The following is a 57,671-nucleotide window of genomic DNA, read 5'->3' as shown; positions in this document are numbered from 1 at the left end:
GTTTTGCGTCGCTTGATTATAATTTTGAGCGTTATCAAGTCGACAAATTGGTTAAGGTAGATGTGTTAATTAATGGTGATAAAGTCGATGCGCTAGCCATGATTGTGCATGAAACCCAGTCGCGCTACCGTGGTAATGCACTGGTTGGTAAGATGAAAGAGCTGATTCCGCGTCAGATGTTTGATGTCGCTATTCAAGCGGCAATTGGTAGCCAGATTATTGGGCGTAGTACGGTCAAAGCCATGCGTAAAGACGTCTTAGCCAAATGTTACGGCGGTGATGTCTCGCGTAAGAAAAAGCTATTGTCTAAGCAGAAAGCGGGTAAAAAGCGTATGAAGCAAGTGGGTAACGTAGAGATTCCACAAGAAGCCTTCCTAGCAGTATTGCAGGTAGATTAGATTATCAATAAATAAATAAATCATTATTGCTGTTTTTACGGATATCATCATTGGATAAGTAGCTCGCTAATAGGCAATTAAGTATGGATTTTGATTTTAATTTGATTTTAGTGCCATTAACCATAGGTCTGGGTATTATTTGGCTATTAGATAAGCTGACACTGAAACAACGTAAAACACGGGGTCGCGGTAAAGAGAGCTTGCTGGTACGCTGGGCATATGATTTTTTCCCTGTGTTAGCGGTGGTACTTATTGTTCGCTCATTTTTGATTGAGCCCTTTAATATTCCATCATCGTCTATGGTGCCGACCTTATATACAGGTGATTTTATTGCCGTCAATAAGTATGCTTATGGTGTGCGTTTGCCACTGACTTATAATAAAGTAATTGATACTGGTACACCTGAACATGGAGATGTGGCCGTTTTTCGTTATCCAGAGAACCCAAGTATTTATTATATCAAGCGCGTCATTGGTTTGCCGGGTGATACGGTGAGTTACAATCAAGGTACGCTTGCAATCAACGACGTGCCCGTGAATACCGTAGCTGTTGATTTTGATGCCAATGCACAGCTGACGTCACAGTTATATTCGGCAGGTGAAGTTGCTCCGGGTCAAATGCTGACAGAAGAGAATGCCGCGGCAATGGGTGAGCAAGAAGAAGGCGACGCACAATATTTTAAAGAGAAGCAAGGCAAGCACGAGTATGTCGTTCGCTATTTGAATGGTATGAATAGCTCACAATATGCGCCCTTTTTGCAGCAACAATCGCCAGACGTGGTCAGCTCAGAAGGCAATGAGTGGCGTATTAATGTACCTGAAGGTCAATATTTTGTCATGGGTGATAACCGTGATCGCAGCGCGGATGGACGCTTTTGGGGCTTTGTACCTGATGACAATTTAGCAGGAAAAGCTGTATATATTTGGATGCATAAGCCGCCAGGTCTGCAGCTACCTACCTTTAAACGTAATGGTGCTATTGATTAATGGCATTAATGATCTACGAATGGATTTATCGATAATAGTTTTGTGCTAATATTACAGCTATTGAATGTAATGATATTTAGCTTATAAATGTGTACTAAAGCATAGTAATTTATAACCATGGTAAATTACGAATATAGTAAATTTCCCGTTGAGAGGTATTATGGTGCAACAGTTATCTGGCTTATCTACGCAGCGCGGTGCTAGTGTCACTAGTATTGTTTTTATTATCATCGCTTTGGGCGTTGCTGTTAAATTGATTGTTGCCATTGTACCAGCACAAATTGGCGATTATCAGTTAACCAAAACCTTGAGCGCTGAGCTTACACAATCTAATAGTAAAAAAGAAACTGCCAAGCAGTTCGTTGAACGTGTTGATAAGCAGTTGTCTATCAATGCGGATTACGGCACCAAGGCCGAAGAGGTATTTACCTTTAAAGATAAAAAACCAGGTCAGTTAGCTATTTATAAAAAATATGAAAAAACCAATACGCTCTTCGGCAATATTGATATTGTGAATCGCTTTGAAGGCGATATTGATCCTACAATAGCAGAGTAATTCTATTTTTAAAATCTAAGTATAGTTGATCCACTTTTTAAAAAGTATAGCAATACTGGGATTCATTATTCGCAGCCTCTGTCTGCTTAGGAACAGCAAGCAAGAAAAATTAACCTCAGTAGTGCTTTACAGCATTTTTATTTCTTTTATTTAGAACTGACTAAAGCAACGATTTAATAAGCCAGTACGCTAAAAAATAGTTCTTTATGAGCTGGTTTTTGTATTTAATATGTTTAGACGCTACTATTTAATGACATTAAATAGTGCAACAAAAGGGATAATCATAAGCCACGCATGAAACCAACTTCGCAGTATCCTCAGGCGGTTCCTAATCCACCAAAAAATAGCCTGTCTGATGACACGCTTGTTATTAGCTCAGAATTTCTTCAACGCTTAGCAGTATTAACGCGCAAGTTGGGTTATGTGTTTAATGATTTAAGCCTAGCAAAGCTGGCACTTACGCATCGCTCGTTCGATAGTAAAAAGAACTATGAACGTCTGGAGTTTTTGGGTGATGCTTTATTGGGGATGATTGTCGGTGAGGCACTATATCACCGTTATCCGACCCAAAACGAAGGTCGTCTGACCCGTATGCGAGCCACGCTCGTTAGGCAAGAGTCTTTGGTCATTATCGCTCAAAATCTAGAGCTGTCTAATCAGCTAATATTGGGTGTGGGTGAGCGTAAAGGTGGCGGTCGCAATCGTGCTTCTATATTGGCAGATGCAGTCGAATCCTTGATTGGTGCTATTTATCTAGACAGTCAAGATATGAATATCACGCGAGTGTGTGTGCTTTCTTGGTACGGTGATTTGATTGATAATGTCAACGATCAAAAAGCCTTAAAAGATGCTAAGAGCCGTTTACAAGAATGGTTGCAGTCGAAGCAATTTGACCTACCATATTATGAGTTGATGGAAACACGAGGCAATGCCCCGCATCAGATATTTGTGGTACGCTGTCAGGTAAATATCATTAACTGTCCTGATATCACTGAATCTGGCGAGAGTCGCCGTATCGCTGAGCAAAAAGCGGCAGAGCTGATGATTAACCAGCTCCATAAGTTGCCAGGTGTGCCAAAAAAACGCAGCTAATGGCTTTTATACTATAGTCGGTTCAAGATAATTTAGATACAAAGAAGGTGAGTGAAAGTACTACATATAGTAAACTGAGCAAGCCCGATACCGTATCTCATTTATATAGGACTGACTATATTGCCCTGATTTTATAGTACTGCCTTTATAGTCACACCGTTAAAATTATAATCTCTATCTTCTAAAAAATACTTATTCTTTGACGGATTAGTATTGCGATAGACAATATTTTTAACTGAACAATTTTTAACTGAACAATTTTCAACTAAATAACAGTGCTGCTGTTTATGTCGTATGAGCCTATAGCAGTTTGACTGATGATAAACCCCACAGGATTACCCCATGAGCAATCACTCTGACTTGCCATTAAATAATGAAGATAATGCCACAAATATGACCGAAAACACTGACCTAAATGTAAGCCAAAATAATGTAGTAGAAGATTGCGTAATGGAAAACGATACAGTCGAAAATAATGCAGTAGATAACGATTCAGCAATTGAAGCATTTTTCTCACCAGATACCAGTAAACTTGCCGCTGAGGGTTTTAAGACCGGCTATGTCGCCATTGTTGGTCGCCCAAATGTTGGCAAATCAACGTTGATGAACCATTTATTGGGTCAAAAGCTTTCTATCACCTCGCGTAAACCACAAACGACTCGCCATCGTATTCACGGTATCTTGTCTAATGATGAGATGCAGGCAGTATTTGTCGATACTCCAGGTATTCATCGCAACGAAGTTCGTGCTATCAATGAGCGTATGAATAAAGCGGCCGTCTCTGCACTCGTTGATGTTGACTTGGTCTTGTTTGTTGTTGATTCTGACCAATGGCGTGACGATGATTTACTGGTGCTACAAAAGCTTGGTGATACCAATCTAACGGTGGTTTTAGTGATTAATAAAGCCGATACCTTAAAAGATAAAGGCAGCGTTTTGCCGTTAATGGAGACCTTTAATGACAGTTTTGATTTTGCTGATATCGTCCCTGTTTCTGCATTAAAGAATCAAAATTTAGATCGTTTACAAGAAGTGATCGCATCACACCTGCCAGTCGCTGCACCAATTTATGATACAGAGCAAATCACCGACCGCTCAGAGCGCTTTTTAGCCAGTGAAATTATCCGCGAAAAAATCATGCGCAGCGCCGGTGATGAAGTACCTTATGATTTGACCGTACAAATTGATGGTTTTAAGGACGAAGCTGCTCATACCGACCCAAAAACTGGTCGCCCACGTAAAGCTTGTACCTTTATCGATGCCACTATCTATGTCGAGCGTAGTGGTCAAAAAGCGATTGTGATTGGTGATAAAGGCCAACGTATCAAACAAGTGGGTATGGACGCGCGTAAAGATATGGAACAGCTGTTCGATAAAAAAGTCATGCTAACGCTGTGGGTAAAAGTTAAGCGCGGCTGGTCTGATGACGAACGAGCCTTGACCAGTTTGGGCTATTAGCACGCAATCTCTTTTATTTTGAATGGATAGTAGCTGGAGTAATAATCCATGCGTAACGAAGCGTTAATCGGTTATTTATTACACCAGCGCCCCTATCAAGAAAAGCGCGCCTTATATTATCTATTTTCTCAGCAACACGGGGTGATACATGGTATTGGCAAAAAAGGCGCGCCACTATTTATGCCTTTACAACTCTTTGCTACTGGCAAACGTGATCTCAAAACATTCAGTCAAATCAATATTGCCCCTTTTAGTTCAGTCCATACACAAGCTGTCCAAAATGATGAGGTAGCAAATACAGAAATACACCATCAAGAAAGCATCACAGGTCAGCATCAATATGCAGCCTTGTATCTAAATGAGATATTGTGGCGATTATTGCCTACTGAAGATCCTATGCCGATATTATGGCAACATTATCAAAATAGCCTATACGCGCTCAAAAAATCTCTAACGGCTGATGAGCTACGTTTGTGTTTGCGCCAGTTTGAGAGCTATCTGTTTGATGAGTTGGGATTTTCACTGACATTAAATCAAGACAGCCTTGAGAACCCTATTGAGCAAGAGTGCACTTACCGATTTTTACCTGATGTGGGTTTAGTACCAATGGTAAATATAGAAGATAGCGAAAGTGTGATTGGTCACGCGGTTTTTAAGGGCAATGATATCTTGATGATGGTAGAACAGGGTTTGTCTGCTAGTACGCTGAACGCGTGGTCGCGTTTACACCGACAATTGATTGACCATATGCTTGATTATCAACCGCTACAAAGTCGTCTACTTTGGCAGCAGCAACAGCGTTATCAATTATAAAACGTCTCGAATGATAGAGTATGTTCACAGCTACTTATCATCAATACGTTACAAGCTATTTTTAGTAAATGATCTAACTATTAATAAAAGGATTTTTTATGACGGATACAGCGCAGATTTTGGCAACTAAATTAGAGAAAGATGCACAGAATACCTCAAAAACACCATTACTAGGTGTTAATGTTGACCATGTGGCAACCCTACGTCAAGCACGCGGTGTGAGCTATCCAAGTCCACTAGCTGCAGCCCTTTTATGTGAGAAAGCAGGTGCTGATGGTATCACTATTCATTTGCGTGAAGATCGCCGTCATATTCAGGATGCTGATGTATATGAGATTGCAAGGCAGTTGACCACGAGAATGAATCTAGAGATGGCAGCAACGACTGAGATGCTAGAGATAGCCTGTCAAGTCAAACCATATTGGGTATGTCTGGTGCCAGAAAAACGTGCCGAATTGACCACAGAAGGCGGTTTAGAGGTGGCAGCGCAGCTCACTTGGTTGAAAGAATATGTTAGCAAGTTGCAAGCGGCAGATATTAAAGTATCTCTCTTTATTGATCCCGAAGACACGCAGATTGCAGCAGCAGTGAATTGCGACGCTGATGCTATCGAACTACATACAGGTTCTTATGCTGAGGCAGGTCTGGCAGGTGATACAGATAGGGTAAATGTAGAGCTTGAACGCATTAAAAGTGCAGTGATTACCGCTAAGAAAATCGATAGCAAGTTATTGGTCAATGCCGGTCACGGTCTCACACGTGATAATGTTAATGCGATTGCCCAAATTGAAGGTATATATGAGCTAAATATCGGTCATGCTTTAATAGCGGATGCATTATTTGTGGGAATGGATCAGGCTGTTGTTATGATGAAAGCAGCGATGCATCAATAGTTAAGTGGTTTGAATTTTAGGGTATCTTGCTGCTTTATCAAGTACCGCATCCAGTCGGATGATTTTCATTGGCCTTATAAGTAATGCGCCCGACTTGGCTAAATGAGATTTGATACATGGTGTGATTATAGGTTGAGGTTGGACAGTATTTAATATGTCCGAAATGCCCACGAGGACTGCCGCTATCGCCCCAAAATTTAGTGTAGTGACGGTTATTACCGACGCGTAGATATAAAGTACTGTATTTGGGGTTCAGCGCTTGCTCTTCTAACAAATCATCAATACCCAAATCAAAATTATTATTGTGGTTTTTATCCGAAAACAACAAAAGCTCTTTATAGCTGTCTCTATGGCAACGTCCCCCACTATTAGACAAGCAAACCAGTAAATCTTGTCTTCTAATATGACTCTCAGCTTTTGCCAAAGCTAGGGTAGTGTCTATTTGGCGTGCAATACGTTTGGCTTCCATATGTGCTAATTGGGTCAAGATATAAGGTGTGGCAATCATTGCTATGATTGCCAAGATAGCAACCGTTACGATTAATTCTACTAAATTAAATCCCTGCTCATTATGGCGTCTAGAATCCTTTGAGCATATTAAAAATGTTCTATATGATATGACCATAATAAACTACTACCTGTATTAAAGGGATAGCTAAGATAGTTTTAAGTATTGCCTATGATATTGATCCTAGTAATTTATATACTTAGTTGCTTCTAGCAATTGATTCTTATAATTTATGATATAAAGCGCGGCAAAACAATCTTACAGCTAATAGTGAAATATTGTTCATTAATATAATATTCAATATAAACCAAATATATGCCTACTGTCAAAGAATGTTTCAATTCGTGAATAGATGCTTTTAACAATAGAGAAAATTAACTACTTGTATTAGAATAAACGGCAACAATAGGTAATATTTGTTTCATCATCTATTGCCACCTAACATACAAAAGATAAAGAGTGTAAAGTGTGTTAGTTCTCAGTAATCTAACCAAGCTAATGTGTTTTAGTTATGACATTATCGTGTAATAATGTGTAGCTGATTTACGAAAAAAGTTGTAAACTGAATTGATAATCGCTAAGCTACGCCTTAATTGGTTTTGCTTTTCAACTTATAAGTTCGTAAATGATGTTTGTTTTTGACCATCTTGAGCCCTAGTTTTGCTTAATGCACTACTAAAATCATCCTTTGGAGGAAGTTTCATGAAATTAAATAAAATTGCTTTGGCTTTGTTTGCTATCACAGCAGCCCCACTAGCAGCTAACGCCGGCGTCACTATCAGTCCATTATTACTTGGTTATCATTACAGCGAAGGCGCTGAAGATGAGCAGTTAGAAACTATGACTACAGCTACCGGTGATAGTTTCTATAAAGAGAATGGTTTATACACTGGTGCAGCGCTAGGTATTGAGCTAACTCCATCTACTCAATTCCAAGTAGAGTATGGCGTATCTAATACTGACGCTGTAAACGGTGCTGGTACTGTAACTAATGATGCTGAACAAGAAATGATTTCTGGTAACTTCTTGATCGGTACTGAAGAATTTACTGGTTACACTGATAGTGCACTTAAGCCATATGTATTGGTTGGTGCTGGTCAGTCTAAAATCGAAGTTGAAAATGCAGCTGGTAACTTTGTTACCGGTTCTAAAGATACTATCGGTAACCTAGGTCTAGGTGCTATGTATCGTATCAATAATGCGCTAAGCCTACGTGGTGAAGCTCGTGCGATTCATAACTTTGACGAAAACTGGTGGGAAGGCATGGCTTTGGCCGGTCTAGAAGTAGTACTTGGTGGTCATTTAGCACCTGCAGTAGCTGTTCCACCAATGCAAGAGCCTATGGTTGATACTCCGCCAATCGTTGTTATTGAATCTGATCTTGATTCTGACGGTGATGGCGTACCTGATAGCATCGATGCTTGCCCAGGTACTCCAATGAACGTTGTTGTAGATGAGCGCGGTTGCCCAGTACCAGTAGATATTACTGATGAGCTAAAAATGGAACTACGTGTATTCTTTGATAACGATAAATCAGCTATCAAAACTCAGTACAAACCTGAAATCGCTAAAGTAGCAGAGAAGATGCGTGAGTATCCTAACTCTACCGCTCGTGTTGAAGGTCATGCTTCTAAAACTGGTCCATCAGCACGTTATAACCAACGTCTGTCTGAAGCCCGTGCTGTTGCTGTAAAATCTATGTTGACTAACGAATTTGGTATTGCACCAAACCGTCTATCAACCGTTGGTTATGGTTATGATCAACCAATCGCTGATAACAACACTGAAGAAGGTCGTGCTATGAACCGTCGTGTTTATGCCATCATCACTGGTGACAAAACAATGACTGTTGAACAAACTAAAGATATGGTTGTTCAATAAGTAGTAGCTAGTAATGACGTAATAAACTAATTAGTTACAAAAAAAGCCACCCAATGGGTGGCTTTTTTTATTTATGTATCGAAAAAAATCAGTTATTGCATAAAATTATGATGCAATAATGTTATACTAGTCGCCCAAACACTTTGTACATTGACAAGGTGTACATTAGCATAGCTATCTGTACGATGGATTCATCACCATAAGTCTATGTTTTACTTCTATTAATTATCTAGCTGTACCTATTGTATGGTCATTTAGTCATAGCGTAATCTTACTTATCTGGTTAATGGCAAAAGTTTATCCAGCAGTGCTTACTGCTACTGCATTTTTTTAAGACGAAACGAGCATTTTATATGGCGAACGATATCAAACACCTGCGTAACATTGCAATTATTGCCCACGTTGACCACGGTAAAACAACTTTGGTTGATAAGTTATTACATCAGTCTGGTACTTTTGGCGACCGTGCAAACATTGCTGAGCGTGCAATGGATTCAGGTGATATTGAGCAAGAACGTGGTATTACTATTCTGGCTAAAAATACAGCCATCCGTTGGACTGATGACACTGATGGTACTGAATACCGTATTAACATTGTCGACACTCCCGGTCACGCCGACTTTGGTGGTGAGGTTGAGCGTGTAATGTCAATGGTTGACTGCGTACTTTTGGTCGTTGATGCGGTTGATGGTCCTATGCCTCAGACTCGTTTTGTGACTCAAAAAGCATTTGAGCAAGGTCTAAAACCTATCGTTGTCATTAATAAAATTGACCGTCCTGGCTCACGTCCTGATTGGGTAATGGATCAAATCTTTGATTTGTTTGACAACCTTGGTGCAACTGATGAGCAATTAGATTTCCCAGTTGTATATGCCTCAGCATTGAATGGTGTTGCTGGTTTAGAAGCTGATGCTTTGGCTGACGACATGACGCCACTTTTCAAAACTATTGTTGATGTGGTACAGGCTCCTCAAGTTGATGCTGAAGCCCCATTCCGTATGCAAATCTCAAGCCTTGATTACAACAGCTTCGTTGGTGTTATCGGTATTGGTCGTATCCAACGTGGTAAAGTTAAACTTAATACGCAAGTAACTGTCATTGATAAGCATGGCAACACGCGTAATGGCCGTATCCTAAAAATCATGGGCTATCATGGTCTTGATCGTATTGATGTAGAAGATGCACAAGCTGGTGATATCGTTTGTATCACTGGTATTGATGCACTTAATATCTCAGATACGATTTGTGATCCAGCTAACGTTGAAGCATTACCAGCACTAACGGTTGATGAACCAACTGTATCAATGAACTTCCAAGTAAACAACTCACCGTTTGCTGGTCGTGATGGTAAGTTTGTGACTTCACGTAATATTCGTGAGCGTCTTGAGCGTGAATTGATTCATAACGTTGCATTACGTGTAGAAGACACAGAGTCTCCTGATAAATTTAAAGTATCAGGTCGTGGTGAGCTTCACTTATCTGTACTTATCGAAAACATGCGCCGTGAAGGTTTTGAGATGGGTGTTTCAGGTCCAGAAGTTATCGTTAAAGAAGTTGACGGTAAACTACAAGAGCCGTATGAAAACGTTGTATTCGATATTGAAGATGAGCATCAAGGTTCTATCATGGAGCAGGTTGGTCTACGCAAAGGCGAGATGACCAATATGGAACTTGATGGCAAAGGTCGTATGCGTATTGAAGCAACTATGCCTGCACGTGGTTTGATCGGTTTCCGTTCTGAATTCTTGACCTTAACATCAGGTTCAGGAATCATGACATCAAGCTTCTCACATTATGGTCCACAGAAAATTGGTGATGTTGGTGGCCGCTCTAACGGCGTACTCGTTTCTATGGCTAAGGGCGTTTGCCTAGGCTTTGCATTGTTCAACTTGCAAAAGCGCGGTAAATTGTTTGCTGAGCCACAGCTTGAAGTTTACGAAGGTATGATTGTTGGTCTTAACTCACGTAACGATGACATGGCCGTTAATCCGACGACTGCTAAGCAGTTAACCAACGTCCGTGCCAGTGGTACTGACGAAGCGCTCACACTAACACCAGCGGTCAAGTTTACGCTTGAGCAAGCACTTGAATTCATTCAAGATGATGAATTGGTCGAAGTAACGCCAAAAGCGATTCGTCTACGTAAGCGCTATTTGACTGAAAGTGAGCGTAAGCGTTATGGTCGTAAGAAAGGTGCTTAATATTGACCAATAAATAATGGTTATCCATTATTTGGTTCCGTATTAAAGATATCTAATGAGCAGCATAAAATAGTCGGTATACCACTATTCTATGCTGCTTTTTTTCGTGTTGGATTTTGCATAGAATAAAAATCCAATAGTTGGCTATAGATTACTAAAAAACGAGCAATTTTATGCTCATTATTAAAATCCGAAGTTGGATTCACCATTTATACGCTTATCTGATGGTCGATAAGGTTTTTTAGGAGAGAAAATATGAGTATGGTATCTGAGTTTAAAGAATTTGCTTTAAAGGGTAATGTGATGGATCTCGCCGTCGGTGTGATTATCGGTGGAGCGTTCGCTACGATCACAACGTCTTTAGTAGAGGACGTTATCATGCCCATCATTGCTTTTATTGCTGGCGGCGAAATTGATTTTAAGAATATGTTTTTGATATTGGGTGATGCGCCCGATGGTGTGGCGCAGACCTATGATGCCCTCAAAGCTGCTGGCGTTCCAATAAATAAAAAAAGCTAACGTCATGTTAGCCTTTTTCTGATTGGATTTTTTATAAGTACTTAAGTGTATGTATGCTCAAGGTCTAACGATAACGTAGTCATTGGTATTAATGATAATCTCTGATGGTTGATCAACCACGATACGCACAACGTTATTATCAACGACCTGTGATTTATAATAATTGTCTTCAGCAACCGTACAGCCTAAGCAGCGACTCATGGCATTCCATGGCTCAACAAAGAGTTTTTGCTGTGCTTGATCGGCGTTACCACCGATTAAAGAAAAGGGTAGACTGACAATATAAGCAGCTGTGCCTGCAACGGCTGCTACCAATTGTAATGGCTTGCCGACAACGGTATCTACAGCCATGGTCTCATAAGAGGGACCAAAATCTGTTTCATCAATCTCTATCGCTGCTAAAGCGGGTTGCATACTTGCAAAAGCTAAGCTGGCACTTATCAATATAGTTGATAGCGTATATTTTGCGGTGCGTTTGGTGTTAGCCTGAGCAATCATAATGATGTCCTAAAACTCATAAGTAGTATGGTAAATAGCTGCTGCTATTTCTCCATAGAAATATTGCGGCAACGACAGATAGCGTATATATTACGGCCAAATAAATGGTTTGCATTATTTATGTAAGTACTAGCACTATTAAAGCAATATATAGGCTAATAAGCAACAAAAATGCGCAGCATAGGCGGACAAGTTTGTTAGTGGTGTTATTTTAATGATACGCAACCAAAAATCAATAAGCTAGAACTTATAAGTGAGCGTTGAATAAAACTCTTTATTTTGAGTAAGTTTACATTGAACTGATTGGCTGACAAAGAGGGCAGTAGACACTGGCACGTCCACTTAGCTTAATATTTTCTAAGATGGATTGGCAGTATAGACAAGCTTCACCTTGCCTGCCATAGACATTCAATGTCTGTTGAAAGTAACCTGTTTGACCATCTGCAACGGTAAAATCACGCAGTGTGGAACCACCAAGCTTGATCGCTTTTTGTAGAATGGTTTTGATATGGTCAACCAGTATGACTATTTGCGTATATGACACTTCATTAGCTGGGGTGGCAGGATGAATACCTGATAAGTATAAGCTTTCGGTTGCATAAATATTACCAACGCCGACTACAGCTTGCTGCTCCATAATGACCGATTTAATGGCTCGTTTGATGGGTTGCTTTCTAATCGATGTACTGTTTTCGCTTCCGCTGGATTGTTCGCTACGTTGGATTAGGTGATATAGATAGTCTGCAGTGAATGCATCTGATAATGGCTCAGGTCCTAAATGATTTAACAGTTTGTCACTATATTCTTCAAGCCATAAAATGGATCCAAAGCGTCTAGGATCATAATAATGTAGTTGTGTTTGGGTATTATCAGCGTCGATAAAGCTCATAATCAAATGGTCATGTTTGCGCTTACCCATAGCATGACTGTGTTGTTGCAAGCTACCTGACATACCAAGATGAACCAAAAGTTGTCGCGGCTGTAACATATCAGGCTGAATAGAAGGTGATATACCATTGTCACCTAGCGGTATAAAATTGAGGATTAAATACTTTGCTCGCCGCTCAACGCTCTCTAGTGTGTAGTTAACCAACTGTGTCAAATCGTCAGGTATTGACCAACGCAACTTTGGTTGAAATACTTGTACATTGGTGACTTTTTGACCCAATAGCGGTGCAAGGCTGGTTTTTGTCGTTTCTACTTCTGGCAACTCAGGCATGGTATTTTGTAAAAACTCTATTATGGAATGAATGTACTTTTAATAAATTTTCCCAGCAATACTATCAGGAAACAGCGCGGCGAGCATGTAAGATGCCGTGCTGCTGCTCAAGCTTGGCTAGGAGTTTTGATAAATGTGCCAGTCCGGACACTTCAATATGAAACTTCAAAGAAGCAATATTGTCATCATTACTTAGTGTTTGAACCTGACGAATATTGACGTTTTCTTTATCAATAATCTGGGTTAAGTCACGCAATAACCCGCGTCTATCATAGGCTTCTACATGAATATCAACCGGCTGATAACGGCCTGATTTGACCTTCCAAGCCGCCTTAATTTCGCGTTCAGGGTCACGTTCAATCAGGCGTAGATATTCAGGGCAGCCACGATTGTGGACGCTAACACCGCGCGATAAAGTAATGTAACCTGCAATAGGCTCACCGTGCACAGGATGACAGCAGCCTGCCAAACCAACCTCAATATTATCTAAGCCATCGATTTGGATTTTATAAGCATCAAGTTTCCCTGAATCTCTTTTATCGATAATAGGGACAAAATTTTCTTCAGATCTTTCAGGCTCTAGATGCAATTGACGAGAAATATGGCTGGTGAGCTGATTTAGACCGATTTCACCCGTCACCAAACCAACCACGATATCATCGGTATTATTGACATGAAAATGCTGTGTATAGTCATTTAAATCAATGCTATTGGGGTGCACCGACAAGCGCTCAAGCTCTTTACTGAGCATTTGACGACCGATTTCGATATTCTTATCGCGGTCCTGTTTATTAAACCATTGACGAAGTTTTGAGCGGGCACGGTTGGTATGAATATAACCCAGTGAAGCCACCAGCCAATCGCGATTGGGCTCACGTGAGGATTTGGTGATAATCTCGACTTGCTCGCCAGTTTTGAGCTGATAGGTTAGCGGCACATAACGCTGATTGACCCGTGCTGCTTGGGCGCGATTACCCACTTGCGTATGGACATAATAGGCAAAATCCAGCACAGTCGCGCCTTTTGGCAGCTCAGTAATATCGCCATCGCGACTAAAGATGTAAATACGTTCGAGCTCATCAAAATCAACCAATTGCTCGTCGTCGTCAAACTCAATCTCTTCTAATTCATCACTGGATGATAAGGATGAGCGTGGCTGATTATTAATAGATAACAGTTGACGTAAGGATCTGATTCGCTGATTAAGGTAGTTGTCCTTTTTATTTTTTAGCCCTTCTTTGTAATTGACGTGAGCACACATGCCAAGCTCGGCTTCAAAGTGCATCTCTTGAGTACGAATCTGTACTTCAAGCGATTTGTTTTCAGCGATGACCGCAGTATGGAGTGAGCGATAGCCATTAGATTTTGGATTGGTTATATAATCGTCAAATTGCTCAGGAATATAACGCCACAACCCATGTACCAGCCCCAGCACGTGGTAACAGTCTGAAGGAGTGGTGACCAAAACACGCAGCGCACGGATATCGTACAGCTGATCAAAAGATAAGCCCTTGAGCTTCATTTTTCGATAAATAGAATAAATGTGCTTAACGCGCCCTGAAACTTCGCCCTCAATGCCAGATTCTGCCAAAGACTCGTTGAGCCTATCTTGTACGCGCTGAATATAGGATTCACGCTCGCTACGCTTTTCTGACAACAGCTTGGCAATCTCTTTATACCGATCAGGGGCAAGGTAGCGAAACGCTAAGTCTTCAAGCTCCCACTTAAGCTGCGCAATACCCAAGCGATGCGCCAATGGCGCATAAATAGTCATGACTTCACGCGCCACCCGATTTTGCCGGTCTTCATTAGAGAAGGTCAGTTCTCGCATGGCAAAAGTACGTTCAGCAAGCTTGATAAGGACCACGCGCACATCGTTGGTGACCGAGATGAGCATGCTATAAATATTTGATAGCTGATCACGTTGGTTATTGACGAAATGATCTTCTAAGCGCTTATTGTTCTCAATAATCTCAGACAGTTGTCCCATTGCCAAGGTATCTTTGACCAAAGTTGATATGTCCGCGCCAAACTTTTTTTCGATATCACTAAGACTAATAATAGCTTTGCGCGCACTACGATAGAGCATAGCAGCCACAAGAGCATCTTCATCTTGATAAAGATAAGTTAAGATATCTGTCATGCCAATACCGGTCACGTAAGCGCCTGAACGCTCCGATTCGTTGGTATTCATGTGCTTACGGATAAACTCACAGGCAGCGCTAAGATTGGGCACTGACTCTTGCCCAATACGCTTTGCAACATTGTCAAGCCAAGTGGGTACGTCAATATTGATTTGATCCAAATCTAACGCTTCAAGCTCTTGTTGTGAAAATGCCTCGGATTCATCAAGGATTTTATCCCTCAAATAGTCATTTTCAAGATTTGAGTCATGACTGTAGTACGCGTAATGTACAGAGCGATCAAAGGTGGTATGGAGTTTATGAGTGGCAAGCTGATACTTGATATCTAGTGGGACTTGGGCGTAGCTATTGGCAGACTGATGCGAGCGTTGACTCGCGACCAGCTGCGCTGCCAACGTTGCACTATCCGCTTGCGTGGTCTGTCCATCTACCAGCGGTAATCCTTCGCGAATTTTTACCATAGCCCACTCCTCTTAACTATTTTGACTTGATAATAACCCCATTTACAACGCTAGAGCTAAACATGAGCCTGCTATCGATAAATGGTCAGTTATAAATCAATACAGCTGCTAAAAAGTCCATTTTTTAGCGGCTATAAAATCAATTATAGGGATCTTGCATAGAATTATGAGCGCTTAGACTCACTGTGTGTTTATAAACAATAAAAGCAGTGACTATTATTATCGCATGTTGCGATGACAAATCAAGCAAGGCTCTGTAATGATAGCGTTAGCCGCACAGAGGAATAGCGCCTATAACATTCTTAATTTATAGCTATTAACGCCTATAAAAATTACAGGCGAATACCACACTCTGCTACTACAGAGGTTTAAGCAGAGACTTTTTCAAAGCGCGCGATTGACTCAACATGACCGGTATGGCAAAACATATCCATGACGCCGGCATGCGTTAAACGATAACCTTGTTCGAGCAATGCTTTGGTATCACGAGCCAGCGTAGCAGGATTACAGGAGACATAGACAATCCGCTCAGCGTTAAACTTAGGCAAATATTGCATAATCTCCCAGGCGCCAGAACGCGGTGGATCGATAAGCAGCGCATCAAACCCTTGGTTGGCCCACGGTTTGTCCGTACAATCATGTGTCAAATCTTGGCTATAAAACTCAGTGTTGTTAATGCCATTGCGGCGTGCATTGTCAGCGGCGCGTGCGGTCATGGCTTCGCTGCCTTCAACACCAACGACTGAACCCGTTTCACCAACCAATCGCGCGAGAGGCAGGCTGAAATTGCCCAAACCGCTAAATAAATCTAGAACGCGTTCACCTGCTTTTAAGTTAAGCAAATCACACGCAAGCTTGGTCATCTGACGATTCACCGACAGATTAACTTGGGTGAAATCCGTAGGGATAAATTCAAACGTCAAATCATACTCTGGCAATTGATAATATAAGCGTCCAAACTGCTCGCTCAAATCATCTGTATCCTTCAAAGCAATACGTTGGATACTATCCGCACCCTTTGATTGCAAGTATAGCTGCCAATTGCGCGCCGCAAAAAATACCTTGAGCTTATCGATATCCCCGTCCGACAATGGTTCAAGATTACGTACAATCAGCGCGACTGGCTGATTACCATCAGGTAGCTCTGGTAAATGCTCGCCCATTGCCAATTCAAGCTGAGCAATCTTGTCACGGCTCTCTAAAGTGCTAATAAGAGTTTTTAAGTTTTCAATCTCAAAGCCAATACGTGGATCTAAGATATGACATTCATTCAATTCTGCTAAGAAATTACTTGAACGCTCGCGAAAGCCGACCAGAGCAGTTTCTTTTTTGACAACATAACGTACGCCAAGTCGCGCTTTGGTACGATAGCCAAGGCGGTCGCCGACTACCGGATCAAGCCAATGATCAGGCGCCACATTTGCTTGATGTATTAGCATTTCAGCAAGGACAGATTGCTTAAAGTTAATTTGTGCATCTGGCTGCCAATGCTGCAAATTACAGCCACCGCAAACCCCAAAATGCGGGCAGGGCGGCACCACGCGCTCAGGGTTTGGATTGGCAGTGATGCTCACCGCATCGCCTTCTTCAAAGCTGGTACGGCTATTGGTAATCTTGACCAACGCACTTTCACCCGGCAATGCAAAACTGACAAAGATTTTTTTGCCATGCTTGTCAGTGATATGACCGTCAGCTTCGCCAAAACCATTACCGTATACCGCAACGCCGCGCCCATCATGTGACAAGCCATCGATAGTAAAGGGGAGTGCCTCAGCATCTTTTAGACGACGACGCGTCTTTGATGATGGCTTAGATTTTTTCTTACTAGGCGGAATCGTAATCGTTTGAGTCTCATTTGGCTGTTCAGTCATATCTGGGGTAGAAGTCTTTGAATCGGTGGGTTGCATAAACCTGCCTATAAAATGAAGGTGTTAAAAATAATAGCAATTTTAACATATAAAGCGACTCAGGTATTAGGCGCTCACAAAGTAAAAAAGCGATGATTATAAAAATATAATCACCGCTTATAGACAGTATTTGTCATTACGTCAGTCTGTTAAATCTTCTAGCTGTTAAGCCAATCATTCAAAAATGCCTGATGACGTGGCGTGCCATCCGCTTGGGTAAATTTGGTTAAATAATCGCGGCTTTGCTGCTGCCAAACGGCAAAATCTGGTAAGGATAGCTGACCGGTCAGGCGCAGCCAGCGCAGATATATCAGCCAAGTATTCATCACATCAGACTCACAATATATCGACAGCGTTTGCCAGTCATTATTGCTGACAAGCTCGCCGACCATACTGCCATCGACATCAGTCTTACCGGGCAAGCCATATAAGCTAGCAACGACATCCATTGCCTCACGGCGACTGGCACCGTATTGGCTAAACCGATCCATCAAATCAAGATGGCGGGTATGAAAGCGATTGACATAATTATCAAAACGCATATGTTTGATACGCTCGCCTTCTTCAAATAACCAAGGCGCTGCCAAGTCATATTGCATGGCACGATAAATAAGTACAGGAATGTCAAAACCTGAGCCATTCCAGCTGATCAATTTAGGCAGTTTTGCAATATCATTAAAGGCGCGAAAAAACTTGGCAAGAATCTCTTTTTCGCTAAATTTATCGGCGGTGAGCGAAAATAACGAAAATGTGCCATCTTTGATATAAAGCGCAGAAATACAGACAATACGCTGTAGTGGCAAACGCATAAAATCATGCCCCGCTTCTTGTATGCGAATGGCAGTCAACGCGCTGAGCGTATCTGCATCATTAAGCTTACCCAATTGCGGATAGATACGGCGTGCAGCATCGGTATCCGCAACCGTCTCAATATCAAAGACCAAAATAGGGTCAGACGAAAAAGCTTGTGACATAATGGTTCTACCTAATTATTGGCTTATGATGCTGCATTAAATGCACTGACCGTATCAATCGCATGGTCTGCACTTTATAAGTTATCTTAGTTTACGCGATCTAGGCTGTCATCAACACTATCATCAACATTGTACAATCCAGTTGATAAATAACGATCACCGCGATCACAGACAATAAAAGCAATAACGGCATCAGGATTTGCCTTAGCGACTTGTGTAGCCGCCCATGCTGCTGCACCAGATGAGACACCTGCAAAAATCCCTTCAGTCTTAGCAAGCTTGCGCATATAAACCTCAGCGACGCGCTGATCGATATCCATAATCTCATCGACTAAGTCGGCATCAAAAATACCTGGCATATAAGCAGCAGGCCAGCGGCGGATACCAGCGATAGAGGCTTCTTCATCCGGCTGCAAACCGATGATTTGTATGGCAGGATTTTGCTCTTTTAGATATTGTGCCACGCCGGTAATGGTGCCGGTAGTACCCATAGAGCTAATAAAGTGAGTGATTTTACCCTCGGTTTGCGTCCAAAGCTCAGGACCTGTGGTCAGATAATGCGCTTGTCTATTATCAGGATTATTAAACTGATCTAAGACAATACCTTTGCCATCGGTTTGCATCTGTAGCGCCATATCGCGCGCCGCTTCTATTCCTTCTTCTACCTCAATCAGCGTTGCACCATAAGCGGTCATGGCGTCTTTACGCTCTTGGGTCGAGTTACTTGGCATAAATAAGGTGATCGGGTAGCCACGCATCGCCGCCACCATAGCCAAAGCAATACCGGTATTGCCACTGGTTGCCTCAATCAACATATCACCTGGCTTGATATCACCGCGCAGCTCCGCTTGATAAATCATATTAAACGCAGGGCGGTCTTTAACAGAGCCAGCAGGGTTATTACCTTCAAGCTTGGCAAGCAGGATGGCACCATTGTCAATCTGTTCTTGTTCAGGTAAGCGCTGCAATTTGACCAAGGGCGTTTGACCGACGCAATCAGCGAGGTCAGTAATTTGAGTAATAAAGGTGGCGTTTGACTGAGCCGTAGCGGACATAAAGTATCCTTAGTGGTATCGGTTTCAAAGTAGTTTAACGAGATAATAATGTGCTGTCTGGAAGACCATGCGTTAAAGGCGAAAGTCGCGTTTTGATAAGTGAATAATACGGTGGTATGGATGTGTTAAATAATCACGTACTAAATAATCACGTACTAAATAATCACGTACTAATAAATGCGTTAACAATAATAAGTGAATACAGCGCGGCTGTCAGGTGTTTATTGTGGCAAATAAAAATGTGCACCATTATATCATCTTGTTTTTGATGGTGCTTAGCGCAGATAGCTTTATCAATGATTGTCTAACAGCGGCTAATGGAATCCTGTTAAGATAATCACAAGCTATATAGTTAAAATATCTCAAAAACGCTACAGTGCTGCTGGTATAAATTTTTTGCAGCCTCTGTCTGCATAGGCACAGCAAGCAAGAAAAATGAATATCAGCAGTACTTGATGTATCGATATTACTTTTCTCTGACTATATATAGTCATGGATAGATGATACATAAGCGATCAGTAAAAGCATTGTAAAATATCGATAGCAAAAACAGTAGTGGAGATGGTACCCAGCATGGCTTACAAAAAACGTTTTGATACCAGTAGCGCCTATGGTCAGCTGGTCATATTGGTATTTTTGCCCATCTGTTTACTCGCAGCAGTGGGCGGTATCTTGGTGTTTTATGAAACCATGCGGGCCAGTAATTCAGAGCAAGCAGTGCTAGCTGAGGCGGTACTTATCCGCTATTCGCCAACGATTGCAGAGATTGTCCCTGAATTGCTAGCACAAAATGATGCCAAGGCGCAAACATCAAAAAACAACAATGAAAGCACTACCGATAATATCTCACAAGCTGCGATGGCAACGCTAGACGGTATTCACGATAAACTCGGGCGTATGCGGGCAGAGCAACATGTCCAGCGTATCGCCATTGTCAATCAGAATAATGACGTACTGGCGACAGTTGGCTATGGTACGAATGAGGCGTGGCCTGTAATAGATTCATCAGAGCGTTTTTTGGCGCAAAAGCCAACTGCTATCGGTACCGCTTATGGCAGTATATTGGGTGAATTTGAGGGTCAAACGCTGTGGTTGTTAGTCGATATGGATAGCGAGCCGCTGTATATCGCGCGCTACCGTATTGCCATGGCATTGATGATTACTGGTTTGTTTACGCTGTTAATTCTGCTACTAAGTCTAAATATCTACTCAAAACGTTGGATTGCGCCGATTTATGAGCTGCGGCTGCAATTACAGCGTACTCATGTTGATAATCTTTATCAGCCTATTCCGGTTGAATCAAACGGTGAGCTGAATTTATTACAACAAGATTTGGTGAGAACATTACGCCGTTTATATGTCAGTTTTCAAGAGCTGAAAGAGCACGCGGAGCAGACCGAGGATGATTTGCGTCTTGCTTTTGATGAGATGGAGATGCAAAACATCTCTATTCGTAATGCGCGTGATGCGGCAATCTCTACCAGCCAAGCCAAATCAGCGTTTTTAGCCAATATCAGTCATGAGCTACGTACGCCGCTCAATAGCATCGATGGCTTTATTAACTTGCTTGCGCGTCACGGTGAGCTCAATCCCGAACAAGACTTGTATGTACAGACCATCCGCAAATCATCCGCGCACTTATTGGCATTGGTCAATGATGTGCTTGATTTCTCCAAAATTGAAGCGGGCAAGTTGGTACTAGATCGCCATGAGTTTGATCTTTATGACACTATCTATGATGTGGTCGATATGTTGTCACCGGTGTCTGCCGAAAAAGGTCTGCGCATGGCGGTACTCTTCTATAACGATGTGCCAATGCGTATCAACGGTGATGCGCTGCGCCTCAAGCAAGTATTGACCAATATTGTCGGTAATGCGATTAAATTTACGGACAGCGGTGATGTGGTGGTGCGCGTCAGCTTGGATGACTATCAAGACAATTATTTGATGATTAGCGTGCAAGACAGTGGTAAAGGTATCTCACTTTCTGATCAAAAAATGCTCTTCCAAAGCTTTAGCCAAGGAGATCCATCCATCACGCGTCAATATGGTGGAACAGGACTGGGTCTGGTCATCTCCAAGCAGTTAACGCGATTAATGGGCGGTGACATTGGTTTTTATGACAATATGCAAGAAAACATCTCCAATCAAGGCGCGACATTTTGGTTTCGTATGCCAGCGCATGTTGATGTGATAGAGGCAGCGACAGGACAAACCATTGAGCTGCCCGTATTAGCGCCATTGGCCAGTGCGACTGATGAATTTAACGTTCTTATTTGGATTAACCATACTGCGTCTATACAAGTCCTAAAAGCCAGCTTGCAATATTTGCCCATTAAGTTGACCCAAGCTAACTCATTACCGGGCTTACTTGAATCGTTAAAAGAGCGGGGTAATTATTGGGACTGGGTCATCGTTGATGATGATACCCAAGACGATATGATGGCACTGCTTAAGCAAATCCGTCTGCATTATCAAGGTAAGCTTGCGGTCTTTGGTTATCAAGTTGCTGCTGACCAAGCACTACTCAATCGTTACCATGCCAATATCTTGTATGAGCCATTAGACAAAAGACAGTTATATGCCATGCTTGATACGCAAAAGCGTAGCGTACCTACTGGCATTGCAGAACCACGATGGAAGGGTGTCACCGTATTGGCAGTTGATGATCATCTGCCAAATTTACTGGTACTTGATGCGCTGCTGAGTGAGCTTGGCATTCATGTTATTACCGCCAGTAACGGCTTTGATGCGATAGAGCTTATCAGCAAACAACAAGCGAAAAATATCAAATCTGCCAAAACTGAAAAACAAAGCCTGTCGAAAAAAACGCAAATCTCAAAAGCAGTCACACGGGATGACGTCAGTAAATCAGCGGTTAATGCGCTGTATATTGAAGACGCGACGACAGAAGAAAAGAGTAAGGCGCAACATAAAGACAGTATCGATCTTATCTTTATGGATATTCAAATGCCACGTATGTCAGGGCATGAGGCGGCGCGGCAAATTCGTAAGATTGAAGCGACAGATAGCCATATTCCCATCATTGCGCTTACTGCACATGGACTGGCAGATGAGCGGGACAAATTAATCGCTAGTGGTATCAATGATTATGTCGGCAAGCCTATTAGTCAGCCGCAGCTGTTACAAGTATTGCAAAAATGGCTTGGGCGTAGTGCTTCGTCATCACCATTAACGGCAGAAAATGATGAGCATCCACAAGGTTTTCGCGTAGCAGGTGACTTGCAAGTATTAGAGTCACAAACCATAGACGCTCAAAGTACTAACTCGCAAAATGCTGATATAGCAAACACGAGACTGCAACCTTCCTCATCTGCGCCTAACAATGCAGCGCCGCCTACCTATCAGATGATTCGAAGCGAGCAGGTTAAGAGTTATAAACCTACAAAGATGAGTAACGACAAAAGAGTTAAGCGACCTTTATCACTAAAAAAAATCCGTGATGATTATCTAAGAGACAGCCAGCCGCGTGAAGATTATAGACGTGAAAATATACGGGATACGCAGCCACGTTATGAAAATCTTCGTTTTCAAGAGCAAGGGCAAGCGGCATTTGGCACGCGTCCTATTCAAACGCTTGATAATAAAGAGGAGTTGTTAGTCAATACGCCTTATCTGCAAAAAGATGGCAACTTAAACGACTCTGTGTTTAATACCTTGGATATTCTAGATTGGCAAGATGCACTGACGCGTTCAGCCAATAAACCGGATCTTGCTGCCAAGCTTATCATTATGATGCTCGATACCATTAACGATGAAAAACAAGCATTGATGCAAGCATGGGAGGCGCGCAATCGCAGTATGCTTGCGCAACTTGCCCACCGTATATTGGGCGGCAGTCGTTATACGGGCGTGCCACAATTGCGCCAAGCCAGCCAAGATTTAGAGGATAAGTGCTTATTGAATATCCAACATACCACGCCTGCGCAATTTGCGATGTTAGAGCCTTATTATGAGGCTTTGTTAGCTGCCTTAAATAACTTGCAAACGCTTGATTTGTCTGCTTATCCGCAGCTTAATTACCATCGTCTGAGTGAGAATGACATGACTTGGAAGATGATTTAAATAGAGGTTTTTATGCTGCTAAGCGTTCACGTTATCGTGGCAGTCAGTTATTGATGAGGTAGTGTAGGAGCAAGGCTGTTAATATCACTCTATTTAACAGCCATTAGTTTTGTTAGTAAGGATCATTATGCACACTATCGCCACCTATCAATATGAGACGTTACAAGTCAGCGCCACCAACGATATTTTAACGGTGACTATCAATCGGCCCGAGAAAAAAAATGCCATGAGTTTTAAAGTGGTCGAAGAGTTGATTGCGCTAGCCGGTCGCATCAGTAAAGACAAAACAATACGTGCGGTGATTTTAAATGGCGCTGAAGGCACATTCTGCGCAGGTATCGATTTGGGCGACTTAAACCACCCAAAAAACCAAGCTTTTGCGCTATGGGAGCTGATCAAACCTTGGCAAAGCTCATTTCAGCGGGTTTGCTTGGTGTGGCGCGATGTCCCAGTACCTGTCATTGCCGTACTTGAAGGATATTGTATCGGTGCAGGCTTACAGCTGGCGCTGGCATGTGATATTCGTATCAGCCATCCTGAGTGTAAATTGTCTATCATGGAGGCCAAATGGGGGCTAGTACCCGATATGGGCTTGACGCAATCTGGGTTCGGTGTGGTACGCGCTGATATCCTAAAAGAGCTGGCAATGACAGCTCGTACTGTTAATGCAGAAGAAGGTAAAGAGCTAGGACTGGTCAGTCATTGTAGTGATACGCCGCTTGAACAGGCGCAGCAACTTGCCACTGAATTGGCTCAACGTTCACCTGATGCGGTATTGGCCAGTAAACGCGTTATCAATGCCATGTTTGAGCAATCTGCGAGGACTTTATATATAGAAAAAGTCTGGCAATTAAAGATGATGTTAGGACGCAATCGTAAACTGGCACTTAGAAAAGCAAAGCAAGCCAGTACTGTATTTGGCAAACGCCAATTCCGTTAATAGCGTTTATAGTCAGCGAAAAGTAATGTCGATACATCAAGTACTGCTGATATTAATTTTTCTTGCTTGCTGTAGCTAGCCGACAGAGGCTGCAAAAAATTTATACCAGCAGCACTGTAGCGTTTTTGAGATATTTTAACTATAGATAGCTTATTGTTTGAATAACTCAATCTTGTCTTAAACGAACCTTGTCTCAAACGAACCCTTGTTTTATTGATTACAATTTGTTTTATTAAGGTGATACCTCTATTGAAATATAGGCAGACAGTCCGATATAAGATTGTCTGCTTTAGTAGCGGTTCTTCGATAAAAATAAAATAACAATCACTAGATCAAATGGTTTAACTATGTCTGCTCCAAAATCCTCCCTTCCTAATAAACCGGTCGCTGCTGACCGCGTACGTTCTGCTGACTTACCTGTCGCATGGATTATGATGCTTGGTCTTATCGTTGCGGTAGGACCTTTATCAATCGATATGTATCTGCCAGCCTTACCCTCGATGGCTGATGACTTTGGCGTATCGACCGCTTTTATGGCAAATTCTGTACCGGCTTATTTTGTCGGATTGGTATTTGGTCAGCTGTTTTATGGACCATTTAGTGATCGTGTTGGTCGTGTCAAACCTTTGTATATAGGCATGGTCTTATATGTGATTGCCTCCATTATTTGTGCAACCACCAATAATGAATATGTATTGTTTGCCGGTCGTACGTTGCAAGCGCTCGGTGCGTGTGTGGGGGCAGTGGTTACCCGTGCTGCGATTCGAGACCGTCTAACAGCGAAGCAAACGGCAAAAGCGTTCTCTATCATGATTTTGGTTATGGGTTTGGCGCCAATATTAGCGCCATCACTTGGCGCGGTGTTTTTGCAGTTCTTTAGCTGGCACTCTATCTTCTGGTTCTTGGCCGCCTTTGGTACGCTCAATTTACTGCTGACCAAGTTTTTCTTTTTTGAGACGCTTAGTGAAGAAAATCGCAATGTGCGTCCTGCTAAAGAAATACTCAGTCAATATTGGGAATTGCTCAAAGATCCCACCTTTAATTATCCGGCGATTGGCGGCGGATTATTGATGGGCGCGATGTTTGTTTATATCAGCTCAGCGTCTGAACTCATCATGGATACTTATGGTATGTCAGCCACACACTTTGGCTGGCTATTTGGGATGAATGCCGCAGGCTTTGTAGCATTGACGCAGCTTAACCAATGGCTGACCAACCGTTTTCGTATTTTGAGCATTTTACGTTTTGGGGCGATGATGCAGGTCATCTCAGCGGGAGCGTTATTTACGCTCGGTATCATGTTTGGCACCGATGCTTGGCTGCCATTAGTATTAGTCTGCATTTTCTTTTGTATCTCAGGTTTAGGTTTGACGCAGCCAAACGCTTCAGCGATTGCTTTGGCTTTTCAAAAGCAACGTGCTGGTATGGCAAGTGCGCTACAAGGCTCGCTTATGTTCTCCGTAGGTATCTTTGGTGGATTGTTATTAAACTTATTCCCCGTCAATGCAGTACTAAAAGTCGGTATTGCGATGTTTGCATTGATGAGCCTTGGCTGCTATTTGATTTGGCAGATAGACCGCAATTTGGATTTAGATAATGCAGATTAATTAACTGACCAATTCTATTTATTAGTCTTCATTAAAAAAAGCATTCAGTACGTATTCATCGTCTGAATGCTTTTTTTATAATGGAAATTGGCAGTAATAGAGTATTTTTAAGGAATGTATTAAATAAATTGTCAAAGAGTCAAACAAAATTGTTGCATTCATCAGTTCATTTAAGTATTATGAAAATGTAAATTTATGTAATAAAAACTACAGATTTATGGTAGATCCTTACTAGAGTGTAATCTCATTATAAGCCGCAAAATAAGTCCTTTTATCTCCATTGTTTTATTCAAGGTTCCTATTATTCAGGATTCTATAAAAATCTTATCTAACTTTATATAGACACTTTAAGGTGTGTCTTTATGAAAACGTATCTGCGTGTCTAACGCTAAGCACGTTTCATGATTGCTAATAAGCATATTGTTATAGTCAATGAAAAGTAACATCGACACATTAGGTACTGCTGGTATCAATTTTTCTTGCTTGCTGTGTCTACGCAGACAGAGGCTGCAAAAAATTGTACCCGCAGTACCGTAGCGTTTTTAGGATATTTTGACTATAGGTTGAAATTATTTTTCATCGAAAATTGTCAATATTCTAATCTTCAGTTATTAAAAATTTAATCTTAGTTCATGCTCTATTTAAACAAGGAAGTTAATTGTGGATGCATCTTCTTCACGTCCAAATTTGGAAATCCCTAAAAGTCGCTATACGTCAATTATCGTCTCTGTCGTTATCTTCTTATTGCTGACCTCAGGCGTTTTGGTCACCAGTATTTATAACTCACTCAAGATTCGAGACTTGCGAGCGGGCTCTGCATTAAGCTCGAATCTTCGAAGTGATATTCCCCATCTTACTCAAGAGATATACCTGCTTAATATAATGCGTCAGCAGCAGCAACCCGTATCAGCGCTACAGTCACAAGAAGCCAAAATAACTCAGCTGACACAAGACATTGATAAAGAAATTACAACCCTTAGCAAGGGTGGTAATGTTGCTATTCGTGACGATGAAGACGCTTATAAGCCATCAACTGCACCTGAGCAAGTCAAATATGTAAAAAACACTTCAAGTCTGTGGATGCCTTATAAACAAGAAGTAACCCGTTTTATAAACTCGCCGTTGGCTTTAGGTACCAATGCGCTAGAGAATAAGTTTGGAGAAAGCGCACTCGGTATTTATGATAATGCCACCAACCTTAGTAACAATTTGAGTGCTGAAAACGCTCAACGCGCAGCGTTCCTACGAAACCTCCAAGTCTTTGGTATTTCATTCGCCATTTTATATTTTATTGTCTTTGTCTTATATTTCGTCCGTCGGTTGAAATCCTCTGATGAAGAGCTGATCACCGCGCGCCGCGAAACACAAGAGATTATGGAAACAGTCAATACCGGTCTGTTCTTGTTGGATAAAGACCTAAATATTGGTCAACAGCATTCGCGCGCCCTCAATGACATTATTGGTTCGGATAGATTGTCAGGAGAAAACTTTGCCGATGTGTTGCGTGGTCGTATCTCAGACAAAGATTTGAGAACCACGCGTCAGTTTATCGAGCAGTTATACAACCCACGTGTCAAGGAAAAACTGGTCGATTCTTTGAACCCTCTGCACAAAGTCATGCTACATAATACGTCCGGAGAAGAGAGCACCACCAATCGCTTTTTAGACTTTAAATTTTCACGCGTCTATGAGGACAAGGATATTGCCCGTATTTTGGTCAACGTCAATGACGTCTCAGATGCAGTATATTTAGAGCAGCGCCTAGAAAAAGAGCGCTCGCAAAATGATATGCAGATTGAAATGTTAACGACCATCTTAAACGTGAATCCAAAAATTATTAATGAGTTTATTAGCAATACCAAAGCTCACATCGATAAGATGAACAATATCCTGAAAAATCCTGGTAGCTCGCAATTTGAGCTTGAGGGTAAGTTAAAAGCGATTTATCGTGAAATGCATAGCCTAAAAGGTGAGGCATCTGCGCTTAAACTGCATAGCTTTACCAAGATTGCGTCAGATGCTGAAGATAAGCTTGATGCGCTGCAAAATCAAGGCAAGCTGTCAGGCAATAATTTCCTACCGCTCGCCGTGCATTTGGATGACTTACTCAGCCTATCGAATACTATTGAGACGCTAGGTGAACGTATCAATCAGGCAGCGCCAAAAGCTAACAATAATGCAAAACCTGTATCGCCAGTAAAGCCTGAACCACAACCAAGTGTTTTCCAAGCTCAAGTAGCAGATGCTGCTACCACTAATATAAATTTCGATGGCGGTAATGACATTGATTTGAACGATGAGTCAGATGATGAGCATTTATCTTATTATCAGGATTTTGCTAAAGACATTGCGGTTAGACAAGGCAAGAAAATACAGCTTAACGGTCATAATTTAGCGCATATAAACATCCCTGAACGTCTCAAACAACCGATCAAAGAGATCAGTATTCAGTTGTTACGTAATGCCGTGGTACATGGTATCGAATCACCTGAAGCGCGTCAGTCAGCGGGCAAGTCTGCCATCGGTAGTATCGATTTAGAGATGCAACGTGACAGTCAAAACTTAGTCATTGCACTGCAAGATGACGGTCAAGGTATTGATTATGAAGGCATTCGTCATAAGCTGATTGCTGATGGTCGCTTCACGCAAGAAGAGGCAGGTCAGATGACTCATGGTGATCTGCTCAAAACCTTGTTTGCGTCTGGTTTCTCAACCAAAGAACATGCCGATGAAGATGGCGGCCGCGGTGTGGGCTTAGACGTCATCAAGGCGTTGGTCAAAGAGCACAACGGTAAGCTGAATGTTAATACTGAGCTTGGAAAAATGACCCGTTTTGTCATTACCTTGCCTGCTGCGTAATTAAGGACAATAAAGAAGCTATGTATAAATTAATGATCGTCGATGATTCAAATATCATTCGAAACCGTATTCAGCGCGCTTATGACTCAGGTCAATTCATGTTGGTTGCTACGGCAACCAGCGGCGTTCAAGCGCTTGAAAAGTTCAATATTCATCGTCCAGATGTGGTGACCATGGATTTGACCATGCCACAAATGGATGGTCTTGAATGTATTGAAAAAATCATTGCTATCGACCCTGACGTTCGTATCTTGGTGGTCTCAGCCTTGTCTGACAAATCTACTGGCATTGAAGCGTTATCATTGGGCGCGAGTGGATTCTTGTGCAAGCCTTTTTCAGAAGAAGAGCTGGTAGAGTCTTTGTATGAGCTGGTACAAGACTAATATTGTCCAATAATTTTAATAAATACCTTATTAAAGAACACACATTATGAAAGAGCAGAATTTACAAATTTTTGTGAGTATCATTACCAACTATTTTACTCAGTTTGGTAATGATGAGTTGGTGGTCGATACGCCTTACTTGTTAGAAAACCAACAGCCAAAAGTCCATGATTATACGGGCGTCATCGGTATATCAGGGGTGCAAAAAGGGGTGGTTTATTTTACGGCAACCACGGCGCTATTGAGCAGTATTCTAGATAGTATGGGCGAGACAGATAAAAGTGAGGATAATTTAGTAGACCTTGTCGGCGAGGTTGCCAATACGGTTTCGGGTAATGCTCGTCAAGAGTTTGGTCCAGAATTCCATATCTCTGTACCCTTTGTCTTTAAGGGCTCGCCGCAAAGTATCATTTTGCCTAAAAGTGGACGTTCTTTTATCATTCCAGTGAGTTGGCGCGGTCAAATCGGAGAGATTGTAGTCTGTTTACAAGACTGAATATATAATCCTCTGATGATAAATATGGACGATAAATAATTATGGTTAATGTTGAAAAGTTAGGTGTCTTTTTAAGCTCAATCAGTGCATTTTTTGCCCAGATTGATGATGAGGCAGTGTTGATTGATACGCCTTACCTAAACAGTAATACAAATGCCGTTGGTTACGATTATAGCGGCATGATTAAAATATCTGGACCGCTTGAAGGCTGTGTCTATGTCAGTGCCCCAAGCAGTATGCTGCGTGAAGTCATCAAAGTGATGGGTGAGCCTGACTCATCTATGACGATGATGAAAGACTTGCTCGGTGAGATGGCAAATACCATTTCAGGCAATGCCCGTACCGAGTTTGGTGCCGATTTTATTATCTCGCCGCCCAAGATTATCGAGGGCATACCCAGTATCCCTTATCTGCCAAAAGACCGTCAAAGCTATGTCACGCCATTTACGTGGCGAGGTTATAAAGCGGTCATTGGTATCAGTGTCGCTTAACCTGATGTTTAATAAAAAAACGACGGTGAGACGTCGTTTTTTTATGCATTATCATCCACTTAAACCTTACAATAGCGCTAGCAGTCGCTAAGCGTTATATGATAAAATACAGCCCAGCTATTTTTATCCTACAGTATTCTGTATTTTCAAATCATAGCTCAATTTTTTTAATTAACCAATAAACCCATCAACCAATGACACACACATCATGGCAAAAAATTGCTGGGTGTTTGGCGACTTGATTAATTTGCTTTACGGCTAGGTGTTTTATTAATAGACATTAACCGTCAGTAGATGCGTGTCGCTAGATAGGCAGTTTTTGTGATGTGGAGGCATAACCCAACCAACAGGACATTTAACATGGCTACAAAGAATCCAACCAAAATCGAAATGCGCGACCTATTACAAGCCGGCGCTCACTTTGGTCACCAAACACGTTTTTGGAATCCAAAAATGGGTCCATATATTTTTGGTGCCCGTAACAAGATTCATATCATTAACTTAGAGCACACGGTAAAAGCGTTCAATGAAGCATTGACTTACGTAAACGGTTTAGCTGCTAAGAAAAACAAAGTATTGTTTGTTGGTACTAAACGCGCAGCAAGCGGCGTTATCGCTGAGCAAGCAGCACGTGCTGGCATGCCTTATGTTGACCATCGCTGGTTAGGTGGAATGCTTACCAACTGGAAAACCCTACGCCAGTCAATCAATCGTCTAAAAGAGCTAGAAAAACAAGCAGAAGATGGTACTTTCGCTAAGCTTACCAAACGTGAGGCGCTTGAGCGTACTCGCGATATGGAAAAACTTGAGCGTTCATTGGGCGGTATCAAAGACATGGGCGGTCTACCTGACGCAATCTTCGTTGTAGACGTTGATCATGAAGCAATCGCTATCAAAGAAGCTAAAAATCTAGGTATCCCAGTTATCGGTATTGTTGATACCAACTCTAACCCAGATAACGTTGATTACATCATCCCAGCAAACGATGATGCTATCCGTGCTGTGACTTTGTATGTAACTTCTATGGCCGATGCAATCATCGCTGGTAAAGAATACGCACAAACTCAAGCTGGTGGTGAAGCTGACCAAGCACAAGACGCAGAGCAAGCACCTGCTACTGAAGAAGCAGCTGATGCTCAAACTGAAGAAGCGGCGACTCCAGCAGAATAAATCGCTGAGTGATATGGTTTAATGTTGTAAGGCTGTCTTGATAGTTTGTCTATTGGTAGCCATATAACATGACTAATAGTATAGACAGCATAAAGATAAACAATAGGCATGATGTAGTGTTACTCGTCATGCCTTATTGTTAAAGCGGATTTATTAAAGTGGCGCTGTTAAGCCGCTAGACAGAATTTAAGTGCGTTTAGATATTGTGCACTTCCATATATAATAATGCTCACCTACATAATAAAAGGTAACTCTTATGTCAGAAGTAAAAGTATCTGCCAAAATGGTAAAAGAATTGCGTGACCGTACTGGTCTTGGCATGATGGAATGTAAAAAAGCGTTAGAAGAATCAAACGGCGATGTCGAAACGGCCATTGATAACCTACGTAAATCTGGTCAAGCGAAAGCGGCTAAAAAAGCGGGTAATATCGCAGCTGACGGCGCTATCATCATCGCTCAAGGCGACAGCAAGGCATTCTTGTTAGAAGTGAACTGCCAAACTGACTTCGTGGCAAAAGATGACAGCTTCACAGCCTTTGCAGAAACAGTAGCGAACCTTGCCCTAGAAAATAACGTGACTGATGTAGCTGCTATCGCTGAATTGCAATATGGTAATGGTCAAACCGTTGAAGAAGCACGTGTATCTTTGGTACAAAAAATCGGCGAGAATATCCAAATTCGCCGTGTTGAAGTACTTGAAGGTGCTAATATTGCTGCATACCGCCATGGTCTACGTATCGGTGTCGTGGTATCTTATGAAGGTGGCAGTGCAGAAACTGGCAAAAACCTTGCTATGCATATCGCAGCGTTCAACCCAGTTGCTATCGATGACGAAGACGTCGCTGCTGATTTATTAGCTCGCGAAAAAGACATCATTGAAGCAAAAGCACGTGAGTCTGGCAAGCCTGATAACATCGTTGAAAAAATGATCGAAGGTGGTCTACGTAAGTACCTAGAAGAAGTGACTTTATTACGTCAGCCATACGTTATGGACAATGAGAAAAAAGTTGGTGACGTATTAAAAGCTGAAGGCGTAAAAGTACTTGGTTTCAAACGTCTAGAAGTCGGTGAAGGCATTGAGAAGAAGCAAGAAGATTTTGCTGCTGAAGTTGCTGCAACTCAAGCACTAGCTAACCAGTAAGTTTTAAAATGCAGTAAGTACTGAGTTTTTTTGCTCAGTACTTATAGATTGCTTTATATAAGAAGCAATCAAGCATAAAAAAGCCCGTTATTTATTTAACGGGTTTTTTATGACTGTTATTTTTATTTTGGATTGACGATATTAACGCAATGCCAAATAAGCAGAGTTGGCATAGCTTGCGCTATTACTATTGCTACTCGTGCCATAGCTGACGTTTTGCACGCCACCGCTATTATTGGTATTGGTGGTATTGCTATTATTGGCATTCATGGTATTGCCAGATAACCCTGCATCGTTTTTATACAGGCTATGATAGCGGCTCATCACGCTTTTAACGTAGTTACGCGTTTCTTTAAACGGTGGAATGCCATTGTACTTATCGACGTTACCTTCACCGGCGTTGTAACCCGCTACTGCAAACTCGACATTGTTGTTGAAGCGGCGCATCAGCCAAGCGACATATTTGGCAGAGCCTTCAATATTGTCGGCAGGATTCCAAGGATTACTTACCTTAAATCGACGTGCCGTTGCTGGCATTAGCTGCATTAAACCCTGCGCACCGACTGGCGAGCGAGCATTTGGGTTAAAAGCGGATTCAGTATGCATCATGGCTTTCATAAGTCCTGGATCAACACCATGACGCTGCGCCGAGGCATTAATATAGCTGTCATAAGCGTTACGACTACCGCTGCTGCTTGCAGCGCTACTGCCATAGTCATTGCTATTACTGCTACTACCACCATCATATAGACTAGAGTCTTTATAATAAGTGACTTTTACTTTTTTAGTAAATTTATCAAAATTCCCACTGGGATTGACGTTGGTCAGGAGTACTTGTCCGCCTTTGTCTTTATAGATATACATATTGCCTGCTTGGGCAGCAACAGATAGAGATAAGCTAGATAGGGCGACGGCAGTGAGTAAAATAGGAGACAAGCAGCGAGTCATGAAAGGTGCAATATTTATCATAGAGTTATCACTTTTTATCGAGTAGTAGCAAATTGCCTTGCTCATAGACGCATCGGTTTGCGCGACAAAGCGGTTATTGTGTCTGCAATATTTATAGGCTCTAACCTCAGCGCTACAAAGCACAGCCACGGCTAACAAAAACCAATTGCAATAGATACAAAAAATAATAGTTGCTTACTATAACATATAATAACTTCTTACTACATCTGATTGCCCTGATAAGCTGCGCAAACAAACATTTAAATTGTAAAATTTTTTAATGAAATCAATACGGTATTGCATGTTGCCTTGTTAAGAGCGCGGTCAGACGTGGCTAAAGGCTATTTAAAGTGAGGGAGAAATAGAGGGCAGCTATAGTGAGTCACAAATAAAAGAAGTACAAATGTTATAAAGCAGTGCTATGTCAAAAAACAGCAGTGCTATGTTAAATCGCCATCAAACAGACAGCGCTGTGACAAAGATAGGTACCCAAATAGCAGTGACCAAACCATTCACTGCCAAGCCAAATGCTGCATATCGTCCCGCTGTATGACTAATCTGCCACGCTTCTACCGTACCAAACGCATGAGCCACTAAGCCAAGTGCTAAGCCTTTGGCACGATCATCCTCAATGCCAACAAATAAGAAACGCGCCAATGTCCCGCCAATAAGACCTGAAACGATAATAATCAGATTTGCCATCGCCAGAGGTGCTTTGATTAAATCTGCGATGCTCAGACCAATCGGCGTGGTCACTGAACGACTGGCAAAGGCCAATATCGTATCGTGACTGAGTGAAAATAGGTAGGCCAATGACATCGGTAATAATGCCCCAATCAAACTTGCCATCGCCACAATTGTGATGAGTTTTTTGACCGGTAAGCCTTTGAAATTCATGGCTGCTAGGGGTATAGCTAGTAATACCGTGACATAACCTAATAAATGGTCAAAGACAGGTTTGGCAACGCCGTAATAATGAGTGTAATCCCATTGAAAAATGAATAAAAATATAACGACCAATACCAGTGCGGTAATGACCATCGGCAACCATGAGAGTTTGCGTGCCAATATGCGAGCGATGATATGGGCAGTTAAAGTGAGCAATATCGCCGCAAGAGTTGCCACAAACGCATTATCAAAACTCATAATATTCCTTCATTCATACCGCTCAAGGCTGTCATTATTTATACCGCTCAAGGCTGTCTTTATTCATACCGCTCAAGGCTATCATTTTTGCTCGTTAATAGTGCTGTTAGGATTCACATCATTATCGCGATTTAGCCAGCGATTGGATAACACCGCAAATCCCCAAAGCGGTATCAGTGTGCTAATGAGTATGGTAAGCATAAAGCCCCATAGCTCGTCTCCTAAGCCAAATAACAGCAAGCCTGCACCGGCAGAGACTGGCAAAAAAGCAAAGCCACTATCGACTAGCAAGGTATTGCTCGCTTGGGTCAGCCAACTTGGGATACCTTTGATAAACCGCCAAACTATCAAAATACAGAACATCGTCAATAAGCCGACGATATTGGCCGCTTTTTCAATACCCAGCCACTGACAGACCATCACCGCCGACTCGCGAACCGTGATAACCATGGCGAGTGTCAAAAGTAATGCCATCCACAAGGGCATTTTTGAAGAATGGGTAGACTTCATAAGCAAGTGGACCCCGTCAGGTGTCGATAAGAGAGTAAAAAGATGAGTGAGAGGAGACTCACGAGGGCAGTATAAGCGATTATATATAGAGTGACCCAACTAATAAAGGGTATCGGTCAATAGTGTCGATATAGTCTGTAAATAATAAAATCGATGTATTAATATATCGATATATAGTCAGATGACAATAAAAATGTTATGAAAATTTAAACACGCTATTGGTATAAATTTTACTGGCGTGCTGCGTTCCCAGAGGCTGCGCAAAATTCATACCAATAGCGCTATAACACTTTTGTATTAAAATAACTATAATCAGTCCTAAATAAAAGAAATACAAATGTTATCAATCACTACTGGGGTCGATTTTTCTTGTTTGCTGTGCCTAGGCAGACAGAGGCTGCAAAAAATTTATACCAGCAGCACTGTAGCGTTTTTGAGATATTTTAACTATAGCTACTGCTGATACACGTTTCTCTTGTGCACTAGGTTGATCTAACATTAAAAAGGACGCGAATCATCGATAGCGTCCTTTTTATATTCACTCAAAGTATTTTAAGGAAATGACTTATTTTTGCAAGTCAGATGTTTGAACGTCTTCTATTATCAAGTCTTCTGCTACTCTCTCAGCTTCAGCATTTAACGCCTCAAATTCAGCAAACGCTTTTTCTTCAGCGTCCGTCATCGTTTGTTCTTCCTCTTCATCAGGCTGTTCAAACTCTTCAAGTATCGGCATCAGCAGTGTCGCTTGCGCTAATGGCAATACATCTAGAGGCTCTAAATTGGCTTGACCCAGCAATTGTCTCAGTCTATCGCTTGGCAAGCGAATCGTTAAACATTCATGACCACTGTCATCGTAGCTTTCTTCTTGAATAACACCCAGCTCATACAAAGTATTTTTTAACTGCCCAGCATTGTAAGGTAACGTCAAATCAAAGGTAGTCAGTGTGCCGGTGAGTAACTGCTGTACGGCCAATGACAATTCTTCCATACCTAGGTTTTCTCTAGAAGAGACATAGACGCGATTAGGCTGACCTTCGCTGGCATAACCGATACGTGCAGGCTCATCGGTTAGATCGATCTTATTATAGACATTGAGCACAGGCACATCGTTATCAATTTTGGCCAGTACATCTTTGACCGCCTGAATTTGCTCATGCATGTCTTCACTCGAAGAATCGATGACGTGTAGCAGCAAATCTGCCTCTAGCGTCTCTTCTAAGGTTGCATGGAAAGATTCGACCAACTCATGTGGCAGATGACGGACAAAACCGACCGTATCGACCAATACCACGCGTCCAACACCTTGCCAGTCTAGGCGTCGCAGAGTAGGATCTAGCGTCGCAAACAGTTTATCAGCCGCATAGATGTTCTCATCGACCAAGCGATTAAACAAGGTAGACTTGCCAGCATTGGTATAACCTACAAGCGAGATAGTCGGTACGTCTGATTTTTGGCGGCGGGCTCGACCTTGCGCACGTGTCTGTCTGACTTTTTCAATTCTACTTTTGAGCTGCATGACTCGCACTTGTAACAAGCGACGATCCGTCTCAAGCTGGGTTTCACCGGGTCCACGCAGACCAATACCGCCTTTTTGACGTTCCAAATGCGTCCAACCACGAACCAAGCGCGTCGATAAGTGATTAAGCTGCGCCAGCTCTACTTGTAGCTTACCTTCGTAAGTACGTGCACGCTGAGCAAAAATGTCTAAAATCAGACCCGTGCGATCAAGTACGCGGCATTGTACCAAGGCTTCAATATTACGTTCTTGTGAGGGCGATAAGCTGTGGTTAAAAAGCACGATATCTGCATCATGCTCGCGCACCAATTCTGCTATCTCTTCTGCTTTGCCGCTACCAACGAAATATCTGGCATCGGGACGGGCACGTGAGCCTGTGACCAGTGCCAAGCGATCTGCGCCTGCTGAGTCTGCCAATAGCTCAAACTCACCCAGATCATCAGGATCTTGAATTTGGCGGATGTCTAAATGTACGATGATGGCGCGCTCGCCACCGGTATGTCTTTCAAAATATTCCAAAGAGTATCACCTATCCATAAAGTAAATAAATCGCAACGCTGCTTATTCTAAATATCAGCTCTAAATATTTGGGTTTCATTCAATAAAGTGAATAAATTACCAATCTAATATAAATAGAATAACCATAATAGTCGCGTTCAGATAACCATTTATATGTGGTCTTATCAGTTGATATTAAAGTTTATTCATACAATTAGCGATGATTTTATGTTACAGCGTTCATTAGGCAGTATTGTATCCTAGCAGTGCGATATTCTTTCTAAGCTGAATCAGTTAGAGACGTTAGCAGCAAATTACTCACAAAACCTATTCATAAGTCAGTGAACAAGTCGTCACTGACTGGATAAACTTTGTTATACTCATTGCCTTTGTTTACCATATATAATCATAAGTTTTTAATCACGAGGGACACAAATGAGCCAAACCAAATCAGGCTTTTCACTCAAACAGCAATTGGGACGTGGCAAGCAACTTGCTGGTATGACCACTACTATCGCTGGCGGGCTGCGTGCTGCCCAGCGTATCGGGGCATTTAAACAGCCACCACGCGAAACACTGCCACGTTATATCCAAACTTTTTGCCGAAAAATGGCAGGCTCTTTTGGCGTCAAAGTCATTGCCGTTGAGCGGGTAGAGCAACACCATGGGCTATGGGTGTCTAATCATATATCATGGATGGACATCCCTGTGGTCGGTACAGTGAGCCCTGCTTTTTTCTTATCCAAAGCTGAAATTGGTGAATGGCCTATCTTTGGTAAGCTGGCACACGCGGCAGGCACGGTGTTTATCGAGCGTGGTTCTGGTGATGCAGGTTCAGTCGCGACGCAAATGGCCAACTTTTTAACCAAAGGCTTCTCGGTTATCTTTTTCCCTGAAGCGACCACGACAGACGGCAAAAAAATCAAACGTATCCATGGTACCTTGCTACAAGCAGCGATAGATGCTGACGTACCTGTGCGCCCACTGGTGGTTGCTTATGTCAATAAAGACGGCACCTTGAGCGAAGCATTGCCCTATTTTGGTAAGCTTACGATGAAAGAGAGTATAAAAAAGGTACTCGATACTAAAGATGTCACGGCTTATGTATTGCCGCTTGAGCCAATAGATCCCAAAGGTTTGACCAAAAGTCAGCTGACGGATTTATTACAATCGCGTATGCAAGAAGGCTTAGCTGAATTACATTCTCGCGTATTGACCAAAGTAGCGAAAGTTTAATTCTATAGTCAAAATACTCTAAAAACGCTACGGTACTGCTGGTACAAATTTTTTGCAGCCTCTGTCTGCATGGGCACAGCAAGCAAGAAAAATTGATACCAGCAGTACATAATGTATCGATATTACTTTTCACTGACTATATATTTTTTAAATCGGCTAAGTTGGTATAAAAAAGGCGCAAATCGCAGTGATAATACTCGCGATTTGCGCCTTTTTCTTATTCTTAATAAATACTTTAATTTATAAAAATTCAATACGCATCAACTATGGAGATGGATTGGGTTGCTGCGTATGCACTGCTTCGATAGCGGCTAATATATCCGAGCTTAAGGTTAAATGGATGCTATCGATGTTAGATTTCAATTGCTCGGTCGTGGTGGCACCAATGATATTACTGGTAACAAAAGAGCGAGAATTGACAAAGGCCAATGCCATCTGTGCCATATCCAAACCGGCATCCGCTGCGATTTTGGCATATTGAACGGTAGCTGATAGTGCTTCTTCATTGGTATAACGGGCAAAGCGATCATACATGGTCAGGCGCGCGCCAGTGGGACGTTTGCCATCAAGGTACTTACCAGACAGCACACCAAAGCCAAGCGGTGAATAAGCAAGTAAACCCACATTTTCACGATGAGCAATCTCTGCCATAGCAACTTCATATGAGCGATTAAGTAAACTATAAGGATTTTGCACCGTAATAGGTGCGATCAAACCATTTTTATCTGCTTCCCATAAGTAGCGCATTAGACCCCAAGCGGTATCGTTTGATAAGCCATAAGCACGAATACGACCTTTTTTAATTTCATCGTTTAGCGCTTGGATGGTCTCTAAAAAAGGCGTTAAATTATCGAGCGGCTGCGCTGCCATTGCTTCGGTATAACCGAGCTGACTGAAATAGTTCGTTTGACGTTCAGGCCAGTGTAATTGGTAGATATCAATATAATCAGTCTGCAAACGCTCAAGATTGCCGTCGATGGCGCTACTAATATGGGCTGCGTTAAAGCGCGTTTGTCCATCACGCAAAAAATCCATCGGCGATATCTTACTGGCAAGAATGACTTTATCGCGTTGTTTGGTTTTATGGAACCAAGTGCCCATAAATCGTTCGGTATCGCCTTGCTTGTCTTTATCCGGTGGTGACGGATACATCTCAGCCGTATCCCAAAAATTCACCCCTTCACTGAGCGCCATGTCCATTTGCTCATGCGCTTGAGTCTCATCATTCTGCTGTCCCCATGTCATCGTACCCAAACAGATTTTAGAAACTTTTTCATCGAGTTGTGGCAGTGTTTGATATTGCATTTTTTATCCTTATCGTTATTTTAAAATAGTGCTTTTAAATAAATCGTTTTAAATGAGCTGTATGCCCGTTACACCAGGTGGTGTTACTTGAAAAATTTTGATTTTAAACAATACAGATTGTCCAGCAAGTGGATGGTTAAAGTCTACTTCGATTTCATCGTCAGTGATGGCACTAATCGTACCGGGTAGGGTGTTTTTACCTTTGTCTTCAAATTCTACTAGCATGCCAATCTCAGGATTGTCAGCGATAAGCGCAAACTGGGTAGGGCTAAAGCGTTGAATATTGTCAGGATTCCACTCACCAAACCCTTGTTCTGGCTCAAGGTGAGCTGTGCGCGTATCGCCTGCACGCAAGTTCATCAGTACTTGCTCAAAGCCGGGCAACAAGCTCTCATCACCGATGGTCAAAGTCACCGGCGTATCACGGCTAAATGTTGAGTCAATTATGGTACCGTTCTCGAGCGATACTTCAAAATGCAGCTTAACAAGGCTGCCAAAAGTGATACGTATATCTTCATTAGGCGTGATAAATTGCGAGTCGGTCATAGTCAAAAGCCATCTGTTGCGGGATTGGGAAGTTAGGTCAAAAAATACTAAAATACTAGGGCGTGTTGAACATTGGTGCTAAATTTATGGCAAAAAAAATAGCGAACGGTTAATCTTTAAGTTCTCACACAAAAAAGATATCGTTCGCTATGCCTCGCACCATGCTCAAAGATGAACACTGGACAAGACTGAAACCTATCTTACTAGAACTTAATATCTATGACAAAGGAAATCTTAGACAAACGGTTGAAGGCGTGCTTTATCGCATGCGTGTTGGCTGTCCTTGGCGGGATCTACCAGCTTACTTTGGCAAGCCTAATACCGTCTACAAAGCTTACCAGCGCTGGTTTAAGAGTAATAAGCTGATTACGCTGTTTGCTTTATTAATCAAAGACTCAGATCTTGAGTGGGTCTTTATTGATGGTACTCATATCAAAGCGCATCAGCACAGTAGTGGTGGTAACGAGAACCTACAATCCATTAGCAAAAGTGTGGCAGGACGCGCGACCAAGATTCACTTAGCAGTTGATGCGCATGGCAATCCCATCACCTTTATCTTGTCAGATGGTACGACCCACGATGTTAAAGTCGCACCTGATTTGATAGACAAGGTCGATTTGAGCGATACAGAGGTTTTATGTGCCGATAAAGGCTATGATTCTGATGCCCTACGAGCGCATATTGAACAAGCAGGGACGCGTGATAACATCCCTCGGAAGCGAAACACGAAGTCCTCTAACGATCATATGGACTGGGACTTGTATAAAGTACGCCACTTAGTGGAAAATGCCTTTGCTAAGCTAAAACAGTATAGGGCGGTTGCAACCAGATTTGATAAGCTCAAGCAGAGTTATGAGAATACGGTAGCGCTCGCTTGCGCTTATATCTGGCTAAAGTTATGAATGTTCAACACGCCCTAAAAGAAATGATAAGCCATCTGAGAAAGGTTGTAAGCGTAAATAGTGTAACGCAAATAGTGTACTATATTTGGCAAGTCTAAATGAGGGTGGGAGTAACCATGGCAAACAAACAACAAGGTCGAATCATAAAATGGCAAGATGATAAAGGCTTTGGCTTTATTGAAACACAAGCGGGCGAGTCGATATTTTTTCACGTCAACGCGTTTAAAGCGCAGCGTCGTCCTGCTATCGGTGAAGAGGTTATTTTTACGGTTGGATACGATCATCAAAGACGCTTGCAAGCAAAAGAGGTGCAAGAGCTGAGCTTTGTACAACAAAAAATGGCGCAAAAAAACAAACAAATCCGTCAGCGTAATCATAAGCGTAGTGCGCAAGCAGAATTTGAATCTGGACAAAAGAAACGCTTATTCGTCGGTATTGGCTTTTATGGCGTTTTAATATTACTGGTGGTCACAAATAAGCTGAACTGGTTGGTCGTTGGGTGGTATGTAGTATTAGGAATCATAACCTATGCGATGTATGCCAAAGACAAAGCCGCTGCTCAAAATAACGATTGGCGTACGCCTGAATCAACCTTGCACCTGTTAAGTGCGCTTGGCGGCTGGGTCGGGGCAATGGTCGCGCAGACTTATTTGCGCCATAAATCACAAAAGCCTGAGTTTAGACTAACCTATTATTTGACTGTTGTTATTAATATGGCAGGATTATTGTTTCTATTGGCAGGTGGCGGTTTGGAGACTTTAAGAGGGCTGCTATAGCTTATATAGTTAAAATATCTCAAAAACGCTACAGTGCTGCTGGTATAAATTTTTTGCAGCCTCTGTCTGCGTAGGCACAGCAAGTAGGCACAGCAAGCAAGAAAAATTAATATCAGCAGTACTTGATGTATCGATATTACTTTTCTCTGACTATAGGATTTAGATATTAAAAATAAAAGCCAAAAAAAAGGTGGATTTACGAATATGTAATCCACCTTTTTTATTGATAAACCGAAATATTAATCATACTATTTTAAATTAAGAGCGTGGCATTTCACGCTTTTTTTCTAGAAACAGCATATCAATCACAATCAGTGCTACACCGATACAGATGCCGATATCCGCGATATTAAAAATCGGATAATGCCAAACGTCCGCGTAATGTACATGAATAAAATCGATGACGTGACCATGTAATAAGCGATCGATTAAATTACCCACGGCACCGCCTAACACCAAGGCTAACCCAAGTGATAAGAGCTTGGCTTGTCGAGGCGCTTTAGCTAGATAACCTATCAAGAATAGCGACATTAATAGCGCCAGTCCTGCAAAAAACCACTTTTGCCAACCGCCGGCATCCGCCAAAAAGCTAAAAGCAGCGCCGTAGTTATAAGCGAGCGTCCAATTTAGAAACGGCTCAATCACAGGTACAGGTTCAAGAAAAGTCAGATTGGTCTCAGCTAACCATTTTGTCCACTGATCAAGGATAATCACGACCAGTGACAACAGATACCAAGTAAGCGCAAGGCGACCATTAGCGACCATCTTTGGCGTCTTCTTCAAGCGACTCTTAGGTGTCGATGAGCTACCTGTGGTTGCATGAGCCGGTTTGGGTGAATTGTCGACGTCGATAGGCGGCTGTTTATTATCCGGCGAATCTGTTGGATTGGGCGTTGGATTAAGCATAGTGGCGCACCTCGCCATTACCGCTGACGTTGGTGACGCAGCGAGCACACAGTTCAGGGTGTGCGCTATCGGTACCGATGTCATTACGGATATGCCAGCAGCGTACGCACTTGGTGCCCGTTGCAGCCTTTATTTTGACCACTAAATCTGCCGCTGTACTGTTGTCCGTTTGCTCGTCTGTGCTTACTGCATCAGTAGGAGCAGCGCTCAAAGGCTTTAAGGTTGCGCTGCTGGTAATAAGGACAAAACGTAGCTCTTCACCGAGCTTGGCTAAGCTTTCGTGCATGGCACCATCAGCATATAGAATGACGTCAGCGGATAAGTTGGCATTGATGATTTTTTCGCCGCGCGCGGTTTCGATATGCTTATTGACCATATCTTTTGCGAGCATGATACGTTGCCAGTCATCATTGCTAATAGCGCTCAGCTCAAACGTTGGGAAGGTATGCCATTCTTCAGTAAACACATAGCTATTAGTGCCATGCAATACTTCCCATGCTTCTTGCGCGGTAAAGGATAAAATCGGCGTAATCCAGCGAATCAATGCTTCAGCAATATGGTAAATCGCTGTTTGCGCAGAGCGGCGCGGCTGTCCATCAGTTTGGGTGGTGTATTGACGGTCTTTAATAATATCTAGATAGAAGCTGCCCAAGTCTTGCGAGCAGAATGCGGTGATATGCTGTGTGACTTGGTGAAAGTCCATCGCATCATAAGCACTGATGATTTGTGCTTGTACCGTTTGCGCACGCTCAATGATGAATTTATCGAGGCTAACCAGCTCATTAATATCAACACTATTGGTCGCAGGTTCAAAATCATCGGTATTGGCAAGCAAGAAGCGCAGGGTATTACGAATGCGGCGATACATATCGATTGCACCCTTAAAGACAGTTTTACCCGCGCTCATCTCATAACGATAATCGCTCGACGCAATCCACAAGCGCAGCATATCGGCGCCCGTTTTATTGATCTCTTCTTGCGGGGTGATGATATTACCCAGTGATTTGCTCATCTTGCGACCGTTTTCATCAACCACAAAACCATGGGTCAATACTTGCTTAAATGGTGGACGTCCGTACATGGCTTCTGAGGTCAGCAATGACGTCTGGAACCAGCCACGATGTTGATCAGAGCCTTCCAAATACATATCAGCAGGATTGGTCAGCTCGTCACGTTGATCGAGTACGGCAAAATGCGTGGTACCTGAGTCAAACCAAACGTCTAAGGTATCCGTCGCTTTATCATAATCAGCAGCTTGCTCGCCTAAAAAATCCTCACAGCTGGCATCAAACCATGCTTCTACGCCGCCCTCGGCAATTTTCTGTGCGGCAATTTCCATCAGCGCGGGCGTGTTTGGATGCAGCTCACCCGTTTCTTTATGAGTAAAGAAAGCAATCGGTACGCCCCACGTACGCTGGCGGGAGATACACCAGTCAGGGCGACCTGTCATCATAGATTCGATACGGTTTTGACCCCATGCTGGTGTCCATTGAACCGTTGGAATATCAGCGAGTGCGCGCTCACGTAAGCCTTTAGTTTCCATGCTAATAAACCACTGCGGCGTCGCACGGAAAATGATTGGCGATTTATGACGCCAGCAATGCGGATAGCTGTGCTCAATTTTGGTATGGCTAACCAGATGACCGTTATCATGTAGGGCAGCGATGATTTGTGGATTGGCTTTATAGATATGCTCACCGGCAAATACCGCCGCGCTTTCCAAATAAACGCCCGTACCGCTGACTGGGTTTTCAACAGGCAAATTATATTTTAGACCGACGATGTAATCGTCAAGACCGTGACCTGGTGCCGTGTGTACCAAGCCAGTACCGCTATCAGTAGTCACGTGATCGCCCAAGATTAATGGCACTTGACGCGCTTTGATCAGCGGATGCTGAGCATGTAGACCTTCAAGCTCACGACCTGATACGGTCGCTAGGACGCCTTTATTTTCGAGTTTAAATTCACTTAACGCCGACTCAACCAAGTCAGTTGCTAATAGTAAGTTGCCGTTTTCAGTAGCGACCACACTATAGTCATGTTCAGGATGTACGGCAATAGCTTGGTTCGCAGGCAATGTCCAAGGTGTCGTCGTCCAGATAACGGCAGCGATATTGCCGTCTATCTTAGCCAATGCCGCAATTTTGTCACTGTCTACAATATCAAAACTGACATAAATGGCGTCTGAAACTTTATCTTGATATTCCACTTCGGCCTCAGCCAGTGCAGAGCTACAGTCTAAGCACCAGTTGACGGGTTTCATGCCGCGAGTGACATGACCATTGTTATAAATTTTGGCAAGGGCGCGCACGATGTTGGCTTCTTGATGGAAGTTCATCGTCAGATAAGGATTGTCCCAATCCCCAAACACACCCAGACGTTTAAAGTCCGCTTTTTGCAATTCGATCTGTGTACTGGCGTATTCACGACATAGACCGCGGAATTCTGTTGCAGAGACCTTTTGACCGACTTTGCCGTACTTTGCTTCGACCTTTTGCTCGATAGGCAGACCATGACAGTCCCAACCGGGCACATAAGGCGCATCAAAGCCCGATAAGGTTTTTGACTTGACGATAATGTCTTTTAATACTTTATTGACCGCGTGACCCAAGTGAATCTGACCGTTGGCGTAGGGAGGACCATCATGCAAAATGTATTTGGTTGCCCCAGTACGTGCCTGACGGATTTTACCGTATACATCGTCGGCTTCCCAAGCCGCTAGCCAATCTGGCTCACGTTTGGCAAGGTTTGCGCGCATCGCAAATGGCGTATCGGCAAGGTTTAGCGTGTCTTTATAGTCGATAGATTCAGTCATAGTCGTTGTCTTTGTCTCTATTTATACAGTGGGAAGATTTACATAATAAAAAGCTATTGATTGCGATGGGATACATCAAATGGTGATTTACGAAATGGCGGGCATGACTACTAAAATCAAGGCCACCTATTATAGGATAAATAAGGGACTAAAAATAGGGAATAAGATATTCAAGATAAAAGCTATAGTTGATCCACTTTTAAAAGAGTACAGGACTACTGGGGTGAATTATTCGCAGCCTCTGTCTGCTAGCTACAGCAAGCAAGAAAAATTAACCCCAGTAGTGATTGATAATATTTGTACTTCTTTTATTTAGGACTGAATCTAGTAAACCTCTTGCATACTGATTCATTAAGCCGCGTTAACACAGCTTCTACGTTTAGCGATGACTGATGCAAGAAGTTTGATTGGGAGTACATAATAGATTGTTTTGCAGCGACCTGACTGTCATTGAGATTCGATACCAAAGCATCGTAATTTTAAAGCAACACGTACCTTTTAAGGTATTCAGGTTGATGTGATGGTTAGCTGCTCTGCTAAAGTAAAGAAAGGCTGTGCAGTACGTTGGAAGTCGAGCCCAGACTCTAAATGATTTAAATGCTGATCAATTAAGAAGATGAAGCGTTTTTCATCTTTCGCTTCAAGCGCTTGTACGATGCCTAGATGTTCATCTTCCGCACAGTTAGAAGAGCCTACTTTATTATATAAGCCAATAATCAACGTAGTGCGCAACGTCAGTTCAGTCAAAAACCGCTCTAACACTTGGTTATCGGCAATGGTAGCCAACTTCATATGGAACTCACGCGATAGGCGCAATTCTGCGGGTTTATCACCTTGCGTCCGCGCTTCAGCTTCAGCCGCTATTATGGCACGCATATCCGCTATATCTTGAGAACGAGCGTTCTGAATCACGCTCTGAGCCAACGTGCGCTCAATAGTTCGACGAGCCTCAAACACATCTTCGGCTTCCTTGGGTGACGGTGTCGAAATAAAAGCACCTTTATTAGGGCGCAACTGTACAACGTGCATCGTGGCCAGTGTAGACAGTGCGCGCCTAACATTGGCTCTATTACAGTTGAATAAGTTGCTCAACATTTGCTCACCCAACTTAGTTCCTGCTGGCAGTCTCTGTTCTGATACTGCAGCCGTAATGGAGCTTATGATCGCCTGTTCTGGTATCTCATCAGTTTCTGGAGCCAATTTTTTCGATTTTGATTTAGTCATAGCCGAGATTATAGTGCGCTGAACCCTTATTCACAACAAATAATAATAAAATCGGTTGTTTTGTTAACAATAATAGTTAACAATGATTGTTAACAAATATTCTTTGTCTTCAATCAAATAATGATCCAAGGTGAGTCCCTATGAAAATCTTAGTTATGAACCCTAATTCGACAACTTCTATGACTGATAAAATCGTAGAAAGCGCACGTCAAAAAGCCAGTGTAGGGACAGAAATTATAGGGGCATCTGGAACGGACGCCCCTGCCTCTATTCAAGGTCACTATGATGAAGCGATGTCTGTACCGGGTTTGCTGGCTCGTCTAAAGCAAGCTGAAGCAGACGGTATCGATGGCGTTGTTGTTGCCTGTTTTGATGATCCCGGTATTGGCGCTTGTCGTGAAGTATTTTCAGGACCCGTTCTTGGTATTTGTGAGGCTGCAGTCAAAGCGGCAAGCATGATTTCAACTTCTTTTAGCGTCGTCACCACCTTGCCGCGCTCTGTTCCTGTCATTGAAGCGCTTATTCATGGTTATGGGCTATCTCATCGCTGTAGACGTGTACGCTCTGCCTCAATTGAGGTGTTAGCCCTAGAGGAGTCAGGCTCAGGAGCACGTGAAAAGGTTCGTGATGAGATTTTGCGTGCTGTAGCGGAGGACAATTGCGAAGCCGTTGTTTTAGGCTGTGCTGGCATGGCTGATCTAACAGAATGGTTAACTCAAGAAACCGGCGTTCCTGTTATTGATGGCGTTACTGTCGCGACTCGTATGGTCGAGGCTTTGGTTGGTTGTGGTCTGAAAACCAGCAAAATTGGCGCTTATGCAAAACCTATTCAAAACTAAACAATCCTAGATTAAGTTATAAGTTTTCTCAAGGAAGGAGAAGGTAATGGAAAATGTAAAAGCGGTCGCAGCTACGGCAGGTGTGGAGACGATTGATCATAAGACAGTTGGTCAAGAAAGCCTTGCGCCACAAACCACGCGAATTATGGATCCTTGGTCTTATCTATTTGCATGGTTAGGTGGCTGTGTATCCATCGCCACATTCACAGTAGGCTCAGGCCTTGTCGGTACGTTGAACTTGTTGCAAGTGGTTGTAGCCATCTCTATTGGTTGTACCGTCATTGGTGCAGCCTTGATGATCAATGGACGCGCCGGCCATGTATATGGCATTCCATTTATGGTGCAGTGTAGATCTTCATTTGGCTTTGCAGGTAATCGTATTCCAGCATTAGTGCGTTCCGTTCCAGCTATTGTATGGTATGGCTTTCAAAGCTGGATTGGCGCTGGCGCATTAAACTTAGTATCTGATGCCTTATTTGGCTATAGTAATCTAGTGGTATTCTTCGTAGGTTTTCAGTTCTTACAGATTGCTCTATCCGTTTTAGGTTTTCACGGTATTAAATGGCTTGAAAATATCGGTTCGGTTTTTATTATTGGCTCACTTATTTACATGTTTATCAGTGTTATTAATAAATACGGCGATGCAATCTCAACCAATCTTGTCAATGTTGAAGGTACTTGGGGCACGCCATTTTGGGCTGCAACGATGTTGTTCTTAGGTGTTTACAGCACCATGATGCTCAACGTCTCTGACTATTCCCGCGAATTACATAAAAATGTAGGCTTATTTCGGCAAGTCGCAATCTATGCTAACTCAATTCTGCCAGCCACGCTCTTTATGGGTTTGATTGGCTTGATGGTGACCAGTGCTACGGGTGAAGTTGACCCTATTAAAGTGTTTTCCAGTGCCGTCGACAACAAACCACTATTGATTATCACTATGCTGTTCATCGCTTTTGCACAGGTTACCACCAATATTTTAAACAACGTGGTACCACCAGCTTATGCGTTGATGGATATCTTCAAAATTAAGTATAAAACCGCTGCTGTTATTGTGGGCTTACTTGCTTTTGGCACTTTCCCTTGGGAATTGGTAAAAGACGAATCTGCCGCAGGGTTAAACTTATTTATCCAAACCTATTCAGCATTCTTAGGTCCGATATTTGCAATCTTAGTAGTGGATTATTATATTCTGCGTAAGCAAAAGCTTGATATCGATAAGCTTTATGATCCGAACGGTCCGTATAAAGGCGTCAACATGGCTGCTATCATTGCTATGGGTGTTGGTATCGTCGTTGCTCTTATTTTTAGTAGCGTTTCTTGGTATGCCAGCTTACTCCCAGCGGGTATCATCTATTGGGTATTGATGCTTAAGATGCCAGCAGCGCAGCGTTTTATGTCGTAAGTTTCATTAACTATAAACTATCTTATGTATGAACCATTCACTAAAACCTATATGACAGAAAATATCGTTGTATAGGTTTTTTTAACTACCGTTGGTCATCAAGCTTGCACAGCAAGATAAAAGCTTAATATTACTAGCGACCTACTAACCACTAGAGGATACAGTGTCATGGATTACACGTATAAAGCTCCCTCGTTTCATATTTTTAGCCTAGAAAAGGTAGCAGTAAAGCTGATACGTTCAATGACGTTTTGTGTAGGATTAATGACGGTCGGCCTTAGTTCGTCAGTGACGATGGCCGCGCCTTTATACAATGAGACTGGCAAAATTATTATTTTGATTAACCCTAACTCAAATGCTACAGCAACCAAATCCATGTCCGATTTGGCGCGCGCTGAGACTGCAGGTGTGGTCATGGTCGAAGGCTACAGCAATGATGGCGCGCCACCATTATTGACTACGCCAAAGGATATGGAAGATGCTGCGTCTGGCGTCGTTAGAATCGGAGTGGAGGCTGCTATGGATGAGCGAGTCTCTGCTATTATCGTATCCGCTTTTAGCGATCCAGGTCTAGAAGAATTGCGCTCCAAAGTTAAGATCCCAGTCTTTGGTATCGGAGAAGCAGTTTTTCATGAAGCGGCGTTGAACGGTCGCGCTTTTGGTATTGTTACGGTCACTCCTGATGAGAGTTTGATACGCTCGTTTCGAGAGAAAGCGATATCATTAGGCTACGAAAAACAGTATCGCGGTACGCGCGTGACACCTGGTGATCCGATTGAACTTGTGAAGTCACCAGAAGCGCTTGATGCAGCGCTAGCTAAAGCGGTGAAAGTATCCATTGAGGAAGATGGGGCCGAAGCAGTCATTATGGGCGGTGGGCCACTCTCAGCTTCGGCTGTTAGACTTCAACCGCAGTTCGACGTGCCTCTAGTTGTAGCAGTGAGTGCTGCTGCTCGTGCCGCAGTCAAAGAGATCCAAAAAAATAAATAAGATGCTCCTTTAATAGTCAAAGCCACTAGACTCTAATTTTTTAGCGTCTAGTGGCTTTTTTATAGGCAGTACCGCTTGATTTTTATTACGACTAAAATTACTGCCATAGCCAGCGCGATTAGCAGGTTTTTACGTTTGTATCGAGCTTAACCACAATCTAAGCTTCAATGACCATTCAAGCTGAATACCAGTCAACCCTTGAGTCATTTTCCCATCTTTTAAAATCACATACGATGGCGTCACTTGTCCTTGCCAATCGGCGAATATCTCTCCCTCTTGGTCATTCACCGTGGTAAAGCGGTAATTGTGCTCGCTCATATAAGTGTGTAGCTCTTGATCTGAACCAGACTTAATCGCAATCGTAACCACTGGATAATTATCTGCTGCGGCAAGCTTGTCTATCGTCGGCGAGGTAACACGGCAAATCGGACACCATGTACCCCAAAAATATATCAGCGTTGGCTTCTCACTCAGCGCTGCTAGGTCAACTGCTTGACCTTTATAATCCGTCAATTGCAACTGTGGATTGGCTGGCATGACGGGTTGTCGCCACCAATTGACCGCGGTATAAATTAGCGCAAATATCAAACCATACATCAGTATGGTTTTAAATACAGACAGCACCTTTTGCTTCGGTGATTTTTTCAGTGCTTTCTTACTGTTTTTGCTATCCATTATCATAGTGTCTGCTTTTTTTACTCTCAATGTTTTTTAATAGATAAAAATAAACGGCTGAATGGTCAGCCGTTTATTAAAGTATTTTTAGATAAATTTCGTCTTTGTATGCATATAGTCAGGGAAAAGTAATATCGATACCTCAAGTACTACTGATATTCATTTTTCTTGCTTGCTGTGCCTACGCAGACAGAGGCTGCAAAAAATTTATACCAGCAGTACTGTAGCGTTTTTGAGATATTTTAACTATAGATCAAGGCTTTTGCGCACGATTTTGTAATGGATTGCCAATAAGAACGCTACCTGAGTTTTCACGGCGCTCTTCGTCAGTCAATTTGCTCACTGGCACTTTTGCTTTTTTCTTCCATTTTAAGCTAAACAAATCATCGCGGCGATCAATTAAATTATGCACCGAACCTTCATTACGAACATGAGTGAGCTTATCTAAATTCACATCTGAGAAGAAAATCATTTCAGTGTTTGCCGTTGTTTCCGCCATAATCGCATCATGCGGGAAAGCAAAATCTGATGGTGAAAAAATAGACGACTGGGCATATTGAATGTCTAAACTCTCAACTTGCGGTAAGTTACCTACCGAGCCGCAAATCATCACATAACATTCATTTTCAATAGCCCGTGCTTGGGCACAGTGGCGCACACGCAAATAGCCGTTTTTGGTATCCGTCCAAAAAGGCACGAACAAAATATCCATATCGTCAAGCGCCAGTAAGCGGGCAAGCTCAGGAAACTCAACGTCGTAGCAGACCAAAATACCAATACGACCCGCATCGGTATCGAATACTTTGACCTCGTCGCCACCCTCAATGACCCATGCGCTACGTTCATGCGGGGTAATATGAATCTTGCGCTGCTCTTCAACTGTACCATCGCGGCGACACAGATAACTGACATTGTACAGCGTATCGTCTTCATCTAATAATGGCATGGAGCCCATAATAACATTGACGTTATAGCTGACTGCTAGATGCGAGACTTCATTTTTGAACCATTCGGTATAACCTGCCAAAAAGCGAATCGCAATGTTTTGATCCGTTGACTCACACAGTCCCATCAATGGTGCATTAAAAAACTCTGGTAAGCAAGCAAAGTCAGAGTTGTAATCCGCCATGACATCGACAAAAAACTCTACTTGTTGTAGCAGCTCCTCAGGGGATTCGACCTCACGCATTTGCCACTGAATACCACCGATACGCACTTCTGACTTACGGGTGTTTGGCTTATAGTCTTTGGGCTCATAATAGATATTGGCCCATTCGAGCAAGGTCGCAAAGCCTTTAGACTGGGCATCATCTGGCAAATAAGCAGTCAAAATACGCTTAACAATAAAGCCATTGGACAATTGGAAGGAAAGGGCGGAGTCGTGGATTTCACGTGACTCGACCGCATCGATGTATTCACCAGGGGTTAAATCTTTGTGATTATAGTAATTAGGAATACGACCACCAGCCAATATAGCGCGGAAATTCAACTGACGACACAGCTCTTTACGCGCATCATAAAGACGACGACCCAAACGGTAGCCACGATATTCAGGATCAATCAGTGCATCTAAGCCATAAATAGCATCACCTTCTGGGTTGTCTCTGATAATTTCTTTATGCCCAATCAAGTCATCATAGGTATGCGGGTTAGAGAATTTAGCATAATCAACGCGCATCGATAGCACAATGCCAATCAGTTGATCATGATCAAATAACGCAATCTGTCCTTCCGGAAAAGCATCAATCAAGGTGTTAATAGTGGTCTTTGACCATGCACCGCCTAAGTTTACGTACACACGGTCCATTAGGGCTTTTAATTGGGGATAGTCTTTTTTCTTAATCTCAGCAATCGTGAGGTGAAAGTCGTCTGGTTTTTCGATTTTACTCATAATGTTCCTGTCTGCTGTTTCAATAAATGTCGTAAAGCGTTGGTATTAATAAATATCGTGAAGTTAAAAACTTTCGTGTAACAAAGTCGCTAAAAATATTCCAATGGGATTATATAATCGTTACAATAATTTATCTTTTTATTTACAATAAGTTATGAAGACTATATCTCATATAAAAGGCTAACATTCAATAAGACTGGCCTAGCTAGTAGCTGAATCAATTGTGCTTGGATAACGTATTTGGATAAATAGCATTTGTTCTAATAGTGCCCAAATTCTATAGCATCTCTCATTACTTTTGGCCAATACTAGTTTGGCTTATCACGACTGATTTCGATAATCATCATACCAATGTAGCGTGTCAATGACAGTCAAGCGTCGTAACTATTTGCTAGGTTTTTGTGAGTCCCTACCGTTTATTGGTTCATGTCATTTGATTTGGCTTGCTTTGTTCGGTCGCATTTAAGAGCGACCTTTTAGGAATTTTAATGATACCTTTGACCCATACTACTGCATTTAGTAAATTGGATGAAATACAAGACACCGCATTGGTACAGTTGGTGTATGTTAGCAGCCTGACGCTTGGCTCGCGTTTAAGTGCCACGATATTTGAAGACGTAGAAGCACATGCGCGTGATTATAATCAACAGCAAGGTATCACAGGTACTTTATGTTATGGCAATGGTCATTTTTTACAATGTATTGAAGGTGAAAAAGCGAAAGTATCTGCTCTAACGCAGCGTATTTTTGCTGACAGCCGTCACAAGAACGTTGAAGTGTTGCTATTGCAGGGTATCAATCAGCGTAGCTTTGTCGATTGGCGTATGCGCTTATTATTTTTGGAGCGTTGGTTGTGGTCGCCCGCTACCAAAGTGCAAGCTACCCAGCTGTCTCCTTTTTTACCGTTTGCCCCGCATGATTGGTCGCCTGAGCGTACCGAGCAGTTTTTACAAATCATCAAAACCTTTGAGACGCTGCCGCATATAAAAGCCGCCGGCATTACTTATAATGCCTTGGGTAATATGTTTCGCCATATTGCCGCTCCGCATCAAGCATTTCTAGTTGTCCAAGCCTTTTTAAGCGCGTTGCTGGTGGTGGCATTGATACTATTGTATTTGTAAGTTAAAAAGTACAAGTCTGATAGGTTTTGGATTAAATCCTCTATAAAAGTAGTGAAAAGTAAAAGTAGTAAAAAGACGCTAAGCCGAAAGGGTTAGCGTCTTTTTATAATGGTCAATTTATAATGGTCAATTTATAGTGGTTAAGTATGATGCTTGGTTGGGTAAGCCATCAATCAATCAGTCACATATCAAAAATTTTACCACGATTCATAATATTGTTTGGGTCAAAGACTTTTTTGACTTCTCGCAAATAATCAATTTCAGTCTCGCTACGGCTATAGTGTAGGTAAGGCTTTTTGGTCATGCCAACACCATGCTCAGCAGATACTGAGCCACCATATTTTTGTACCGTTTCAAACACATATTTATTCACGATTTGACATTCTGCAAAGAAATCATCTTTGCTCATATTTTCAGGCTTTAGAATATTCAGGTGCAAATTACCATCACCGATATGACCGAACCAACAGACTTCAAAGTCAGGATAGTTGCTGCTGACGATACTATCAATCTCATTGATAAAATCAGGCACATAGCTGATGAGTACGGAGACATCATTCTTATAAGGGGTAAATACCGAGATGGTCTCAGAGATATATTCGCGCAGTTTCCACAGCTCCTCTGCTTGTGCCAGACTTTGGCTCATGACCCCATCGACGACCCAACCTTGCTCCATGCAATCCTCAAATATCGCCATAGCTTTGTCCATGATAGGCTCGTATGGCGCTTCAAACTCGAGTAGCGTATAGAACTTGGTGCGCGATTCAAACGGTTCTTGTACTTGACCGTGCGCCATGAGCTTATCAATCGCGATATCATCAAAGAATTCAAAAGCCGTCAAATCAATCTTCGCTTGAAAAGCCGATAGCACATTCATCACATCGTTAAAGCTGTCCATACCAAGCACCATGACGTTTAAGTCTTGCGGCTGACGCTCAAGCTTAATTTGCGCATGCGTCACTAGACCAAGCGTGCCTTCGCTACCGATAAACAACTGGCGCAGATCATATCCCGTGGCGTTTTTGACCATACCGCGATTCAGCTGCAAGATATCACCTTTACCAGTGACCACCGTCAGCCCCATGATCCATTGACGGGTCATGCCATAACGAATGACTTTAATACCGCCCGCATTGGTGCCGATATTGCCACCCATTTGGCTAGAGCCGGCCGAGGCAAAGTCGACAGGGTAGTAGAGATCTTTAGATTCAGCAAAGTGCTGCAATTGCTCAGTGACCACACCGGCCTCAATCTCAACCAGACGATCGGCAGGGTAAAACTGTCCGATACGGTTCATTTTATCCATACTGACGACAATCTCACCATTTGCCGCGACTGCGCCAGCAGACAGACCAGTACGACCACCACTTGGCGTTATCACGACATTGTATTCATTGGCAAGTAGCACGATGGTTTGTACTTGCTCTGTGGTCTTTGGAAAGACGATAGCAGCAGCAGCAGGCGCAAAATGTTTGGTCCAGTCTTTGCCCCAATGCTCTAAGCTTTCGCCATCAGTTTTGATTTGGCTGGCATCAAACTGGTGGGTATCAAGCAGAGTGCTTAGGATGGTTTGAACAGCAGCTGCATGAGTTTCAGATAGGGTTTGGCTGGATAAAGAAGTCATGGTCAAATCTCGGTATCAACGTGAGCGCTATGCATAAAGCGGATTATTATGGCAGTTATCATATAACAATATAAACTGTGTATATTATTGGACTTTAGCAAATGTGGCAACGAAGCGCGCTATGAGTTTGCCTCTATATATAGGTGCAAAATATAAAAAGGTGGTTGCAACACATTGGAATAAAAAGATTCACTATAGCATAAAAAGTTTTCAGGATTGATAACCAATAATTCATCTAATCTGCTAACATCTCCGTCAAATTTTGTGTAAGATATCCAGACTCTTTTCATTTCATTCATCAAAGCTTATCCCTCAGATGATTTTTATAAGACAATTATAGGACAGTTCTCACATGGCGTTATCACTCCAAAAAGACAAAATCCGGTTTTTATTGCTTGAAGGTCTGCACGACAATGCCTTAAAGATATTGCAAAATGCTGGCTATCAGAATATCGAAAATATCAGTCATGCATTGGATCAAGACGAGCTGATTGAAAAGATTAAAGATGCTCATTTTATCGGTATTCGCTCGCGTACCCAGTTGACCCGCGAAGTGCTTGAGCACGCACATAAGCTGATCGGTATTGGTTGTTTCTGTATTGGTACCAATCAAGTTGACTTAGACGCGGCACGTGAGCTCGGTATTCCGGTCTTTAACGCGCCATATTCGAATACCCGTTCGGTGGCTGAGCTGGTACTGGCTGAAGCCATCATGCTATACCGCGGTATTCCTGAAAAGAACGCCACTGTTCATCGCGGCGGTTGGGGTAAGTCTGCAACCAACTCGCATGAAGTGCGCGGCAAGACCATCGGTATTGTCGGCTACGGCTCTATCGGCTCGCAATTGTCTGTTTTGGCTGAAAGCTTTGGTATGAAAGTTATCTATCATGATGTCTTAACCAAACTACCACTAGGTAACGCCGTACAAGTGGGCAGCTTAGAAGAGCTGCTATCTACTGCTGACATCGTGACCTTGCATGTACCTGATGTAGCAAGCACACGCTATATGATGAAAGCTGAACAGTTCGCGCAAATGAAAGACGGCAGCTACTTTATCAACGCCGCTCGCGGTACGTGTGTCGAGATTGATGATCTTGCCGCTGTGCTTGAGTCTGGTAAAGTGTTAGGCGCAGCGATTGACGTCTTTCCTAAAGAGCCAAAATCTGCTGATCAAGAGTTTGAATCGCCACTGCGTAAGTTTGATAATGTTATCTTGACCCCGCATATCGGTGGCTCAACGCAAGAAGCACAAGCCAATATTGGACTGGAAGTCGCAGAGAAATTTGTGAGATATTCTGACCAAGGCGATACAGCGACTGCCGTCAACTTCCCAGAAGTGTCTGTACCGTTTAAAGAAGGCTCGCATCGTCTGCTGCATATCCACAAAAACGTGCCAGGTGTGCTATCTCAGATTAACCGCCTGTTTGCTGAAGCAAATATTAATATCTTAGCCCAGAGCTTGATGACAGAAGGCGATGTCGGCTATCTCGTTATGGATGTAGATTATAACGACTCAACCGCGGCTTTAGACCAGCTAAAGGATGTTCAAGAAACGATTCGTGTGCGTATTTTATTCTAAGTATATCTGTATCTAATTAGAATTTATCGTTGTTATATCAGTTGTTATATCAGTTGTTATATCAATGGCAGGCAATTTAATAGATTGTCTGCCATTTTTTTGCTTAAATAATGGTTAACACAATCATTACTTGCTACCAATATTCATTATATAAGTTAACATTTTCTTTACATTTTGATGGCAATGACAACTTATACTAAACAACTGCATTGCTAGTGTTTAAATTTTATAACAAGTTAAAAGGCAAGTACTCTTATCAGATAACTTCAGTTTTTTATTTAACGCTTAGCATGCTTCAATCAAACTTATATAGGGATTTTTATGAAAGCAAGTATTATAAAAGCGGCGGCACTTGGTATAGTCAACGAACTTAAAAACTGCCACATAGCCAGAGGAAATAAAAGAACAAAGTATCGATACAATCTAGACGCCACTCTTTACGTTTGCGTTTAACCCAAGCCCAGACTTGCTCAATAGGGTTTA

Annotated in this window: 46 protein-coding genes and 1 pseudogene (1 of these 47 running past the window's edge); 28 read left to right on the top strand and 19 right to left on the bottom strand. The window is 42.4% G+C overall.

Going from position 1 to position 57,671, the window contains the following annotated elements; translation table 11 throughout:
* The 7 genes from lepA to JMW90_RS06535 form a co-directional block, all read left to right on the top strand.
* On the top strand, positions 1–398 hold the final stretch of the coding sequence (gene lepA, locus JMW90_RS06565) for a translation elongation factor 4 (protein ID WP_201562421.1). 1,399 nt of this gene lie to the left of the window's left edge; 398 of the gene's 1,797 nt are visible here — the last part of the coding sequence; the start codon falls outside the window, past its left edge; it ends in the stop codon at positions 396–398.
* 83 nt (positions 399–481) lie between these two features.
* Positions 482–1,384 (top strand): signal peptidase I, encoded by a 903-nt coding sequence (gene lepB / locus JMW90_RS06560; protein ID WP_201562419.1) that lies wholly within the window; start codon positions 482–484, stop codon positions 1,382–1,384.
* A gap of 160 nt (positions 1,385–1,544) precedes the next feature.
* Positions 1,545–1,940: a DUF4845 domain-containing protein gene (locus JMW90_RS06555; RefSeq protein WP_201562417.1), complete on the top strand. Its 396-nt coding sequence runs from the start codon at positions 1,545–1,547 to the stop codon at positions 1,938–1,940.
* Positions 1,941–2,234: 294 nt separating this feature from the next.
* Entirely contained in the window at positions 2,235–3,032 is a 798-nt protein-coding gene (gene rnc / locus JMW90_RS06550; RefSeq protein WP_201562415.1) for a ribonuclease III, read from the top strand.
* A 450-nt stretch (positions 3,033–3,482) separates the two neighbouring features.
* A complete protein-coding gene (era, locus tag JMW90_RS06545; RefSeq protein WP_201562527.1) occupies positions 3,483–4,490 on the top strand; it encodes a GTPase Era in 1,008 nt (335 codons plus the stop codon).
* Between the two features lie 48 nt (positions 4,491–4,538).
* Entirely contained in the window at positions 4,539–5,303 is a 765-nt protein-coding gene (recO, locus tag JMW90_RS06540; RefSeq protein WP_201562413.1) for a DNA repair protein RecO, read from the top strand.
* A 98-nt stretch (positions 5,304–5,401) separates the two neighbouring features.
* A complete protein-coding gene (locus JMW90_RS06535; RefSeq protein WP_201562411.1) occupies positions 5,402–6,196 on the top strand; it encodes a pyridoxine 5'-phosphate synthase in 795 nt (264 codons plus the stop codon).
* Between the two features lie 37 nt (positions 6,197–6,233).
* Here JMW90_RS06535 and JMW90_RS06530 read toward each other — a convergent pair whose 3' ends face one another.
* Positions 6,234–6,821 carry a pilus assembly FimT family protein gene (locus JMW90_RS06530; RefSeq protein WP_201562409.1) on the bottom strand — a complete coding sequence of 196 codons (588 nt, stop codon included), beginning with the start codon at positions 6,819–6,821 and terminating at the stop codon, positions 6,234–6,236.
* A gap of 585 nt (positions 6,822–7,406) precedes the next feature.
* Between JMW90_RS06530 and JMW90_RS06525 the strand changes: the two genes are divergently transcribed.
* From JMW90_RS06525 to mscL, 3 genes and pseudogenes are all read left to right on the top strand, one after another.
* Positions 7,407–8,585 carry an OmpA family protein gene (locus tag JMW90_RS06525; protein ID WP_201562407.1) on the top strand — a complete coding sequence of 393 codons (1,179 nt, stop codon included), beginning with the start codon at positions 7,407–7,409 and terminating at the stop codon, positions 8,583–8,585.
* Positions 8,586–8,938: 353 nt separating this feature from the next.
* Entirely contained in the window at positions 8,939–10,786 is a 1,848-nt protein-coding gene (typA, locus tag JMW90_RS06520; protein WP_201562405.1) for a translational GTPase TypA, read from the top strand.
* A gap of 255 nt (positions 10,787–11,041) precedes the next feature.
* Positions 11,042–11,290, top strand: a pseudogene (gene mscL / locus JMW90_RS06515) (large conductance mechanosensitive channel protein MscL); the annotation flags it as partial.
* Between the two features lie 72 nt (positions 11,291–11,362).
* Here mscL and JMW90_RS06510 read toward each other — a convergent pair.
* The 6 genes from JMW90_RS06510 to cysM all read right to left on the bottom strand — a co-directional run bounded on the left by JMW90_RS06510 (position 11,363) and on the right by cysM (position 19,563).
* Positions 11,363–11,803, bottom strand: coding sequence for a hypothetical protein (locus JMW90_RS06510; protein WP_201562403.1), 441 nt, complete (start codon positions 11,801–11,803; stop codon positions 11,363–11,365).
* A gap of 289 nt (positions 11,804–12,092) precedes the next feature.
* A complete protein-coding gene (mutM, locus tag JMW90_RS06505) occupies positions 12,093–13,022 on the bottom strand; it encodes a bifunctional DNA-formamidopyrimidine glycosylase/DNA-(apurinic or apyrimidinic site) lyase (RefSeq protein ID WP_201562401.1) in 930 nt (309 codons plus the stop codon).
* A 64-nt stretch (positions 13,023–13,086) separates the two neighbouring features.
* Positions 13,087–15,627: a RelA/SpoT family protein gene (locus tag JMW90_RS06500; RefSeq protein WP_201562399.1), complete on the bottom strand. Its 2,541-nt coding sequence runs from the start codon at positions 15,625–15,627 to the stop codon at positions 13,087–13,089.
* A gap of 368 nt (positions 15,628–15,995) precedes the next feature.
* A complete protein-coding gene (gene rlmD, locus JMW90_RS06495) occupies positions 15,996–17,534 on the bottom strand; it encodes a 23S rRNA (uracil(1939)-C(5))-methyltransferase RlmD (protein ID WP_201562397.1) in 1,539 nt (512 codons plus the stop codon).
* A gap of 158 nt (positions 17,535–17,692) precedes the next feature.
* Entirely contained in the window at positions 17,693–18,508 is an 816-nt protein-coding gene (locus JMW90_RS06490) for a 3'-5' exonuclease (protein ID WP_201562394.1), read from the bottom strand.
* Between the two features lie 86 nt (positions 18,509–18,594).
* A complete protein-coding gene (gene cysM / locus JMW90_RS06485; RefSeq protein ID WP_201562392.1) occupies positions 18,595–19,563 on the bottom strand; it encodes a cysteine synthase CysM in 969 nt (322 codons plus the stop codon).
* Positions 19,564–20,136: 573 nt separating this feature from the next.
* On the opposite strand from cysM, the gene JMW90_RS06480 reads away from it, so the two are divergent.
* From JMW90_RS06480 to tsf, 9 genes are all read left to right on the top strand, one after another.
* Positions 20,137–23,649, top strand: a complete 3,513-nt coding sequence (locus tag JMW90_RS06480; protein WP_201562390.1) for an ATP-binding protein — start codon at positions 20,137–20,139, stop codon at positions 23,647–23,649.
* A 127-nt stretch (positions 23,650–23,776) separates the two neighbouring features.
* Positions 23,777–24,589 (top strand): crotonase/enoyl-CoA hydratase family protein, encoded by an 813-nt coding sequence (locus JMW90_RS06475; protein ID WP_201562387.1) that lies wholly within the window; start codon positions 23,777–23,779, stop codon positions 24,587–24,589.
* Positions 24,590–24,936: 347 nt separating this feature from the next.
* Complete coding sequence (locus JMW90_RS06470; RefSeq protein ID WP_201562385.1) at positions 24,937–26,196, top strand: multidrug effflux MFS transporter; 1,260 nt, start codon at positions 24,937–24,939, stop codon at positions 26,194–26,196.
* Positions 26,197–26,856: 660 nt separating this feature from the next.
* Positions 26,857–29,055 (top strand): ATP-binding protein, encoded by a 2,199-nt coding sequence (locus JMW90_RS06465; protein WP_227691890.1) that lies wholly within the window; start codon positions 26,857–26,859, stop codon positions 29,053–29,055.
* A gap of 20 nt (positions 29,056–29,075) precedes the next feature.
* The gene (locus JMW90_RS06460; RefSeq protein WP_011512755.1) at positions 29,076–29,438 is read left to right on the top strand and encodes a response regulator; all 363 of its coding nucleotides are present in this window, start codon (positions 29,076–29,078) and stop codon (positions 29,436–29,438) included.
* Between the two features lie 46 nt (positions 29,439–29,484).
* Positions 29,485–29,934, top strand: a complete 450-nt coding sequence (locus JMW90_RS06455) for a chemotaxis protein CheX (protein WP_201562383.1) — start codon at positions 29,485–29,487, stop codon at positions 29,932–29,934.
* A 41-nt stretch (positions 29,935–29,975) separates the two neighbouring features.
* The gene (locus JMW90_RS06450) at positions 29,976–30,425 is read left to right on the top strand and encodes a chemotaxis protein CheX (RefSeq protein ID WP_201562381.1); all 450 of its coding nucleotides are present in this window, start codon (positions 29,976–29,978) and stop codon (positions 30,423–30,425) included.
* Between the two features lie 360 nt (positions 30,426–30,785).
* On the top strand, positions 30,786–31,595 hold the full coding sequence (rpsB, locus tag JMW90_RS06445; RefSeq protein ID WP_201562379.1) for a 30S ribosomal protein S2: 810 nt from the start codon (positions 30,786–30,788) through the stop codon (positions 31,593–31,595).
* A gap of 256 nt (positions 31,596–31,851) precedes the next feature.
* The gene (gene tsf / locus JMW90_RS06440) at positions 31,852–32,736 is read left to right on the top strand and encodes a translation elongation factor Ts (protein ID WP_201562377.1); all 885 of its coding nucleotides are present in this window, start codon (positions 31,852–31,854) and stop codon (positions 32,734–32,736) included.
* 141 nt (positions 32,737–32,877) lie between these two features.
* Here tsf and JMW90_RS06435 read toward each other — a convergent pair whose 3' ends face one another.
* The 4 genes from JMW90_RS06435 to hflX all read right to left on the bottom strand — a co-directional run bounded on the left by JMW90_RS06435 (position 32,878) and on the right by hflX (position 37,375).
* Positions 32,878–33,705 (bottom strand): lytic transglycosylase domain-containing protein, encoded by an 828-nt coding sequence (locus JMW90_RS06435; protein ID WP_201562375.1) that lies wholly within the window; start codon positions 33,703–33,705, stop codon positions 32,878–32,880.
* Positions 33,706–34,140: 435 nt separating this feature from the next.
* Positions 34,141–34,830 (bottom strand): LrgB family protein, encoded by a 690-nt coding sequence (locus JMW90_RS06430; RefSeq protein WP_201562373.1) that lies wholly within the window; start codon positions 34,828–34,830, stop codon positions 34,141–34,143.
* Positions 34,831–34,911: 81 nt separating this feature from the next.
* Positions 34,912–35,340, bottom strand: coding sequence for a CidA/LrgA family protein (locus tag JMW90_RS06425; RefSeq protein WP_201562371.1), 429 nt, complete (start codon positions 35,338–35,340; stop codon positions 34,912–34,914).
* A gap of 565 nt (positions 35,341–35,905) precedes the next feature.
* Positions 35,906–37,375, bottom strand: a complete 1,470-nt coding sequence (hflX, locus tag JMW90_RS06420) for a ribosome rescue GTPase HflX (protein ID WP_201562369.1) — start codon at positions 37,373–37,375, stop codon at positions 35,906–35,908.
* A 414-nt stretch (positions 37,376–37,789) separates the two neighbouring features.
* On the opposite strand from hflX, the gene JMW90_RS06415 reads away from it, so the two are divergent.
* Positions 37,790–38,590: a lysophospholipid acyltransferase family protein gene (locus tag JMW90_RS06415; RefSeq protein ID WP_201562367.1), complete on the top strand. Its 801-nt coding sequence runs from the start codon at positions 37,790–37,792 to the stop codon at positions 38,588–38,590.
* A gap of 264 nt (positions 38,591–38,854) precedes the next feature.
* Here JMW90_RS06415 and JMW90_RS06410 read toward each other — a convergent pair whose 3' ends face one another.
* Together JMW90_RS06410 and JMW90_RS06405 are read right to left on the bottom strand one after the other, a co-directional pair.
* The gene (locus tag JMW90_RS06410; protein WP_201562365.1) at positions 38,855–39,895 is read right to left on the bottom strand and encodes an aldo/keto reductase; all 1,041 of its coding nucleotides are present in this window, start codon (positions 39,893–39,895) and stop codon (positions 38,855–38,857) included.
* Between the two features lie 48 nt (positions 39,896–39,943).
* Positions 39,944–40,441, bottom strand: a complete 498-nt coding sequence (locus tag JMW90_RS06405; RefSeq protein ID WP_201562363.1) for an FKBP-type peptidyl-prolyl cis-trans isomerase — start codon at positions 40,439–40,441, stop codon at positions 39,944–39,946.
* Positions 40,442–40,590: 149 nt separating this feature from the next.
* Between JMW90_RS06405 and JMW90_RS06400 the strand changes: the two genes are divergently transcribed.
* Both JMW90_RS06400 and JMW90_RS06395 read left to right on the top strand, forming a co-directional pair.
* Positions 40,591–41,343 carry an IS5 family transposase gene (locus tag JMW90_RS06400; protein ID WP_201562361.1) on the top strand — a complete coding sequence of 251 codons (753 nt, stop codon included), beginning with the start codon at positions 40,591–40,593 and terminating at the stop codon, positions 41,341–41,343.
* Positions 41,344–41,459: 116 nt separating this feature from the next.
* Positions 41,460–42,119 carry a DUF1294 domain-containing protein gene (locus tag JMW90_RS06395; protein WP_201562359.1) on the top strand — a complete coding sequence of 220 codons (660 nt, stop codon included), beginning with the start codon at positions 41,460–41,462 and terminating at the stop codon, positions 42,117–42,119.
* Positions 42,120–42,377: 258 nt separating this feature from the next.
* Here JMW90_RS06395 and lspA read toward each other — a convergent pair whose 3' ends face one another.
* Entirely contained in the window at positions 42,378–43,025 is a 648-nt protein-coding gene (gene lspA / locus JMW90_RS06390; RefSeq protein ID WP_201562357.1) for a signal peptidase II, read from the bottom strand.
* Positions 43,018–45,840, bottom strand: coding sequence for an isoleucine--tRNA ligase (gene ileS, locus JMW90_RS06385; protein WP_201562355.1), 2,823 nt, complete (start codon positions 45,838–45,840; stop codon positions 43,018–43,020). The genes lspA and ileS overlap by 8 nt, the downstream gene beginning before the upstream one ends.
* 79 nt (positions 45,841–45,919) lie before the next feature.
* On the opposite strand from ileS, the gene JMW90_RS06380 reads away from it, so the two are divergent.
* On the top strand, positions 45,920–46,156 hold the full coding sequence (locus tag JMW90_RS06380; RefSeq protein WP_201562353.1) for a hypothetical protein: 237 nt from the start codon (positions 45,920–45,922) through the stop codon (positions 46,154–46,156).
* Positions 46,157–46,347: 191 nt separating this feature from the next.
* On the opposite strand, the gene JMW90_RS06375 is transcribed toward JMW90_RS06380, so the two are convergent.
* Positions 46,348–47,064, bottom strand: coding sequence for a GntR family transcriptional regulator (locus JMW90_RS06375; RefSeq protein ID WP_201562351.1), 717 nt, complete (start codon positions 47,062–47,064; stop codon positions 46,348–46,350).
* A 140-nt stretch (positions 47,065–47,204) separates the two neighbouring features.
* Here JMW90_RS06375 and JMW90_RS06370 point away from each other — a divergent pair, with 140 nt between their 5' ends.
* The 3 genes from JMW90_RS06370 to JMW90_RS06360 all read left to right on the top strand — a co-directional run bounded on the left by JMW90_RS06370 (position 47,205) and on the right by JMW90_RS06360 (position 50,298).
* Positions 47,205–47,903 carry an aspartate/glutamate racemase family protein gene (locus tag JMW90_RS06370; protein ID WP_201562349.1) on the top strand — a complete coding sequence of 233 codons (699 nt, stop codon included), beginning with the start codon at positions 47,205–47,207 and terminating at the stop codon, positions 47,901–47,903.
* Between the two features lie 46 nt (positions 47,904–47,949).
* Positions 47,950–49,308, top strand: coding sequence for an NCS1 family transporter (locus JMW90_RS06365; protein ID WP_201562347.1), 1,359 nt, complete (start codon positions 47,950–47,952; stop codon positions 49,306–49,308).
* Positions 49,309–49,476: 168 nt separating this feature from the next.
* Positions 49,477–50,298: an aspartate/glutamate racemase family protein gene (locus JMW90_RS06360; RefSeq protein WP_201562344.1), complete on the top strand. Its 822-nt coding sequence runs from the start codon at positions 49,477–49,479 to the stop codon at positions 50,296–50,298.
* Positions 50,299–50,427: 129 nt separating this feature from the next.
* On the opposite strand, the gene JMW90_RS06355 is transcribed toward JMW90_RS06360, so the two are convergent.
* The gene (locus tag JMW90_RS06355) at positions 50,428–50,979 is read right to left on the bottom strand and encodes a protein disulfide oxidoreductase (protein WP_227691889.1); all 552 of its coding nucleotides are present in this window, start codon (positions 50,977–50,979) and stop codon (positions 50,428–50,430) included.
* A 247-nt stretch (positions 50,980–51,226) separates the two neighbouring features.
* Positions 51,227–52,864 (bottom strand): carbon-nitrogen hydrolase family protein, encoded by a 1,638-nt coding sequence (locus JMW90_RS06350; protein WP_201562342.1) that lies wholly within the window; start codon positions 52,862–52,864, stop codon positions 51,227–51,229.
* Positions 52,865–53,352: 488 nt separating this feature from the next.
* On the opposite strand from JMW90_RS06350, the gene JMW90_RS06345 reads away from it, so the two are divergent.
* Positions 53,353–53,985 (top strand): BLUF domain-containing protein, encoded by a 633-nt coding sequence (locus JMW90_RS06345; protein ID WP_201562340.1) that lies wholly within the window; start codon positions 53,353–53,355, stop codon positions 53,983–53,985.
* A gap of 181 nt (positions 53,986–54,166) precedes the next feature.
* On the opposite strand, the gene JMW90_RS06340 is transcribed toward JMW90_RS06345, so the two are convergent.
* Positions 54,167–55,609, bottom strand: coding sequence for an FAD-binding oxidoreductase (locus JMW90_RS06340; RefSeq protein ID WP_201562338.1), 1,443 nt, complete (start codon positions 55,607–55,609; stop codon positions 54,167–54,169).
* 352 nt (positions 55,610–55,961) lie between these two features.
* Between JMW90_RS06340 and serA the strand changes: the two genes are divergently transcribed.
* The gene (gene serA / locus JMW90_RS06335) at positions 55,962–57,188 is read left to right on the top strand and encodes a phosphoglycerate dehydrogenase (RefSeq protein WP_201562336.1); all 1,227 of its coding nucleotides are present in this window, start codon (positions 55,962–55,964) and stop codon (positions 57,186–57,188) included.
* The last annotated feature ends 483 nt before the right edge of the window (positions 57,189–57,671 follow it).

The sequence above is a fragment of the Psychrobacter glacincola genome (assembly GCF_904846215.1).
Lineage (GTDB): Bacteria > Pseudomonadota > Gammaproteobacteria > Pseudomonadales > Moraxellaceae > Psychrobacter > Psychrobacter glacincola.
The sequence above is the reverse complement of the archived record's forward strand: the minus strand, read 5'-3'. Positions and strand labels throughout refer to the sequence as shown.

What these genes read in the sequence shown, in the direction of transcription:
- JMW90_RS06500 (WP_201562399.1), bottom strand. Translation starts at nt 15,627, where the DNA reads ATGGTAAAAATTCGCGAAGGATTACCGCTGGTAGATGGACAGACCACG.
- JMW90_RS06450 (WP_201562381.1), top strand. Translation starts at nt 29,976, where the DNA reads ATGGTTAATGTTGAAAAGTTAGGTGTCTTTTTAAGCTCAATCAGTGCA.
- tsf (WP_201562377.1), top strand. Translation starts at nt 31,852, where the DNA reads ATGTCAGAAGTAAAAGTATCTGCCAAAATGGTAAAAGAATTGCGTGAC.
- JMW90_RS06355 (WP_227691889.1), bottom strand. Translation starts at nt 50,979, where the DNA reads ATGATAATGGATAGCAAAAACAGTAAGAAAGCACTGAAAAAATCACCG.
- JMW90_RS06430 (WP_201562373.1), bottom strand. Translation starts at nt 34,830, where the DNA reads ATGAGTTTTGATAATGCGTTTGTGGCAACTCTTGCGGCGATATTGCTC.
- JMW90_RS06555 (WP_201562417.1), top strand. Translation starts at nt 1,545, where the DNA reads ATGGTGCAACAGTTATCTGGCTTATCTACGCAGCGCGGTGCTAGTGTC.
- recO (WP_201562413.1), top strand. Translation starts at nt 4,539, where the DNA reads ATGCGTAACGAAGCGTTAATCGGTTATTTATTACACCAGCGCCCCTAT.
- JMW90_RS06400 (WP_201562361.1), top strand. Translation starts at nt 40,591, where the DNA reads ATGCCTCGCACCATGCTCAAAGATGAACACTGGACAAGACTGAAACCT.
- rlmD (WP_201562397.1), bottom strand. Translation starts at nt 17,534, where the DNA reads ATGCAACCCACCGATTCAAAGACTTCTACCCCAGATATGACTGAACAG.
- JMW90_RS06395 (WP_201562359.1), top strand. Translation starts at nt 41,460, where the DNA reads ATGGCAAACAAACAACAAGGTCGAATCATAAAATGGCAAGATGATAAA.
- JMW90_RS06350 (WP_201562342.1), bottom strand. Translation starts at nt 52,864, where the DNA reads ATGAGTAAAATCGAAAAACCAGACGACTTTCACCTCACGATTGCTGAG.
- serA (WP_201562336.1), top strand. Translation starts at nt 55,962, where the DNA reads ATGGCGTTATCACTCCAAAAAGACAAAATCCGGTTTTTATTGCTTGAA.
- mutM (WP_201562401.1), bottom strand. Translation starts at nt 13,022, where the DNA reads ATGCCTGAGTTGCCAGAAGTAGAAACGACAAAAACCAGCCTTGCACCG.
- JMW90_RS06425 (WP_201562371.1), bottom strand. Translation starts at nt 35,340, where the DNA reads ATGAAGTCTACCCATTCTTCAAAAATGCCCTTGTGGATGGCATTACTT.
- ileS (WP_201562355.1), bottom strand. Translation starts at nt 45,840, where the DNA reads ATGACTGAATCTATCGACTATAAAGACACGCTAAACCTTGCCGATACG.
- JMW90_RS06380 (WP_201562353.1), top strand. Translation starts at nt 45,920, where the DNA reads ATGGTGATTTACGAAATGGCGGGCATGACTACTAAAATCAAGGCCACC.
- JMW90_RS06415 (WP_201562367.1), top strand. Translation starts at nt 37,790, where the DNA reads ATGAGCCAAACCAAATCAGGCTTTTCACTCAAACAGCAATTGGGACGT.
- JMW90_RS06470 (WP_201562385.1), top strand. Translation starts at nt 24,937, where the DNA reads ATGTCTGCTCCAAAATCCTCCCTTCCTAATAAACCGGTCGCTGCTGAC.
- JMW90_RS06480 (WP_201562390.1), top strand. Translation starts at nt 20,137, where the DNA reads ATGGCTTACAAAAAACGTTTTGATACCAGTAGCGCCTATGGTCAGCTG.
- JMW90_RS06340 (WP_201562338.1), bottom strand. Translation starts at nt 55,609, where the DNA reads ATGACTTCTTTATCCAGCCAAACCCTATCTGAAACTCATGCAGCTGCT.
- JMW90_RS06360 (WP_201562344.1), top strand. Translation starts at nt 49,477, where the DNA reads ATGGATTACACGTATAAAGCTCCCTCGTTTCATATTTTTAGCCTAGAA.
- JMW90_RS06375 (WP_201562351.1), bottom strand. Translation starts at nt 47,064, where the DNA reads ATGACTAAATCAAAATCGAAAAAATTGGCTCCAGAAACTGATGAGATA.
- typA (WP_201562405.1), top strand. Translation starts at nt 8,939, where the DNA reads ATGGCGAACGATATCAAACACCTGCGTAACATTGCAATTATTGCCCAC.
- JMW90_RS06530 (WP_201562409.1), bottom strand. Translation starts at nt 6,821, where the DNA reads ATGGTCATATCATATAGAACATTTTTAATATGCTCAAAGGATTCTAGA.
- JMW90_RS06365 (WP_201562347.1), top strand. Translation starts at nt 47,950, where the DNA reads ATGGAAAATGTAAAAGCGGTCGCAGCTACGGCAGGTGTGGAGACGATT.
- JMW90_RS06475 (WP_201562387.1), top strand. Translation starts at nt 23,777, where the DNA reads ATGCACACTATCGCCACCTATCAATATGAGACGTTACAAGTCAGCGCC.
- rpsB (WP_201562379.1), top strand. Translation starts at nt 30,786, where the DNA reads ATGGCTACAAAGAATCCAACCAAAATCGAAATGCGCGACCTATTACAA.
- JMW90_RS06435 (WP_201562375.1), bottom strand. Translation starts at nt 33,705, where the DNA reads ATGATAAATATTGCACCTTTCATGACTCGCTGCTTGTCTCCTATTTTA.
- JMW90_RS06490 (WP_201562394.1), bottom strand. Translation starts at nt 18,508, where the DNA reads ATGTCACAAGCTTTTTCGTCTGACCCTATTTTGGTCTTTGATATTGAG.
- lepB (WP_201562419.1), top strand. Translation starts at nt 482, where the DNA reads ATGGATTTTGATTTTAATTTGATTTTAGTGCCATTAACCATAGGTCTG.
- JMW90_RS06405 (WP_201562363.1), bottom strand. Translation starts at nt 40,441, where the DNA reads ATGACCGACTCGCAATTTATCACGCCTAATGAAGATATACGTATCACT.
- JMW90_RS06535 (WP_201562411.1), top strand. Translation starts at nt 5,402, where the DNA reads ATGACGGATACAGCGCAGATTTTGGCAACTAAATTAGAGAAAGATGCA.
- JMW90_RS06510 (WP_201562403.1), bottom strand. Translation starts at nt 11,803, where the DNA reads ATGATTGCTCAGGCTAACACCAAACGCACCGCAAAATATACGCTATCA.
- rnc (WP_201562415.1), top strand. Translation starts at nt 2,235, where the DNA reads ATGAAACCAACTTCGCAGTATCCTCAGGCGGTTCCTAATCCACCAAAA.
- JMW90_RS06345 (WP_201562340.1), top strand. Translation starts at nt 53,353, where the DNA reads ATGATACCTTTGACCCATACTACTGCATTTAGTAAATTGGATGAAATA.
- lspA (WP_201562357.1), bottom strand. Translation starts at nt 43,025, where the DNA reads ATGCTTAATCCAACGCCCAATCCAACAGATTCGCCGGATAATAAACAG.
- JMW90_RS06455 (WP_201562383.1), top strand. Translation starts at nt 29,485, where the DNA reads ATGAAAGAGCAGAATTTACAAATTTTTGTGAGTATCATTACCAACTAT.
- JMW90_RS06370 (WP_201562349.1), top strand. Translation starts at nt 47,205, where the DNA reads ATGAAAATCTTAGTTATGAACCCTAATTCGACAACTTCTATGACTGAT.
- cysM (WP_201562392.1), bottom strand. Translation starts at nt 19,563, where the DNA reads ATGTCCGCTACGGCTCAGTCAAACGCCACCTTTATTACTCAAATTACT.
- JMW90_RS06525 (WP_201562407.1), top strand. Translation starts at nt 7,407, where the DNA reads ATGAAATTAAATAAAATTGCTTTGGCTTTGTTTGCTATCACAGCAGCC.
- era (WP_201562527.1), top strand. Translation starts at nt 3,483, where the DNA reads ATGGAAAACGATACAGTCGAAAATAATGCAGTAGATAACGATTCAGCA.
- JMW90_RS06460 (WP_011512755.1), top strand. Translation starts at nt 29,076, where the DNA reads ATGTATAAATTAATGATCGTCGATGATTCAAATATCATTCGAAACCGT.
- JMW90_RS06410 (WP_201562365.1), bottom strand. Translation starts at nt 39,895, where the DNA reads ATGCAATATCAAACACTGCCACAACTCGATGAAAAAGTTTCTAAAATC.